Source organism: Streptomyces sp. NPDC093568, assembly GCF_044764945.1.
In the GTDB taxonomy this organism is placed as follows: domain Bacteria; phylum Actinomycetota; class Actinomycetes; order Streptomycetales; family Streptomycetaceae; genus Streptomyces.
This window is the reverse complement of record NZ_JBIWJD010000013.1, coordinates 54514-111877: the sequence shown is the minus strand read 5'-3', so window position 1 is coordinate 111877 and position 57364 is coordinate 54514. Positions and strand designations below refer to the sequence as shown.

General features: G+C 71.0%; 49 protein-coding genes (2 of these 49 running past the window's edge). 23 read left to right on the top strand and 26 right to left on the bottom strand.

Going from position 1 to position 57364, the window contains the following annotated elements:
- The 3 genes in view from ACIRD7_RS36820 to ACIRD7_RS36810 are tightly spaced (at most 8 nt apart) and all read right to left on the bottom strand, a layout consistent with a single transcriptional unit that may run on beyond the window.
- Positions 1–1924, bottom strand: partial view of an ABC transporter permease gene (locus ACIRD7_RS36820; RefSeq protein WP_403460242.1) — the 5' portion only. 77 nt of this gene lie to the left of the window's left edge; the window shows 1924 of its 2001 coding nt (coding positions 1–1924); its start codon is at positions 1922–1924; its stop codon lies beyond the left edge, outside the window.
- Positions 1924–3021, bottom strand: coding sequence for a glycine betaine/L-proline ABC transporter ATP-binding protein (locus ACIRD7_RS36815; protein ID WP_403460241.1), 1098 nt, complete (start codon positions 3019–3021; stop codon positions 1924–1926). The genes ACIRD7_RS36820 and ACIRD7_RS36815 overlap by 1 nt, the downstream gene beginning before the upstream one ends.
- Positions 3022–3029: 8 nt before the next feature.
- Complete coding sequence (locus ACIRD7_RS36810) at positions 3030–4499, bottom strand: aldehyde dehydrogenase family protein (protein ID WP_403460239.1); 1470 nt, start codon at positions 4497–4499, stop codon at positions 3030–3032.
- Positions 4500–4720: 221 nt separating this feature from the next.
- Between ACIRD7_RS36810 and purU the strand changes: the two genes are divergently transcribed.
- Positions 4721–5593 carry a formyltetrahydrofolate deformylase gene (gene purU, locus ACIRD7_RS36805; RefSeq protein ID WP_403460238.1) on the top strand — a complete coding sequence of 291 codons (873 nt, stop codon included), beginning with the start codon at positions 4721–4723 and terminating at the stop codon, positions 5591–5593.
- Between the two features lie 64 nt (positions 5594–5657).
- On the opposite strand, the gene ACIRD7_RS36800 is transcribed toward purU, so the two are convergent.
- The 3 genes from ACIRD7_RS36800 to betA are packed head-to-tail and all read right to left on the bottom strand — an operon-like array spanning position 5658 to position 9023.
- Positions 5658–6500 (bottom strand): alpha/beta fold hydrolase, encoded by an 843-nt coding sequence (locus ACIRD7_RS36800; RefSeq protein ID WP_403460237.1) that lies wholly within the window; start codon positions 6498–6500, stop codon positions 5658–5660.
- Between the two features lie 12 nt (positions 6501–6512).
- Positions 6513–7349 carry a 5,10-methylenetetrahydrofolate reductase gene (locus tag ACIRD7_RS36795; protein ID WP_403460235.1) on the bottom strand — a complete coding sequence of 279 codons (837 nt, stop codon included), beginning with the start codon at positions 7347–7349 and terminating at the stop codon, positions 6513–6515.
- Between the two features lie 3 nt (positions 7350–7352).
- On the bottom strand, positions 7353–9023 hold the full coding sequence (betA, locus tag ACIRD7_RS36790) for a choline dehydrogenase (RefSeq protein ID WP_403460234.1): 1671 nt from the start codon (positions 9021–9023) through the stop codon (positions 7353–7355).
- 150 nt (positions 9024–9173) lie between these two features.
- On the opposite strand from betA, the gene ACIRD7_RS36785 reads away from it, so the two are divergent.
- Positions 9174–9971, top strand: coding sequence for an IclR family transcriptional regulator (locus ACIRD7_RS36785; protein ID WP_403460233.1), 798 nt, complete (start codon positions 9174–9176; stop codon positions 9969–9971).
- A gap of 22 nt (positions 9972–9993) precedes the next feature.
- Here ACIRD7_RS36785 and ACIRD7_RS36780 read toward each other — a convergent pair whose 3' ends face one another.
- The 5 genes from ACIRD7_RS36780 to ACIRD7_RS36760 all read right to left on the bottom strand — a co-directional run bounded on the left by ACIRD7_RS36780 (position 9994) and on the right by ACIRD7_RS36760 (position 14672).
- Entirely contained in the window at positions 9994–11124 is a 1131-nt protein-coding gene (locus tag ACIRD7_RS36780) for an aromatic ring-hydroxylating dioxygenase subunit alpha (protein WP_403460232.1), read from the bottom strand.
- Between the two features lie 75 nt (positions 11125–11199).
- Positions 11200–12402 carry an NAD(P)/FAD-dependent oxidoreductase gene (locus ACIRD7_RS36775; protein ID WP_403460231.1) on the bottom strand — a complete coding sequence of 401 codons (1203 nt, stop codon included), beginning with the start codon at positions 12400–12402 and terminating at the stop codon, positions 11200–11202.
- Complete coding sequence (locus ACIRD7_RS36770) at positions 12399–12761, bottom strand: bifunctional 3-phenylpropionate/cinnamic acid dioxygenase ferredoxin subunit (protein WP_403460230.1); 363 nt, start codon at positions 12759–12761, stop codon at positions 12399–12401. Before ACIRD7_RS36770 ends, ACIRD7_RS36775 begins: the two co-directional genes overlap by 4 nt.
- A 196-nt stretch (positions 12762–12957) precedes the next feature.
- Positions 12958–13587, bottom strand: a complete 630-nt coding sequence (locus ACIRD7_RS36765) for an MBL fold metallo-hydrolase (protein ID WP_403460228.1) — start codon at positions 13585–13587, stop codon at positions 12958–12960.
- The gene (locus ACIRD7_RS36760; RefSeq protein WP_403460227.1) at positions 13587–14672 is read right to left on the bottom strand and encodes an S-(hydroxymethyl)mycothiol dehydrogenase; all 1086 of its coding nucleotides are present in this window, start codon (positions 14670–14672) and stop codon (positions 13587–13589) included. The genes ACIRD7_RS36765 and ACIRD7_RS36760 overlap by 1 nt, the downstream gene beginning before the upstream one ends.
- A 240-nt stretch (positions 14673–14912) precedes the next feature.
- Here ACIRD7_RS36760 and ACIRD7_RS36755 point away from each other — a divergent pair, with 240 nt between their 5' ends.
- Entirely contained in the window at positions 14913–16175 is a 1263-nt protein-coding gene (locus ACIRD7_RS36755) for an alginate lyase family protein (RefSeq protein WP_403460226.1), read from the top strand.
- Between the two features lie 18 nt (positions 16176–16193).
- Here ACIRD7_RS36755 and ACIRD7_RS36750 read toward each other — a convergent pair whose 3' ends face one another.
- The 3 genes from ACIRD7_RS36750 to ACIRD7_RS36740 all read right to left on the bottom strand — a co-directional run bounded on the left by ACIRD7_RS36750 (position 16194) and on the right by ACIRD7_RS36740 (position 21808).
- Positions 16194–17426 (bottom strand): glycoside hydrolase family 88 protein, encoded by a 1233-nt coding sequence (locus tag ACIRD7_RS36750; RefSeq protein ID WP_403460225.1) that lies wholly within the window; start codon positions 17424–17426, stop codon positions 16194–16196.
- A gap of 105 nt (positions 17427–17531) precedes the next feature.
- Positions 17532–19427 carry a glycoside hydrolase family 97 catalytic domain-containing protein gene (locus ACIRD7_RS36745; RefSeq protein WP_403460224.1) on the bottom strand — a complete coding sequence of 632 codons (1896 nt, stop codon included), beginning with the start codon at positions 19425–19427 and terminating at the stop codon, positions 17532–17534.
- A 35-nt stretch (positions 19428–19462) separates the two neighbouring features.
- On the bottom strand, positions 19463–21808 hold the full coding sequence (locus ACIRD7_RS36740) for a glycosyl hydrolase family 95 catalytic domain-containing protein (protein ID WP_403460223.1): 2346 nt from the start codon (positions 21806–21808) through the stop codon (positions 19463–19465).
- Between the two features lie 241 nt (positions 21809–22049).
- Here ACIRD7_RS36740 and ACIRD7_RS36735 point away from each other — a divergent pair, with 241 nt between their 5' ends.
- On the top strand, positions 22050–23123 hold the full coding sequence (locus ACIRD7_RS36735) for a LysR family transcriptional regulator (protein WP_403460221.1): 1074 nt from the start codon (positions 22050–22052) through the stop codon (positions 23121–23123).
- Here ACIRD7_RS36735 and ACIRD7_RS36730 read toward each other — a convergent pair.
- The 4 genes from ACIRD7_RS36730 to ACIRD7_RS36715 form a co-directional block, all read right to left on the bottom strand.
- Positions 23006–23290 carry a hypothetical protein gene (locus ACIRD7_RS36730; protein WP_403460220.1) on the bottom strand — a complete coding sequence of 95 codons (285 nt, stop codon included), beginning with the start codon at positions 23288–23290 and terminating at the stop codon, positions 23006–23008. The two genes, ACIRD7_RS36735 and ACIRD7_RS36730, sit on opposite strands and share 118 nt — an antisense overlap.
- A gap of 103 nt (positions 23291–23393) precedes the next feature.
- Entirely contained in the window at positions 23394–23570 is a 177-nt protein-coding gene (locus tag ACIRD7_RS36725; protein ID WP_403460219.1) for a hypothetical protein, read from the bottom strand.
- A gap of 65 nt (positions 23571–23635) precedes the next feature.
- A complete protein-coding gene (locus ACIRD7_RS36720; protein WP_403460218.1) occupies positions 23636–24730 on the bottom strand; it encodes a sugar ABC transporter substrate-binding protein in 1095 nt (364 codons plus the stop codon).
- 10 nt (positions 24731–24740) lie between these two features.
- The gene (locus ACIRD7_RS36715; RefSeq protein ID WP_403460217.1) at positions 24741–27257 is read right to left on the bottom strand and encodes a SpoIIE family protein phosphatase; all 2517 of its coding nucleotides are present in this window, start codon (positions 27255–27257) and stop codon (positions 24741–24743) included.
- A gap of 224 nt (positions 27258–27481) precedes the next feature.
- Between ACIRD7_RS36715 and ACIRD7_RS36710 the strand changes: the two genes are divergently transcribed.
- From ACIRD7_RS36710 to ACIRD7_RS36680, 7 genes are all read left to right on the top strand, one after another.
- Positions 27482–28597 carry a sugar ABC transporter substrate-binding protein gene (locus tag ACIRD7_RS36710; protein WP_403460216.1) on the top strand — a complete coding sequence of 372 codons (1116 nt, stop codon included), beginning with the start codon at positions 27482–27484 and terminating at the stop codon, positions 28595–28597.
- 45 nt (positions 28598–28642) lie between these two features.
- Entirely contained in the window at positions 28643–29416 is a 774-nt protein-coding gene (locus ACIRD7_RS36705) for an ATP-binding cassette domain-containing protein (protein ID WP_403460215.1), read from the top strand.
- 14 nt (positions 29417–29430) lie between these two features.
- Entirely contained in the window at positions 29431–30693 is a 1263-nt protein-coding gene (locus ACIRD7_RS36700; RefSeq protein WP_403460214.1) for a sugar ABC transporter permease, read from the top strand.
- A gap of 94 nt (positions 30694–30787) precedes the next feature.
- Positions 30788–31420, top strand: coding sequence for a DedA family protein (locus ACIRD7_RS36695; protein ID WP_403460213.1), 633 nt, complete (start codon positions 30788–30790; stop codon positions 31418–31420).
- A gap of 214 nt (positions 31421–31634) precedes the next feature.
- A complete protein-coding gene (locus ACIRD7_RS36690; RefSeq protein ID WP_403460211.1) occupies positions 31635–36602 on the top strand; it encodes a family 43 glycosylhydrolase in 4968 nt (1655 codons plus the stop codon).
- 52 nt (positions 36603–36654) lie between these two features.
- The gene (locus ACIRD7_RS36685) at positions 36655–37014 is read left to right on the top strand and encodes a DUF779 domain-containing protein (RefSeq protein ID WP_403460210.1); all 360 of its coding nucleotides are present in this window, start codon (positions 36655–36657) and stop codon (positions 37012–37014) included.
- Between the two features lie 76 nt (positions 37015–37090).
- Entirely contained in the window at positions 37091–38326 is a 1236-nt protein-coding gene (locus ACIRD7_RS36680; RefSeq protein ID WP_403460209.1) for a phosphodiester glycosidase family protein, read from the top strand.
- Between the two features lie 28 nt (positions 38327–38354).
- Here ACIRD7_RS36680 and ACIRD7_RS36675 read toward each other — a convergent pair whose 3' ends face one another.
- From ACIRD7_RS36675 to ACIRD7_RS36650, 6 genes are all read right to left on the bottom strand, one after another.
- Positions 38355–38549: a hypothetical protein gene (locus tag ACIRD7_RS36675; RefSeq protein WP_351194149.1), complete on the bottom strand. Its 195-nt coding sequence runs from the start codon at positions 38547–38549 to the stop codon at positions 38355–38357.
- A 125-nt stretch (positions 38550–38674) separates the two neighbouring features.
- Positions 38675–39538, bottom strand: coding sequence for a phosphatidylinositol-specific phospholipase C/glycerophosphodiester phosphodiesterase family protein (locus tag ACIRD7_RS36670; protein WP_403460208.1), 864 nt, complete (start codon positions 39536–39538; stop codon positions 38675–38677).
- Positions 39539–39732: 194 nt separating this feature from the next.
- Positions 39733–40818, bottom strand: coding sequence for an acyl-CoA dehydrogenase family protein (locus ACIRD7_RS36665; protein ID WP_403460207.1), 1086 nt, complete (start codon positions 40816–40818; stop codon positions 39733–39735).
- Positions 40815–41996, bottom strand: a complete 1182-nt coding sequence (locus ACIRD7_RS36660; protein ID WP_403460206.1) for an acyl-CoA dehydrogenase family protein — start codon at positions 41994–41996, stop codon at positions 40815–40817. Before ACIRD7_RS36660 ends, ACIRD7_RS36665 begins: the two co-directional genes overlap by 4 nt.
- A complete protein-coding gene (locus ACIRD7_RS36655; protein ID WP_403460205.1) occupies positions 41993–42970 on the bottom strand; it encodes an NADPH:quinone oxidoreductase family protein in 978 nt (325 codons plus the stop codon). The genes ACIRD7_RS36660 and ACIRD7_RS36655 overlap by 4 nt, the downstream gene beginning before the upstream one ends.
- Before the next feature lie 83 nt (positions 42971–43053).
- Complete coding sequence (locus ACIRD7_RS36650) at positions 43054–43641, bottom strand: helix-turn-helix domain-containing protein (RefSeq protein WP_403460203.1); 588 nt, start codon at positions 43639–43641, stop codon at positions 43054–43056.
- A 77-nt stretch (positions 43642–43718) separates the two neighbouring features.
- On the opposite strand from ACIRD7_RS36650, the gene ACIRD7_RS36645 reads away from it, so the two are divergent.
- The 6 genes from ACIRD7_RS36645 (at position 43719) to ACIRD7_RS36620 (ending at position 48935) form a co-directional block, all read left to right on the top strand.
- Positions 43719–44642 carry an NAD(P)/FAD-dependent oxidoreductase gene (locus tag ACIRD7_RS36645; protein ID WP_403460202.1) on the top strand — a complete coding sequence of 308 codons (924 nt, stop codon included), beginning with the start codon at positions 43719–43721 and terminating at the stop codon, positions 44640–44642.
- A 101-nt stretch (positions 44643–44743) separates the two neighbouring features.
- Complete coding sequence (locus ACIRD7_RS36640) at positions 44744–46291, top strand: ATP-dependent DNA ligase (RefSeq protein WP_403460201.1); 1548 nt, start codon at positions 44744–44746, stop codon at positions 46289–46291.
- Positions 46288–46761 carry an NUDIX domain-containing protein gene (locus tag ACIRD7_RS36635; protein WP_403460200.1) on the top strand — a complete coding sequence of 158 codons (474 nt, stop codon included), beginning with the start codon at positions 46288–46290 and terminating at the stop codon, positions 46759–46761. The genes ACIRD7_RS36640 and ACIRD7_RS36635 overlap by 4 nt, the downstream gene beginning before the upstream one ends.
- Positions 46762–46837: 76 nt before the next feature.
- Positions 46838–48232, top strand: coding sequence for an NADP-dependent succinic semialdehyde dehydrogenase (locus ACIRD7_RS36630; protein WP_403460198.1), 1395 nt, complete (start codon positions 46838–46840; stop codon positions 48230–48232).
- Positions 48233–48257: 25 nt separating this feature from the next.
- A complete protein-coding gene (locus tag ACIRD7_RS36625) occupies positions 48258–48491 on the top strand; it encodes a DUF6213 family protein (RefSeq protein WP_403460197.1) in 234 nt (77 codons plus the stop codon).
- Positions 48492–48551: 60 nt separating this feature from the next.
- Entirely contained in the window at positions 48552–48935 is a 384-nt protein-coding gene (locus ACIRD7_RS36620) for a VOC family protein (RefSeq protein WP_403460196.1), read from the top strand.
- A gap of 78 nt (positions 48936–49013) precedes the next feature.
- Here ACIRD7_RS36620 and ACIRD7_RS36615 read toward each other — a convergent pair whose 3' ends face one another.
- The gene (locus tag ACIRD7_RS36615; RefSeq protein ID WP_403460195.1) at positions 49014–50240 is read right to left on the bottom strand and encodes an acyl-CoA dehydrogenase family protein; all 1227 of its coding nucleotides are present in this window, start codon (positions 50238–50240) and stop codon (positions 49014–49016) included.
- Between the two features lie 170 nt (positions 50241–50410).
- Between ACIRD7_RS36615 and ACIRD7_RS36610 the strand changes: the two genes are divergently transcribed.
- Positions 50411–51055 (top strand): TetR family transcriptional regulator, encoded by a 645-nt coding sequence (locus ACIRD7_RS36610; protein ID WP_403460194.1) that lies wholly within the window; start codon positions 50411–50413, stop codon positions 51053–51055.
- Positions 51056–51120: 65 nt separating this feature from the next.
- On the opposite strand, the gene def is transcribed toward ACIRD7_RS36610, so the two are convergent.
- Positions 51121–51666, bottom strand: a complete 546-nt coding sequence (def, locus tag ACIRD7_RS36605; RefSeq protein WP_403460193.1) for a peptide deformylase — start codon at positions 51664–51666, stop codon at positions 51121–51123.
- 112 nt (positions 51667–51778) lie between these two features.
- Here def and ACIRD7_RS36600 point away from each other — a divergent pair, with 112 nt between their 5' ends.
- The 5 genes from ACIRD7_RS36600 to ACIRD7_RS36580 all read left to right on the top strand — a co-directional run.
- On the top strand, positions 51779–53017 hold the full coding sequence (locus ACIRD7_RS36600; protein ID WP_403460192.1) for a MurT ligase domain-containing protein: 1239 nt from the start codon (positions 51779–51781) through the stop codon (positions 53015–53017).
- A gap of 23 nt (positions 53018–53040) precedes the next feature.
- A complete protein-coding gene (locus ACIRD7_RS36595) occupies positions 53041–53769 on the top strand; it encodes a type 1 glutamine amidotransferase (RefSeq protein WP_403460191.1) in 729 nt (242 codons plus the stop codon).
- A gap of 168 nt (positions 53770–53937) precedes the next feature.
- Positions 53938–54963, top strand: a complete 1026-nt coding sequence (locus ACIRD7_RS36590) for a 6-phosphofructokinase (protein ID WP_403460190.1) — start codon at positions 53938–53940, stop codon at positions 54961–54963.
- Between the two features lie 100 nt (positions 54964–55063).
- The gene (locus ACIRD7_RS36585; protein ID WP_403460189.1) at positions 55064–56014 is read left to right on the top strand and encodes a cytochrome c oxidase assembly protein; all 951 of its coding nucleotides are present in this window, start codon (positions 55064–55066) and stop codon (positions 56012–56014) included.
- 67 nt (positions 56015–56081) lie between these two features.
- On the top strand, positions 56082–57364 hold the 5' portion of the coding sequence (locus ACIRD7_RS36580; RefSeq protein ID WP_403460187.1) for a DUF6777 domain-containing protein. The gene runs 136 nt beyond the window's last position; the window shows 1283 of its 1419 coding nt (coding positions 1–1283); its start codon is at positions 56082–56084; the stop codon falls past the right edge of the window.

Sequence of the window (57364 nt, the reverse complement as noted above, 5' to 3'; positions counted from 1 at the left end):
CGGCGAGCCCCTTTCCGTACAGCTGTCCCTGCGAGAAGCCGGCCACGACGTCGTAACCGAGGGCGCCCGCGCCCACCAGGCCGCCCACCACGACCATGGACAGCACGTAGATGAGGCCCTGGTTGGTCGCCAGGGTCAGGGCGCCGCGTGCCATCGGCAGCTGGACCTTGGTGATGATCTGCCAGGTGTTGCACCCGGCGGCGGTGGCGGCCTCCACGGTGGTGGCGGGCACGTTGCGCACCCCGTCCGCGATGATCTTCATGGCGACGGGTGCCGCGTAGACGACGGCGGCCACGATCGCGGTGAAGCGGGTCGCGCCGAACAGCGCCAGGAACGGTACGAGATAGACGAACGGCGGCATGACCTGTGCCGCGTCCAGGGTGGGACGCAGGATCCGGTCGACGAGCGCGCTGCGTCCCATCCACACGCCGAACCCGATGCCGAGCACCATCACGAGCACCGTGGCGACGACGGTCGACGCCAGCGTCGTCATGCTGTCCGACCACACCCCGGTGGCGACCAGCAGGCCCACGCAGACCGCCGTGGTGGCGCCGGCGCGCAGGCCGCCGAGGACGACGCCGAGCGCGATCAGGGCCGCACCGACGAGCCACCAGGGGGAGTCGGTGAGGACGGTCTGGAACGGGTTGAGCAGACCGTTGGTGAGTGCGTCCCGGAAGGCGTTGGTGAGCCCGGACAGGTTGTCCTGCGCCCAGGTGGTCACGGTGTCCGCGCCCCTGGAGACGGCACTGCCGATGTCTCCCTCGCCGGGGAACTCGGCCGCCCAGACGTAGGTGTGCGAGAGGTAGATCAGGACGAGCGTGGCCGCGCCTCCCGCGCCCAGCAGGGGGCGCCGCCAGGTGACGAACCGGTTCTTCGTGCGCCGGGCGGCCTCCTCGCGTCCGCTGGCCGCGGTGGTGACCCGGTCCAGCACGATGGCCATGACGACGATGGCCAGGCCCGCGTTGAAGGCGGTGCCGACATCGAGCGACTGGAGGGCCTGGACGACGGTCTTGCCGAGTCCGGGCGCGTCGATCAGGGCGGCGATGGTCACCATGGCGAGGGCGGCCATGATGGTCTGGTTGACGCCCATCACCACGGTCCGCTTGGACATCGGCAGCAGCACCTTCGTCAGGCTCTGCCGGCGGGTGGCGCCGAGCGAGTCGGCCGCCTCGACGGTGGTCGTGGGCACGGTGCGGATGGCGTGCGCGGTGATGCGGATCGCGGGCGGCGCCGCGTAGATGAGCGTCGCGATGGTGGCGGAGGCCGGGCCGATGAGGAAGAACAGGGTCAGCGGGGCCAGGTAGACGAAGGTGGGCATCGTCTGCATGAAGTCCAGGAAGGGCGTCACGATCCGGTTGACCCGGTCGGACAGCCCCGCCCACACGCCCAGCGGGATCGCGAACAGCAGCGCCACGAAGACCGCGGAGACGGTCAGCGCCAGGGTGTCCATGCTCTCCTGCCACAGGCCCTGCAGCCCCAGGAAGGTGAAGCCGGCCACCGCCAGCAGCGCGACCCGCCAGTTGCCCACGGCCCAGGAGACGTACCCGGCGATGCCGACGACGCCCAGCCAGCCGATCTGCGGGAGGGGCCGGCCGGCGGAGGGCTGGGAGATCAGCTCCTGCACGAAGGTCACCAGGGAGTCGATGACCAGGCGGATCTCGTTGAAGAAGTACAGGAAGAGCGGGTTGGAGTTGCGGTTCGCGCCGATCGAGTCGTTGACGTCGTTGAACCAGCGGTGCAGATCGGTGAGGTCGGCCGCCGCCAGCGCCAGGGTCTGCCTGCCGCGCAGCACGGCGAACAGCACCAGCCACAGGACGAGGATCGCGGCGACGACCATGGACCGGCTGACCTTGAACGCGCCTTTGGCGGGGGCGGGTTCCTCGATGCTCCCGGTCTGCTCGGGTTTCTCGACGGCGACGGTCATCACGCGCCGCCTTCCTGCCCGGCGACGACGGCGAGGATCTCCTCGTCGCCGACGATGCCGAGCAGCTTGCCGTCCTGGACGACCTTCACCGGCTTGTCGGCCGCCAGCACGGCCCGGGTGGCTTCCCGCACCACGACGTCCGGGCCCAGTTCGGGGCCGTCCAGGGCGTCGCCGTCCGCCGGCGGGCGCATGATCCAGCGCAGGGTCAGCACGTCGCCGCGCGGCACGTCCTTGACGAACTCGCGGACGTAGTCGTCCGCCGGGGCGCCGACCAGTTCGTCGCCGGTGCCGCACTGCACCATCTTGCCGTCGCGCATGATGAGGATGCGGTCGCCCAGCTTGAGGGCCTCGGAGAGGTCGTGGGTGATGAACACCATCGTCTTGCCGACCTCGTGGTGCAGCCGGATGACCTCGTTCTGCATGTCGCGCCGGATCAGCGGGTCGAGGGCCGAGAACGGCTCGTCGAAGAAGAGGACGTCGGGGTCGCCGGCCAACGCGCGGGCGAGGCCGACGCGTTGCTGCATACCGCCGGACAGCTGGTCGGGGTAGGAGTTCTCGTAGCCGGCGAGGCCGACGAGCTCCACGACCTCCTGGGCCCGCTTGACCCGCTCGGCCCGGCCCGTACCGCGGATCTCCAGCCCGAACGCCACGTTGTCGACGACGCGGCGGTGGGGCAGCAGACCGAAGTGCTGGAAGACCATGGAGAACTTGCGCCGGCGCAGGTCGCGCAGCCGCCCGGCGTCGGCCTGGCGGATGTCCTCGCCCTCGAAGACGATCTCGCCGGCGGTGGGTTCGATCAGCCGGGTGAGACATCGCACCAGGGTGGACTTGCCGGAACCCGACAGGCCCATGACGACGAAGACCTCGCCGGGCGAGACGTCGAAGTGGACGTCGCGTACGGCGGCGGTGCATCCGGTGCGGTCCATGAGCTCGCGGCGGGTCAGCCCGCACAACTCCTCGGATTCCGGCACCTGGTCGGCCTTCGGCCCGAACACCTTCCACAGCCTGCGCACGGAGATGACCGGGGTGGAGCCCGAGTCCTGGGGCGTGCCGCGCCGCTGCGGCACCTCGGTCTGAGTGGTCACGTTCGACCTCATTTCGGCGTTCAGCCGCGGAACCAGTGCTGCGGCCGGGGTTGGATGTTCTGCCAGATGTGCTTGGGCTCTCGGTACTCGTTCAGGCCGGTCGGGCCCAGCTCCCGGCCCACGCCCGAGTGCCCGAAGCCACCCCATTCCGCCTGCGGCACATAGGGGTGGTAGTCGTTGATCCACACCGTGCCGTGCCGCAGCCGCCGGGCGACCCGCTGGGCCTTGCCGCCGTCCTGGGTCCACACGGCTCCGGCGAGTCCGTACTCGGTGTCGTTGGCGATACGTACGGCGTCGTCCTCGTCGGTGAAGCGCTCCACGGTGAGGACGGGTCCGAAGGACTCCTCGTGCACCACGCGCATGTCCTGCCGGCACTCGTCGAGGACGGTGGGCAGGTAGTAGTGGCCGTTCGCGAGCGCGGGGTCGTCGGGGCGCGCGCCGCCGCAGCGCAGTACGGCGCCCTCGGCGAGGCCGGAGGCGACGTACGCCTCGACCTTCTCGCGGTGCTGCGCGGAGATCAGGGCCCCGGTCTCGGCGTCGGGGTCGAAGGGGCCGCCGAGGCGGATCTGCCGGGCCCGGCGGACGACCTCGTCCACGAAGCGGTCGTGCAGACAGTCCTCGACGATCAGCCGGGCGCCGGCCGAGCAGACCTGTCCCGAGTGCAGGAAGACGGCGGTGAGGGCGAAGTCGACTGCGGTCTCGAAGTCGGCGTCTGCGAAGACGACGTTGGGGTTCTTGCCGCCGAGTTCGAGGGCGACCTTCTTCACGGTCGACGCGGCGGTGGCCATGATGCGCCTGCCGGTGTCGAGTCCGCCGGTGAAGGAGACCATGTCGACGCGGGGGTCCTCGGACAGGGGCGCGCCGGCCTCCGGGCCCGCGCCCAGGACGAGGTTGGCGACGCCCGCCGGGAGCCCGGCCTCCTCCAGCGCCCTCATCAGCAGGACGGAGGTGGAGGGGGTGAGCTCGCTGGGCTTGAGGACGATCGTGTTGCCGGCCAGGAGCGCCGGGGCGACCTTCCAACTGGCCTGGAGCAGCGGGTAGTTCCAGGGGGTGATCAGTCCGCACACCCCGACCGGCTCGTAGACCACGCGGCTCACCGCGTCGTCACGCCCGGTGTCGATCACCCGCCCGGCGTCGGTGCCGCCGATTCCGCCGTAGTGCCGCAGGCAGGAGACGACGTCGGCGATGTCGTACTCGCTCTCCACCAGCCGCTTGCCGGTGTCCAGGGACTCGGCGCGGGCGAAGTCCTTGGCGTCGCGTTCGAGGATGTCGGCGGTGCGCAGCAGCAGCGCGCCGCGCTCCCGCTCGGGAGTGTTCGCCCAGTGCCCCGCGTCGAAGGCGCGGCGGGCGGCGTCGATCGCGGCCTCGGTGTCGGGGCGGGTCGCCTCGGAGACGGTCGCCGTGAGCGAGCCGTCGGCGGGGCACCGGATCTCCCGCTGCCCGCCGGCCACCGGGTCCCGCCATTCGCCATCCACGTACAGGTCTGCCACGCGCCGAGCCTTTCAACCGAAATTCGTTGCGCATCGTGCACCCGATTGCTTGTGGTGGAACACCCTGGCGAATGTCCAGACAGACGTCAAGGGGTTGGCCGATGACGATTTGGCCAGGCGATCCCTTACCCGCCCCACCCTTGACCGAACGCGGCCCCACGCCGACCATGTTGCGTATCGCTCACCATGTTGTGCCATACGCACCGACGGAGGTCGCGCACATGTCCCCTCGACCCCAACCTGGCCGTGAGTTCGTGCTCACCCTGTCCTGCCCCGACAGCGCCGGACTGGTTCACGCCGTGAGCGGCTTTCTCGTCAGGAACTCCGGAAACATCCTGGAGAGCCAGCAGTTCGACAACCGGCTGCAGGGGCGTTTTTTCATGAGGGTTCACTTCGACGTTTCCGATCCGAACGTCGAGCTGGAAATTCTTCGTTACCGGTTCGGCCCGGTCGCCCAGGCCTACGGCATCTCCTGGACCCTGACCGACGCCTCCACGCCGACCCGGACGCTGATCATGGTGTCCCGGTTCGGCCACTGCCTGAACGACCTGCTCTTCCGCCGCTCCACGGGCGCGCTCAACATCGAGATCCCGGCGATCGTCTCCAACCACCGGGAGTTCGAGGGCCTCGCCCGCACGTACGGCATCCCCTTCCACCACGTCCCGGTGACCCGGGAGACCAAGCCCGAGGCGGAGGCACGGCTGCTGGAGCTGGTGCGCGAGCTGGACATCGACCTGGTGGTGCTGGCCCGCTACATGCAGATCCTCTCCGACGACCTGTGCAAGGAGCTGGAGGGCCGGGCCATCAACATCCACCACTCCTTCCTCCCGAGCTTCAAGGGCGCCCGCCCCTACGACCAGGCCTACGCGCGCGGGGTGAAGCTGGTGGGCGCGACGGCGCACTATGTGACGCCGGACCTGGACGAGGGGCAGATCATCGAGCAGGACGTGGTCCGGGTCGATCACTCCCTGGATCCCGGTGAGCTGGTCACGGTCGGCCGGGACGTCGAGGCACAGGTGCTCGCGCACGCCGTGAAGTGGCACAGCGAGAGCCGCGTGATGGTGGACGGCAACCGCACGGTGGTCTTCCGCTGAACGGGGGAACCGAAGGGGCGGGACCGGGATCTCCGGTCCCGCCCTCGTCGTATACGACTCCCGGTCACCCCTCCCGCCGGAGAAAGGCGACGAGCGCGGCCGTCAACTCCGCGGGGGCGTCCTCCTGGACGAGGTGCCCGGCGCCGGCGATCGGTTCGAACCGGGCCCCCGGGACGAGCCCGGCGAGCTCGCGCCCCTTCGCCACCGGGATCCAGGTGTCGTCCTCGCCCCAGCAGACGAGCGTGGGGATGCCGATCGTGCCGTAGCGGCCCTGGATCTCGTCGGTGTACCGCTGGTCGCTCTGGGCGATCTGCCGGTAGAAGGCCGCCTGGCCGGTGCCGTCCAGCCAGGGCGCGACGAGCCGGTCGAGGACCGCGGGGCGCAGCCCGGCGCTGCTGGCGGAGACGACGTACTCACGCACCAGAGCGCCGTGCAGGGCGGGCGGCAACCGCTCGAACACCTCGGCGTGTTCCCCGACCAGCCGGAAGAACGGGGAGCCCCACGGGGCCAGCGCGACCGGGTCGACCAGGGCGAGGGCGCGGTAGCGGGCGTCGTGCAGCAGATGTGCGCGCAGGGCGACGGCACCGCCGAAGTCATGGGCGACCACGAGCGGTTTGGCAAGGCCCCAGTGGCCGAGCAGCTCGCCGAAGACCCGGCCCTGGGCGGCCAGGGACACGTCCTGGCCGGGGCCCTTCTCCGAGGTGCCGTAGCCGGGCATGTCCCAGACGTACACCTCGTGGTCGCGGGCGAGTGAGCGGGCGACGGCCCGCCAGACATAGGAGGAGAACGGGGTGCCGTGCAGGAGGACGACCGGTGACGCGCCGGGCGGGCCCAGCCGGTCCCAGCGGACGTCACCGGATGCGCTGGTGAAGGTGCGGGTCAGGTGCCAGTCGGTGTCGGCTGCCATGCCTCTCCTGGTTCAGTCGCCGAGGCGGTCCAGCAGGGCGCGGCGCCAACTCTCCGTCTCGGCGATCTGGTTGAAGGTGAACAGATGCAGACCGGCCACGCCCGCCGAGGGTGCCGTAAGGGCCTCCTCGGTACGGGTCAGCAGCCTGTCGGGCGAGTATCCCCCGGGTGTGGCGAACCGCAGGAACCACGCGGGGTGTCGGGTCAGGAAGCGCGTCGACTCCCCCACCCCGATCTTCGTGGCCATGGCCAGCAGCTTCGCCCGCTGCACCGGCCCGGCCACCCCCACGTACAGGGGCAGGGCGATGTCCCGGCGCCGTATCCGGCCGATCCACTGCCGCAGCACCCGCGGGTCGAAGCAGAGGTTGCTCACGATGTACGTGGCGTGCTCGCGCTTGTCCCACATGGCCTGGACGGTGACGTCGTCGTGGATGAGGGGGTGGCTCTCGGGGTAGCCGGTGACCCCGACGCGCGCGAAGGGGCCGCCCAGCTCGCTCAGCCTGCGCAGCACCGGCAGCGCCCCGTCGTAGACCCCGGCGGGCGGGTCGGCGTCGCCGGCCGGGACGAAGACGTCGTCCACGCCGGCCTCGCGGAGCCGGCCGGTGACGTCCTTCAGGTGCAGGTCGTCCCGCAGCAGCCGGGCCGGCACGTGCGGGACCACCCGGTAGCCGTGGCGGGCCAGCCGGACGGCGAGTTCCAGGGTCGGTTCCAGGCCCTTGACCGGCGACGCCGTCACGGTGACGACGACGTCGCGCGGCACATGGGCGAGAACCTTGTCCTCGGTCGCCTTCGCGGGGAGCACCTCGTAGCGGACGCTGTCCAGCAGCGTCCTGAGCTCTGCGGCGCCCAACGTCTACTCCGCCTGCTGCCGAGCGTCGCGGTGGCGGTAGTACACGGCCTTCGACGGCGCGAGCGGCTCCTTGCCGAGGATCAGGTCGGCGGCCTTCTCGGCGATCATCATCACCGGTGCGTAGATGTTGCCGTTGGTGACGTAGGGCATGACGGAGGCGTCCACGACCCGCAGGCCCTCCAGACCGTGCACCCGCATGCTGGCGGGGTCGACGACCGCCATCTCGTCGGTGCCCATCTTGCAGGTGCAGGAGGGGTGCAGGGCCGTCTCGCCCTCCTTCGCGACCCAGGCGAGGATCTCCTCGTCGGTCGCCACCTTCGCGCCCGGCGAGACCTCCCCGCCGTTGTAGGGCGCGAGGGCGGGCTGGTTGAGGATCTCGCGGGCCACCCGGATCGCCTCGACCCATTCGCGGCGGTCCTGTTCGGTGGACAGGTAGTTGAAGCGCAGCGCCGGGTGCTCGCGCGGGTCCCTGCTCTTGATCTTCACCGAGCCGGTGGCGTCGGAGTACATGGGCCCGATGTGGACCTGGTAGCCGTGTCCGCCGGCCGGCGAGGAGCCGTCGTAGCGGACCGCGACGGGCAGGAAGTGGAACATCAGGTTGGGGTAGTCGACGTCCTCGTTGCTGCGGGCGAAGCCGCCGGCCTCGAAGTGGTTGGTGGCGGCCGGGCCCTTGCGGAACAGCCACTGCAACCCGATGAACGGGGCACGCCACTTCGCCATGTACGGCTGCATGGAGACGGGCTGCTTGCAGGCGTACTGGACGTAGACCTCAAGGTGGTCCTGCATGTTCTCGCCGACACCCGGCAGGTCGTGGACGACGTCGATGCCGAGGGCGCTCAGTTCGGCGGCGTTGCCGACGCCGGAGAGCTGGAGCAGCTGCGGGGAGTTGATCGCGCCGCCGCACAGGATGACCTCCCGGGCCCGCACCTGCTGGGGCGCGCCCCGGCCGCGCCGGTACTCCACGCCGACGGCCCGTTTGCCCTCGAACAGGACGCGGGTGACCAGGGCACGGGTGCGGACGGTGAGGTTCGGGCGCTTCATCACGGGCTTGAGGTACGCCTTCGAGGCCGACAGCCGGCGTCCGCGATGGACGTTGCGGTCGAACCTGGCGAAGCCCTCCTGCCGGTAGCCGTTGACGTCGTCGGTGGGGGCGTAGCCCGCTTCCTCGGTGGCCTTGAGGAAGGCGCCGAAGAGGGGGTTGGTGGCCGGGCCGCGTTCGAGCACGAGGGGGCCGTCCTTGCCGCGGAACTCGTCGTCGGGGTCGGCGGCGAGGCAGTTCTCCATCCGCCGGAAGTACGGCAGGCAGTGGGCGTAGTCCCAGGTCTCCATGCCCGGGTCGGCCGCCCAGCGCTCGTAGTCCATGGGGTTGCCGCGCTGGAAGATCATGCCGTTGATGCTGCTGGAGCCGCCCAGCACCTTCCCTCGCGCGTGGTAGACGCGCCGGCCGCCCATGTGGGGCTCGGGCTCCGACTCGTACTTCCAGTCGTAGAACCGGCTCCCGATGGGGTAGGTGAGCGCCGCGGGCATGTGGATGAAGACATCCCAGGGGTAGTCCGACCGGCCCGCCTCCAGGACCAGGACCCGGTTCGCGGGATCCGCCGAGAGCCGGTTCGCCAGTGCACTGCCGGCCGAACCGCCACCGACGATGACGAAGTCGTACTGCAGGGGAGCCATGGTGCCTCGTCTCGCTCGCGCCGTCGATACGCCAGGCATGCTAGACCGGTACCGCAATGCGCACCAGGTTGCGAGCGACGCAACTTCGTGGGGCTTTGCTACGGCCCGGTTACTTGCAAGGGTGTTGTTTACTGCGCGTATAGTTGCACTGTGAGCAACTACAGTCATGACTCAGAAACGCACGGTTCACAGGCGGGCGGCGTCCAGTCGGTGGACCGTGCCATCAGTGTCCTGGAGATCCTCGCGCAGCGCGGTGAGGCGGGTGTCAGCGAGGTTGCGGCCGAGATCGACGTCCACAAGTCCACCGCGTTCCGCCTGCTGGGCGCGCTGGAGTCGCGCGGACTGGTGGAGCAGGCCGGCGAGCGCGGCAAGTACCGGCTCGGCTTCGGCATCGTGCGGCTGGCGGGCGCGGTCACGGGCCGTATCGACATCACCCAGCAGGGCCGGCCGATCTGCGAGCGCCTCGCCGAGGAGCTCGGCGAGACCGTCAACATCGCCGTGATGCAGGAGCAGTACGCGATCAACCTGTACCAGGTGCGCGGCCCCGGAGCCATCACCGCGCACAACTGGGTCGGTCAGCTGACTCCGCTGCACGCCACGTCGAGCGGCAAGATCCTGCTGGCGTACATGCCCACCAAGGACCGTGCGGAGCTGCTGGCCGAGGCCGGCATGAAGAAGGTCACGCCGCGCACCATCACCGCGAAGACGAAGCTGGAGAAGAACCTCGCCGAGGCGCGGGAGCGGAACTACTCCATGACCCTGGAGGAACTGGAGATCGGCCTGCACGCGATGGCCGCGCCGGTTCGCAACCGGGACGGCGACGTCATCGCCGCACTCAGCGCCTCGGGCCCGGCCTACCGGCTCACCGAGCAGCGCATGCACGAGCTGTCCCCGGTGCTGCTCAAGGGCGCGGAGGAGATCAGCCACAGGATGGGCTACCTGGGCTGAGCCGCCCGGCCCGCCCGCCCGACTAGGCCAGGGGAGCGCCCAGGCGCTCGCTCACCCAGTCGTGGAAGGCGCCGATGTGGTGCTCGCTGGGCACCAGTACGCCGCCCTTGGCGTACATGCGGGAGCTCATACCGGGCTGGGTCCGTTCGCATGCCTCGAAGTCCTGGCGGTTGACCCGGTCGAAGAGCTCCACGGACCGGCTGACGTCCTTGCCGCTGTCGACGACGTGCGGAAGGTAGAGCCAGTCGCACTCCACGATCGTGCGGTCCACGGACACCGGGAACATCCGGTGGAAGATCACGTGGTCGGGGACGAGGTTGATGAACACCTGCGGCCTGACGGTGATCGCGTAGTAACGGCGGTCCTGCTCCTCGCCGACCCCGGGGATGCGGTCCAGGCCCTCGGAGCCGTCGACGGTGAAGCCCTGGACGTCCTCGCCGAACTCCGCACCATGGCCCACGTAGTACTGGGCCGCGTAGCCGTCCGCGAACTCGGGGAGCACCTCGGTGAGTTCGGGGTGGATGGTGGCGCAGTGGTAGCACTCCATGAAGTTCTCGATGATGAGCTTCCAGTTCGCCTTCACGTCGTAGACGATCCGTTTGCCGACGGAGAGGCTGTCGATGTCGTAGCGCTCGATCGACTCGACGTCGCCGAGGCGGGCGACGACCTCGCCGATGACGTCCTCCTCGAAGGACGGCGGGTTCTCCGCGAGGCAGACCCAGACGTAGCCGAGCCATTCGCGTACCGCCACGCTCACCAGGCCGTACTCGGTGCGGCCGACGTCGGGCATCTTGGTGAGGTTGGGGGCGGCGACGAGCTTGCCGCTGAGGTCGTAGGTCCAGGCGTGGTACGGGCACTGGAAGGCCCGCTTGACCTCGCCGGTCTCCTCCGTGCAGAGCTTGGCTCCGCGGTGCCGGCACACATTGAAGTAGGCCCGCACGGAGTTGTCGCGCGCCCGGGTGACGAGGATGCTCTCGCGGCCGACGTCGACGGTGCGGAAGGCGCCGGGCCTGGCCAGTTCGGAAGCGCGCGCGACGCAGAACCACATGGTCTCGAAGATGCGCTCCTGTTCCTGGGCGAAGATCCCGGGATCGGTGTAGGAGGAGCCGGGCAGGGTGGCGATCAGGCTGTCCGGCAGGCTGGTCGAGGTCACGGTGGACTCCTCGGGGAACGTCGTGGAGGGGCCATTCACGCGCCGGGAGGAACGACTCCGGACGGCGTTGTGTGTTCAGGACGTGGCGGCGGCGAGCTGCTTGCGCCAGCGCATGAACGAACGGGGCTGGTTCATGCCGAGCACGGCGACCGGGGTCCCGCCGCGCCGGTAGACGGCCAGGACGTTGCGCTCGTCCGGGGTGCCGTCCTCGATGCTCACGCTGTCGGCGCCGGCCGAATGCCCGGCGAACTGGATCTTCACGCCGTACTGGTCGGACCAGAAGTACGGCGGCCGGGGCACCCCCGGTTCCCGGGCGCCGCCCGCGAGCAGCGCGGCGACCGCGGCGTCGGGACGCTCGCGCGCACCGGTCCAGTGCTCGACGCGGCGATGCAGGCCGGCGCGCGGGTCGTACCAGTTGGCGCAGTCGCCGACCGCGATCACGCCGGCCAGGCTGGTGCGGCCGTCGGCGCCGCACTTGACGCCGTTGTCGAGTGCGATGCCGGAGTCCTCCAGCCACTCGACGCACGGGCGGGCGCCCACACCGACCACGACGATGTCGGCCGGCACGGTGCGACCGTCCTCGAGCTGGACCGCGTCGACCCTCCCCCGGACTCCGTCCGGGGGGACCCCCATCTCGCTTCGCTCGTCACCGCTCAGACCCTTGACGCCCACGCCGCACAACAGCCGTACCCCGTGGTCCGCGTGGAGGGCGGAGACGAGCGCGCCCATGGTCTGGCCGAGCGGTCCGGCGAGCGGTGTGGGCGCCGCCTCCACGACCGTCACCTCCAGCCCGAGGGCGTACGCGGTGGAGGCGACCTCGGCGCCGATGAACCCGCCGCCGATCACCACCAGCCGTCCGCCGCGGGCCAGTTCGTCCCGCAGGGCGCGGGCGTCGTCCAGGGTGCGCAGGGTGTGCACCCCGGCCAGGCCCTCGGAGCCGGCGAGGGTGCGGGCCGCGGCGCCGGTCGCGATGACGACGCCGTCGGCGCGCACCTCGCGTCCGTCGGCGAGCCGGACGGCACGCTCGGTGCGGTCGAGGCCGACCGCGCGGGTGCCGAGCAGCCACTCGGCCCCCAGGTCCTCGTCGTCCGTCTCCAGCGCCAGCTCGGTCTCGCCGAGGGTGCCGGCCAGGAACTCCTTGGACAACGGGGGCCGGTCGTAGGGGCGGTGGAGCTCGTCCCCGATGACGACCAGCCGCCCGTCGTAGCCCTGCTTACGGAGCGAGCGCGCCGCCGACAGGCCGGCCAGTGAGGCGCCGACCACGGCGACGCTTCTCACGCGGGACCTCCGGCGAGCCGCGCGGCGATGCAGGGCGGCAGGTTGGGCGCGTCCGTGGAGAGCCGGACGTAGATCATGCCGTCCTCGACGAGGATCTCGTGCGTCCGGACCGGCAGCTTCGCCGGCGGGGCGTCGACCGCTCCGGTCCTCAGGTCGAACTTCGAGGCATGCAGCGGGCATTCCACCTCGCAGCCCTCCAGCCAGCCGTCGGCGAGCGACGCGTCCTGGTGGGTGCAGGTGTCGTCGATGGCGAAGAGCTCGCCATCCTCGGTGTGGAACACCGAGACCGGCGGATCGATGTCGAGCCGGTGGGCCTCGCCTCGCGGGAGATCCGCGAGACGGCACGCGGGAATCATCATGACACCTCGGTGCGTATAGCGAAACGGATTGCGGTAAGCGCAACGTCAGTCTGCGGGCCGCCCAGAAGCGTTGTCAAGGCGTCAAAAGGCCTCGTTCGGACGGGCCCGCCGTCCGGTTTCCGGACAGCCCGAAGCGCCCGAACCACCTGCGGAAACAGGCGGAACGGGCGCCACGGCGAGCCCCCTCGCGAGAGCCTCAGAAGCCGCGGTCGATCCACTCCTGGAGATGGGGCGCCTCGGCGGCGACCGTGGTCGTGTCCCCATGGCCGGTGTGCACGACGGTCGCCCCCGGCAGCGTCAGCAGCCGGTCGCGGATCGACTCGACGATGGTCGGGAAATGGCTGTACGACCGTCCCGTCGCCCCCGGTCCGCCGGAGAACAGCGTGTCGCCGCTGAACAGCGCCGCCAGGGCCGGTGCGTACAGGCAGACCGCGCCGGGGGCATGGCCGGGCGTGTGCAGCACGGTGAGCTCGACGCCGGCCACCGCCAGAAGCTGCCCGTCGGCCAGTTCGGCGTCGGGCGCCCGCTCGGGGTGGGTCTGCTTCCACAGCGGCAGGTCGTCCGGATGGAGCAGGACCGGGGCGCCGGTGCGGTCGGCGAGGGCGGGTGCGGCGTCGATGTGGTCGTTGTGCGCGTGGGTGCACACGATCGCCGTCAGGCGCCGGTCGCCCACCGCCTCGAGAATGGCGTCGGCGTCGTGTGCGGCGTCGATGACGATCGCCTCGTGGTCGTCGCCGACGATCCACACGTTGTTGTCGACGTCCCAGGTGCCCCCGTCGAGGCTGAACTGCCCCGAGGTCACGAGGCGTTCGATGCGGGCGGCCATCACAGCATCACCACCGAGCGCAGGACGTCGCCGTGGTGCATCCGCTCGAAGGCCTTCTCCACGTCGTCCAGCGCGATGGTCTCGGTGACGAAGGCGTCCAGGTCCAGCCGTCCCTGCAGATGCAGGTCGATCAGCATCGGGAAGTCCCGGCTCGGCAGGCAGTCGCCGTACCAGGAGGACTTCAGCGCGCCGCCCCGGCCGAAGACGTCGAGGAGCGGCAGTTCGAGCTTCATCTCCGGGGTCGGAACGCCGACCAGGACGACCGTGCCGGCGAGGTCACGAGCGTAGAAGGCCTGCTTGTACGTCTCCGGGCGGCCGACCGCCTCGATGACGACGTCCGCACCGAACCCGCCCGTCAGCTCACGGATCGCCTCGACGGCGTCGGCATCCCTGGAGTTGACCGTGTGCGTCGCGCCCAGCTTCCTCGCGGTGTCCAGCTTGCGGTCGTCGATGTCGACGGCGATGATCTTCGCCGCGCCCGCCAGGTTCGACCCGGCGATGGCCGCCGCCCCGACCCCGCCACAGCCGATGACCGCGACGGAATCCCCGCGGCCCACATTGCCGGTGTTGATCGCCGCCCCGATGCCCGCCATCACCCCGCAGCCCAGCAGTCCGGCCACCGCCGGAGAAACCGACGGGTCGACCTTCGTACACTGCCCGGCCGCGACCAGCGTCTTCTCCGCGAACGCGCCGATGCCCAGCGCAGGCGACAGCTCGGTGCCGTCCAGCAAGGTCATCTTCTGCTTCGCGTTGTGCGTGTTGAAGCAGTACCACGGGCGCCCGCGCAGACAGGCCCGGCACTGCCCGCACACCGCACGCCAGTTGAGGATCACGAAGTCACCCGGCTCGACATCCGTGACCCCCTCCCCTACGGACTCCACGACGCCCGCGGCCTCGTGGCCCAGCAGGAAGGGAAAGTCGTCGTTGATGCCGCCCTCGCGATAGTGCAGGTCGGTGTGGCAGACCCCGCAGGCCTCGATCTTCACCAGCGCCTCACCCGGACCCGGGTCCGGCACGGTGATCGTCTCCAGGCTGACGGGGGCGCCCTTGCCCCGCGCGACGACAGCACGGACCTGGTGCGTCATGGCCACTCCTCGACTGCTCGAGACCGGAATCTGATGTTGCTCATTACGGCACGCATTTCATGAGCCGCAACACAGCATCAGGGAGGGCGGACCGGCGGTCAAGCGGTTCGACGCGAGCGCGATGGCGACCACCTCGCGCACACCCCTTTCGCCTCGAGGATGTGCGTGTCATGCTCACGCGAACGCACATCTGAACATCGTTCATATACATGACCAAGATCACCACATGGAAGGGCGGACATGATGGCAAGTTCCCGACTCGGCGTCCTGTTGGTGGCCCTGGCCGCGTTCGCGACCGGAGCCACCGGTGCGGAGGCACACCACGCTCCCCGTGTCCCGCACACCACCGTCCTCGACGGCGCCCGTCTCCAGCAGACGAAGCTCCGCCTCGACCGCGGCGACCCCCGACTGCGGCGGGCGGCCGCGGCGTTGAAGGCGCGCGCGGACAACTGGCTGAACCAGGGCCCGTGGACGGTCGTCGACAAGCCGCGCCCCGCCCCCGGCGGCGACGTCCACGACTACCTCAGCCAGGCGCCGTACTGGTGGCCCACCAAGGCCCCGACTCCGGACAACCCGTGGGGCTGCCCGTACGTCCAGCGGGACGGCGAGCGCAACCCCGAGGTCGACTCCGGCACCGACCGGCAGGACGTCGAGAAGACCTTCGACTCCGCTTACGACCTCTCCCTCGCCTGGTACTACACCGGCGAGCGGCGGTACGCCGAGAAGGCCGGGCAGGTACTGCGCTCCTGGTTCCTGGATCCGGCCACGAGGATGAACCCGAACCTGAACCACGCGCAATTCATCCCGTGCAAGTACGACGGCCGGGCCATCGGCATCATCGACTTCTCCCAGTCGTACACCGGCGTGCTGGACGCGATCGCCCTCCTGGAGACCGGGGCCCCCGGCTGGACGGTGAAGGACCGCACCGCCATGGCGAAGTGGAACACCGACTTCCTCGGCTGGCTCAGGAACAGCGACTTCGGCAAGCAGGAGGCCGCCGCCACCAACAACCACGGCACCTTCTACGACATGCAGCTCGCCGGCCTGGCCCACGCGACCGGCGACAGGGAACTCGCCCGCCGCACGGTCCTTCAGGCCCGCGCCAAGCGCATCGCACCGCAGATCGCGGCCGACGGCAGCCAGCCCCAGGAGCTGGCCCGGACCAGGAGCTGGCACTACTCGACGTTCGACCTGGTGGCCTACACCCGGCTCGCGGACATCGGCCGGCACGTCGGCGTGGACCTGTGGGCGTACCGCGGCCCGGACGGGCAGAGCCTGTTCAAGGCGGTGGACTATCTCCTGCCGGCCGCGACGGGAGCCGCCGCCTGGCCGCATCCGGAACTGGAGTTCCGCCGGTACGCGGCGACCGACGTCGTCCACGCGGCCGCCGACGCCGGGGACAGGAAGGCGCAGCGGGCGGTACCGCTGCTGGAGGAGCCGCCGGGCGGCGACCTGTGGGCACTGCGCCCGGCGGCGGAACAGCTGGACTCGATAGCGGGCTGAGCGACGGCGTCCGGGCGGTCAGACGGTGGACAGGTCGATCGCCCGGTCGACGTCCTGCGGCTGGAGCACCCGCAGGATGCCCTCCAGCAGGTAGTAGTCGGCGTACGGAAGGGAGATCTCGACCCCGTCCTCGCTCGGCCGGTTGCGGGTGCAGCGGGCCACGACGGCGTCGGCACGGGCCGAGTTCCTCGTCAGACAGGTCTCCGCGAGCGCGGTGAGCAGCCGCAGGGCGACGTCCCGGTAGGCCTGTCCGCCGGTGGCCACCGACAGGTCGAGCAGCCCGCACGCCATGACCGCACCGGCGGACGCGTCCTTGATGTCGTACGGCTGCTGCGGCGCGAGGTAGTCCCAGACGGGCACGTGGTCCGGGGTCAGCGCGCCGATCGCGAAGTCGGCGAGTCTGCGGGCGGTGGTCAGGAACTCCCGGTTCCCGGTGCGCCGGTACATGGTGGTGAACCCGTACAGCCCCCACGCCTGACCGCGCGACCAGCAGGACGTCGGGCTGTACCCCTGCACGGTGTTGGGGCCGATCGGGGCGCCGCTCGCCGGGTCGAAGTCGTACACGTGCGGGGTCGAGCCGTCGGGGCGGAGGAAGACCCGCTGGGCGGTTCTCGCGTGCTCCACGGCGATGTCCAGGTACTTCGCGTCGCCGGTTCGGTCGCTCGCGAACGCCAGCAGGTCGAGGTTCATCATCGTGTCGATGATGACCCGGCCGGCGTTGCGCTCGTCGCCCAGCGCGCCCCACGCCCTGATGAAGCGTCCGCGCGGGTTGTACCGCTGGATCAGGGAGTCGGCCGCCCGGAGGGCGCCCGTGCGCCAGGCGTCGTCGCCGGTCAGCCGCCAGGCGGTGACCCAGGACGGGTAGAAGAGGAAGCCGAGGTCGTGCGTGCCGGTGTCGTACTGGCGGGGGGCGAGCTTCTGCGCCGACGCCAGGGCCCAGGTGCGGAAGGCGTCGTCCTTGCTGTAGAGCCAGGCCATCCAGAGCGTGCCGGGCCAGAACCCGCCGACCCAGTCGCCGTTCTGCGAGTAGGTCCACTTCTCGAACTTGGTGCCGACGGGGAAGGCGGTCACGTTCGGGGCGACCGCGTGGAGCTTGTCGACGGCGTAGTCGGCAGCCGCGCGGAGCTTGCGCAGGGTCGGTGCCGGTACCCGGCCGGCGGGCCCGTCCGCGGCCACGGCCGGTGCCGCGGACGCTCCTAGCGCCGCGGCACCGGCCGCCGTAGCCAGCACAGTACGCCGGGAAACACTCATGCCGGTCCCTCCAACTGGTCAGCGTCAGAACGAAGTTGACCGAGCCTTGCACGAGAGGCTCCAGGCTGTACACCCACGTGAGCGATGTTCATCAGTGTGAACGAGCTAGGGGCGGTGGCAGGTGGTGATTCCAGGACGCCAAAGGCAGGCGATACCGGCGAAGCCGCCGCCCGCGACGACGTCCACTCTCAGCGTGTCGCCGCCCCTCAGCACCTGCCGGTCGCGGACCAGTCCGCCGGTGCCGTCCTCGACCGTCTCCACCAGCCACCGTCCCGGCCCGACGGCCAGCGGCACCTCGGCCGTGCGGGCGGCACCGGCGTACACCCCGCCCAGGAACCAGCGGTCCCCGCCGCGCCGGGCGAGCACGGCCTCGCGACCGGGCCGGCCGGCGAGCAGCCTGGTGTCGTCCCAGGCCGCCGGGACCTGGTCGAAGTAGGCGCGGGCGAGCGGCCGTTCGTCGTACGACGCGGGGGTGCCGGCGAACATCTGCAGGCCCGACTCGGCGACGACGCTGAGCCCGACCTCGGCGGCGTCGGAGTTGGGTCGCAGACCGACGCGCTGGAAGGCGCCGGGGGTGAAGTCCATGGAGCCGATGACGTTGCGGGTGAAGGGCAGGGTGGTCAGGTGGGCGGCGGTGTTGGTGCGCTTCTCCTCTCCGGCGACGCCCTCCAGGGTCATGACCTGCGGCCAGGTGCGCTGGATGCCCTTGGGGATCGTCGAGCCGTGGAAGTCGACCATGAGGTGGTGCGCGGCGGTCTCCGCGAGGATGGCGTCGTACCACTGGAGCATGGGCTGCGCCTCGGAGTTCATGAAGTCGATCTTGACGCCCTTGACGCCCCAGCGCTCCAGGGTGGGCAGCCACCGGGCGCGTTCCTCGGCGGTGTCGAGGTCGCGCTGGTGGATCCAGACGATGATGCCGACGCCCTTGGCCCGTGCGTGGTCGACGAGTTCGGGCATCCAGCTGTCGGTCTGCCAGTCCGGGTCGGTGGTGTCCCACTCGTCGGCCTTGAAGTACCAGCCCGCGTCGACGGCCTCGTACGGCCATCCCCGCTCGGCGGCGTAGTCGACGTAGGCCTTCTGCGCCGACAGGCTCCGGCCCGCCTCCCTGCCTCCCGCGAGCCAGGTCCACAGCACGGTTCCGGGCTTGATCCAGGAGGTGTCGCGGACCTTGGAGGCGGGCGCGAGGTCGTCGGTGAAGGTGGACCGGGTGACGGTGGCCAGGTCGCCGGTGACCATCGCGCGCCAGGGGGTGGCCAGGGGGCCGTCGGTGCGGACGCGGTCGTCGGCGAGCCTGACGCGGTAGGTGCCGGCGCCCTGGTCGTGGGCGAGCCGCGCGCCGGAGTAGTCGCCGGTGAGGTCGGACTCGGCGAGCAGGGTGTAGCCGCCGTCGGTCTCGAACAGCGCCTGGTCCGAGTACTCGCCGGTCGGAGCCGTCGCGGCGGTGTACTCGACGAACTGGCCCTCGTTGTCGACCCGGTAGGCGCCGAGCCACGCGCTCGCGTCCGGCGGCAGGTTGAACGCCGAGGTCTCGCCGAGGACGTCGCCGTAGCCGGCGGGCAGGACGTACCGGTAGGCGACGCCGTCGGCGGCGGCGCGGACGACGAGGTCGAGCCGGGCCCCCGCGGGCGTGGCGAACGACAGGCGCGTCTCGTTCATACGCAACCGGCGGTCCAGTCGCTTGCCGGACCTCGCCCGGTAGCGCTCGTCGACCAGCCGGTCCTCGCGGTGCAGGAAGCGCAGGTCCCTGGAGAGGTCGGCCCGTTCGGTGACGATGCCGACGGGCGACGGCTCGATGACCGTACGGCCGCCTCTGGTCACGGAGATACTGGCGGTGCCGGTGGTCTCGTCCAGCTGTATGCGCGCTGTCGGTTCCCGCGTGGCCGGGCCGGCCACCTTCCAGACGTGCTCACGTTGGTCGGCCGAAGCGGGCGCGTTCGTGAGAAGTGCGGCCACCAGCCCGGCGCAGAGCGCGGCGACCGCGGTTCTGAGGGGAATTGCCATGAAACCCTCCCTGTGGTGCGTAGGCCGGACGACGGTTACGGCAGCCCCCAGGCCGGACCCGGTTCGCTGACGGCGACGGGCGCGATGACGAGGTCGGGGCGGGACCCGGAGTGGACGAGGACCTCGCGGTCCTTGGGCAGATCGATGGCGAGGACGCCGTCGCCGAGGTCGCGGGTGCGGGCCGGGGTGCCGTCGTCGAGGAGGACCGTGAGCGTGCCGGTCAGGCCGTGCCGCAGGTGCAGCGGCTCACCGGCCAGGCTCCTGATCCGGATGAACCTGGTGGCTCCGTCCCGGCGGACGGCGCTGACGAGGAAGGCGCCCTGGGCGCGGAAGTCGTGCAGGGTGACGTCGGCCCAGTCGCCGGGGACCGCCGGGAAGACGCGGATCACGCCGCCCCAGCTCTGGCAGAACATGTCGTGCAGGGACTGCGAGGCGGACAGCGGCGTCTCGATGACCGGACCGGCCTCGGTGTAGTGGGTGTTGGCCTGGCAGGGGTAGCGGGTGGTCGGGTCGAAGAACTTCCGCAGGTAGCCGATCGCGGTGTCCCCGTCGCCGGTCATCGCGTACATCGAGGCGGCCCCGGTGTAGCTGTATCCGCGATGGGCGCCGGTGAGCGCGTGCCAGTGCTCGATCGACCTGGTGATGAGCTCGCGGTTCTCGGGCTGGTCCCAGTTGACGAGGTACAGCGGGTACACCATCAGCAGGTGGGAGTAGTGCCGGTGGGACTGGGCGTACGGGGTGGCGGCGCCGATCATGTAGCCGTTGTCGTCGACCGGGTAGGGCGTGAGCCTGGCCAGCACCTCCTGCCAGCGCGGGATCAACTCGTCGTCGATGCCGAGGAGTTCGGCGGACTCGATGAGCGTCCGGCAGCCCCAGCGGATCAGGGCGAGGTCGTAGTTGGTGTCCTGCGGGGGCACGACGGGGTATTCGGGCGAGAGGGTGCTGGGCAGGTGCAGCTTGCCGTCGCTGCCCGGGGTGAGGAAGTGCAGGTAGTAGTTGATCGCCCGGCGGAGCACTGGGAAGACCGTGTCGCGCAGCAGGGACCTGTCCATCGAGTGGCGGTAGGACAGCCAGACGTTGTGCAGCGCCCAGGTGAGGTCGCCGGTCTCCGCGCCCGAACCCGGCTGTCCCACAGCGCGGTTGGCGAACATGTCGGAGCTGCGCCCGACTCCGGAGCTGTCGGCACGGTAGGCGTCGGGCACGTTGGCGACGAGCTGCTCCTGGTTCTGGCGCAGGGTGGTGGCGAGCGCGTCGAGTTCCAGGTGGTTGGAGCCGTGGATGAGCCAGTACTCCAGCTGGACGTTGAGGTTCCACCAGACCGCGGGCCACGGCGTGGGTTCCAGCCAGGGCCCCGAGGTGGCCATGACGGGGCCGCCGGCGCGGCTGGCGGAGGCGACCTTGTAGAGCTGGATCCAGTGGAAGCTCTGCAGCCGCTGGTCGGGGAACGAGAGGAAGCTCTTCCGGTAGAAGGCGTGCCACCAGCGGGTGTGCCGTCGCCTCAGGCTGCCGTACGAGGCCGCGCGCCGCAGGTTGCGCAGCGAGTCGGCCTCGGCTGCGGTGTCGGAGGGGAAGCTGTGGCCGACGCTGAGCAGCAGTTCGCCGTCGGTGCGGCGGTAGGCGGTGGCGGTCCGGCCGCCTCCGGTGAGCGGTTGGAGGACCTGCTCGGTTCCGTCGGGGGCGGTCCGCGTGGTCCAGGGCGGGTTGGCGGTGTAGCCGCTGGGCGGGGCCTCGCTGATCTTGCGGGGGCTGACGGCCTCCTCCGGGTGGAAGGTCCAGGCGACGCGCTCGCCGCCGTCGGCCGTCGCGCGCAGGGCCAGGACCTCGTCGTGGATGAGGGCCGAGAGGGTGAGGGTGCCGGCGGTGGTGGTGACGGTGCCGGTGAGTTCGGCGTTCCACAGGCTCAGCCGCCAGTTCACGGCGGTGATGTTGCCGACGGGGTCGAGGGTGAGGTGTCCGACGGGCAGACGGCAGGTGCCCCAGCCGCTGCCGAACCGAGGCCGATGGTCTTGAACCCGGCCGTGCTGGACAGTGAAGCGGATCCGGTTGGCGCCGGGCTCCTGGTAGACCATGCTGCCGAGCAGCCCGTCCCCGAGGAACGGGCCCTCGTACCAGCGGGTGGGCAGCCTGCTCCACAGCAGATCCTGCCCGCGCAGGAAGCTCGACCAGGCGCCGTCGGTGCTCATGGTGTCGCGCAGCCGCCAGGGACGCCGGCCGCTCGCCGCGTCGCCGGTGGGCACCTCCGCGGGTGAGGCCGCCTCGGCCTGGGCCGCCCCGGGCAGGGCCACCGCCGCCGCGCCACCGAAGGCCGTGCCGAGCACAACTCTTCGCGCCACCTCCGATCGTCGCTCCGGGCGGTCCGGGTGGTCCGGCTGTGAGGTCATCCGTGTCCTCCAGATCTGATGGATCCGCGATACATCGGGTGTATCGCGGAACCTAGCAGTCTGGGTACACCTGTCAATCACCTCAACAGCAACAGATCCAGGCGGAGTTCGGACACGGCATCCGCCTCTACCTGCTCTGTCACGTCAACGAACCGTGTCCATTCTCTTGACTCCTCCGATGTATTCGAGAAGGCGGAGAGGACGTCGGCAGTCCGGCGTCCCTCCGCGTAGGGTCACCGGCGTGGACCTCAACGCCGTACGCACCCTGGTCGCCGTCGCGGAGAGCGGCCAGTTCCAGAAGGCCGCCGTCGACCTCTCGCTGACCCAGCAGGCCGTCTCCAAGCGCATCGCCGCGCTGGAGCGGGAGTTGGGGGTACGGCTGCTGACGCGCACGCCGCGCGGCGCGGAACTCACCGTCGACGGGCAGGCGTTCCTCGCCCACGCCCGCACCCTGCTCCAGGCGGAGGAACGGGCGAGGGCCTCGGTGCGCCCCGGCAGCCGCGCCCTGCGGGTGGACGTGGTCGGCCGGCGGATGTCGCTCGCCGGTGTGCTGCGCGACTTCCACCGCGCCCACCCCGGGATCGACCTCGACGTCGTGACCCTCCCCGGCGCGCAGGAGGCCGTCGCCGCCGTCTTGGACGGCACCATCGACGCCACGTTCCGCGCGGTGACCATGCCCGGTCAGCTGATCCCGGACGGCATCGAGATCACCCCGGTCCACGACGAGCCGATCCAGTTGTTCACCGGCCCCGCGCACGCCTTCGCCGGCGCCGGCGCGGTGAGCCCCGCCCAACTGGCCGGGCACCGGATCTGGATGCCGGGCAACGTCCCCGGCACGGAATGGACCGCGTACTACGACGCGCTGGCCGCCGACTTCGGACTGACCGTCGAGTCGACCGGCCCCAACTTCGGCGTCGAGGCCCTCATCGACACCATCGCGGCCTCCACGACGCTGGCGACCTTCCTCGGCACCCAGACGCCGCTGGTCTGGCCGGCCGGCTACGACATGCGGCTCATCCCGCTGCGCGACCCGGCTCCGGTCTACCCGCACTCACTTCTCTGGCGCGCCGACAACCCGCACCCGGCGCTCACCACCCTCCGCGCACATCTCGCCTCCGTGCGGTACGACCGTCCGGCCGGGGAGACCTGGACGCCGGCGTGGGCCCGGCGCCCCGCCGGCGTCGACAACGCTCGTGATCAATACACCCAGCCGCCGAGCGCTCCGAGGAGGGCGACGCCGCCGAACAGTCCGGCCAGGCCCAGGGCCGTGCCGAGGGCTGCCGTCCACATGCGGCCGATGCCCTGGCGGGCGTAGTGCATGCCCGTCGCTCCGAAGGTGACGGCGAGGCCCGCGGCGATCCAGGCGATCGGGAAGAGGACGAACGCCCCGAGGGTGGAGATGAGGCCGAGGACCAGAGCGACGGGGCCCAACGCGGTGGCGGGCGAGTCCGTGTGAGCCGCCGTCGCTGTGTGATCACGCATGATGCGCTTCCCCCTTTTTGAACCTGTTCAAGTTGAACCTGTTCAAGTATGACTCGCCAGCGCCCGAAGATCCAGCCCGCGAAGGACCTTGGGCAAGGAGTCGTCACGACCTCCTGATGTCGTCCGTCCGCTCGCCCTCCGCCTGGGACGGCTCCGTCCTGGGGACGTCCGGGTGCTGCTGCACGGCCGAGCGGCCGGCCGGCTCGTCGCGCTCACCCTCGGCCTGAGAGGGGGTGTGAGAGTACAGCCAGCGGTCGTAGTCCGATGCTTCGGTCTTCATGGCTGACCTCCGTCGTTCGTTCCTCTCCCATGCTGCGCCCGGCGCGGCGTGCGGACCAGCCCGCCTCAGCCGGTGAGGCCGATCCGGTCGCAGGCGGCGCGCAGTTTCGGGGTGCAGATCTGAGCCACGGTGTACACGCCGTCGCGGACGACGGTCCCCTTGATGTCGGCGGCAGTCACCGGGCGCGGCGTGAGCAGGACGGACGGGATGTCATTGGTGGTACGGCTGTCGATCGTCGTCGTGGCGACGTCTCCGGCCTTCTCGCCCCGGCCGAGGGCGACGGCCATCGCGGCGGCCGCGGCGGCCTCCGTGCCGAACGGTTTGTACACCGTCATGTACTGCTCGCCCTTGACGATGCGCTGCACGGCGTCGAGGTCGGCGTCCTGCCCGGTGATGGGCGGGAAGTCCCGGACCCCGGCGCTCTTGAGGGCGGCGACGACGCCGGAGGCGATGGAGTCGTTGGCCGCCACGACCCCGCCGATCCCGTCCGGCCCCAGCGCGGCGATGGCGGCGGCCATGTTGGCGTGGGCGCTCTCCGGGCTCCAGCCCCGGGTGTCGTACGACTTGCCGATCCGCACCTTGCCGGCGAGCACCGACAGCGCGCCGGAGCGGAACCAGGCCGCGTTGGGGCTGCTCGGGTCGCCGTTCATCATCACCACGGCCCCGCGCTCGCCCTCCTCCTTCATGGCCTTGAGCAGCGCCTGGCCCTGGAGTCTGCCGACCTCCGCGCCGTCGAAGCTGACGTAGCCGGAGATCGGGCCCTCGGCGAGCCGGTCGTAGGCCACGACGGGGACGCCCGCCGTGCGTGCCTGCTGGATCGAGGAGCGCATGGCTTTCGCGTCGGCGCTGTCGAGGATCAGGACCTCGACCCCTTTGGTGATCATGGATTCCATCTGCTGCCGCTGCCGCGCGACGTCGTTCTCGGCGTTGGCGTACATGACGGAGCAGCCGGAGCACAGGTCCTTCAGGTGCTGTTCGATCAGGGGCTTGTCCCAGCGCTCCCAGCGGGGGGTCGCCTTGTTCGGGAGCAGCAGGCCGACGGTGAAGCCGTCCGTGCCGCCCGTGCCCGCCCCGTCCCCGTCCTCGCCGCAGCTGGCCAGGGACACGGTCATCAGCGCGGCGACGAGCGCCGCGACGGCGTGCCACGTACGGGTCTTCACCGCAGACCTCCTAGCTCCGTCCGGGACTCTCGTCCGCGGGACCGGGCCCGTCCCGCGGCACCGTGATCTCGCTCCACACCTGCTTGCCGCCGGCCACCGGCACCGTGCCGACGGCGTCGGACACCGCCTCGACCAGCAGCAGGCCCCGGCCACCGGTCGACTCCCAGTCCACGATCACCGGCTTGGCGGGCGCGCGCGGCGAGGAGTCGCTCACGCTGACCCGGACCCGGTTCCCGCGCAGCACCAGGTCGAGGCGGACCGACCCCTGGGTGTGCACCAGCGCGTTGGTGACCAGCTCGGACACGACGAGCAGTACGGCGTCGGCGGCTTCCTGGACGTGCCAGCGGCGCAGGGTGCGCGCGGTGAAGCGGCGGGCGTGCATGACGGCGTCGGGCAGCCGCCACACCACCCAGCCGGCCCGGATCGGCTTGGTCTTCATGCCGTCGTAGCGCAGCAGCAGCAGCGCCACGTCGTCCTCGCGGCGGCCGCCGTCGCCGAGGAGCGCGTCGGCCATCCGCGCCGGGTCGGCCGGGTCGGCGGCGGCGAGCGCGGTGCGGGTGCGTTCCATGCCGACGTCCAGGGGCAGGTCGGCGGCCTCGACCAGGCCGTCGGTGATCAGGGCGAGCACCGCACCGGGGGTGAGCGCGGCGGCGGTCAGCGGGAACTCCGCCTCCGCGAGGATGCCCAGCGGGGGCCCGCCCTCGACCTGGACCTCCTCGGTGGTGCCGTCGGGCTGGCGCAGCAGTGGGGAGAGGTGGCCCGCCCGGACGAACAGGGTGGTGCCCTCCTCCAGGTCCAGTTCGACGTAGCAGCAGGTGGCGAACAGGTCGGTCTCCATGCCGACGAGGAGGCGGTTGGCGTGCGCCACGACCACGTCGGGCGGGTGGCCCTCCACCGCGTAGGCCCTGACCGCGGTGCGCATCTGGCCCATGATCGTCGCGGCGGCGGCGCTGTGCCCCTGCACGTCGCCGATGACCAGCGCGACCCGGTCCTCGGACAGGGCGATGACGTCGTACCAGTCGCCGCCCACCTGAAGGCCGTGCCGGGCGGGCAGATAGCGGGCGACGGCCGTGCCGCCGGGCAGTTCGGGCAGGCGCCGGGGCAGCAGGCTGCGCTGGAGCAGGGTGGCGAGCTCCTGCTCGGCGTCGTGGGCGTGCGCCCGTTTGAGGGCCTGCCCGACCAGGGCCGCGGTGGCGGTGAGCAGGGACCGCTCCTCGGGGATGAACTCGTGCGGCTGGTCCCAGCCGACCAGGCACACCCCCGCGACGCTGCCCTTGGCGGGGAGCGGCAGCACCGCGAGGCCGCCGCGGCCGACGCCGGCGAGTCCCGGTTCCAGGGCCGTGCCGGCGGGCCACAGATCCATACGGCCGTCCCGCAGGGCCATCTGGAGGGTGGGCAGGGCGCTGATGGGCGCGTCGGGCCACTCCGTGCGCCACTGCGCGCGCCACAGCTCGGGCCAGGCGTCCTTCTCCGGCGGGTCGAGCAGGGTGACCACGAGCCGTTCGTCGCGGACGTCGGCGAGCGCCACCCGGTCGGCGCCGAGGGGCTCGCGCAGCGCGGTGGCCGCGACGCGGGCGACGTCTCCGACCGTCGCGGCGTCGTCGAGCGCGGCGGTCAGCCACTGGATCCTGGACACGTCGTCGACGCCGCGGCTCCTGACCTGCGTCGCCGTCACCACGCCCAGCACCCGCTCCGGTTCGTCGTCCGAGCCCGCCGGCATCCGGCAGGTGAGGCTGAGCCAGCGCACCTCGCCGGTGGGGCGGCGTACGCGGAACTCCAGCTCCCGTCGGCCGAGCGTGTGCAGGGACGGTTCCGTGACCGACATCAGCGCGGGCAGGTCCTCCGGGAGGGCGTGCGCGAGCAGGGTGTCGACCTTGCCGTCGAAGTCGTCGGGTGTGATGCCGACGAGTTCGAGGAGCGCCTCGTCCGCCTCGATGAGTCCGGTGTCGGGCACCAGGACGAACGATCCGACGCGCAGCCGGCGCAGCGCCAGGTTGAGCGGGGACACCGCCGCGGTCCCGTCCGCTCCGGCGCGCAGGACGCGGGCGACGGCGTCGGCGTACCGCTCCAGGAACCGCTGCTGCCCGGCGTCGAAGCCGTCCGCGGCGGCGCCCACGACGACGAGGCAGCCCAGCCGCTCGCCCTCCGCGCCGAGCGGCAGCGCGCCGAGCGAGGCGGTCCGCGCGCGCGGCGGGGTGGGGGCGCCCTCGGGATAGGAGGCGAGGGCCGCGGCGTCGAGCCACAGGGGGCGGTCGGTGCGGAAGGCGTGGGCCGCGGCCGAGCCGCCGGACAGCGCCAGGCGCTTGGGCAGCCGGTATTCGGGGGCGCCGCCGCCGGCCGTCTCCAGCAGTTCGAGGTCGCCGTCGCCGGGCAGGTACAGCGCGGTCAGCGCCGCTCCGGCGAAGGTCAGGGCGCGATCACTCGTGGCGGCCTCCGGCCCCGTAGGGGGTGTACCGATGTCCGCGGTGCCGGCCTCGAATGCCCCCGGCGCCGAAACTCCGGTTCGGGCACGGCCGTCGTGAGGCATGTCCGCAACCTTCCTCCCGTCCCTGCCGGAGGTGCCGAAGGAGATCGGGGCACCCTCGCTCCCATCGCTTGCGGGCGCCCGAACACCAGAATCGCATATATGGATGACCCGGACATATCTGCTTTGCACCCACCGTGTGCGGGCACCCTTACTGCGTTCGCAGATCACCATGGCCGGTGTCACACTGACCAAGTGGTCGACATGTGAGAAGGCCAGGTGTCGCCATGCTCACCAGTGAGATCTCTCGTTCGAAGGCGTCGCTACGGAACGTGGCCCTCACCATGATCGCGATCTCCACCGCCCTCGGGCTCGCGGCCTGCGGGACGGACGGCGGCGGCGCCGCCACCGCGGAGGAGAGCGGGCCGCAGATCGGCGTACTGCTGCCGGACGCGACGACGGCCCGCTGGGAGACCCAGGACCGGCGGCTGCTGGAGACGAAGATCAAGGACCTGTGCGCGGCGTGCACGATCGAGCACGCCAACGCCAAGGGCGATGTCGCGACCCAGCAGCAGCAGATGAACTCGCTGATCGCGCAGGGCGTCGACGCCATCCTGCTCGTCGCGGTGGACGCCAGGTCGCTGGCCGGCACGGTCAGCAAGGCGGACGAGGCCGGCATCCCGGTCATCGCCTACGACCGCCTCGCCGAGGGCCCGATCGCGGGCCATGTCTCCTTCGACGGCCAGGAGGTCGGCAGACTGCAGGGCCGCGCGCTGCTGAAGGCCATGGGCGACGAGGTGCCCGGCGCCCAGATCGTCATGATGAACGGCGATCCGAGCGATCCCAACGCGGTGCTGTTCCAGGAGGGCGCGCTGTCCGTGCTGACGGGCAAGGTGAAGATCGGCAAGTCGTACGAGACCCTCCAGTGGCGGCCCGAGAGCGCCAACATGAACATGTCCGGTGCCATCTCCGCGCTCGGCGTCGACAACATCCACGGGGTCTACGCCGCCAACGACGGCCTGGCCGCCGGCAGCATCTCCGCGCTCCGGGCGAACAAGGTCAGCCCGCTGCCCCCGGTCACCGGGCAGGACGCCGAACTCGCCGCCGTGCGGCGCATCGTCGCCGGCTCCCAGTACATGACCGTCTACAAGCCCTTCGAGCCCGAGGCCGCCGCGGGCGCCGCCATGGTCGTGGCCGCCGCCCGCGGCGAGAACCTCACCCGGGTGGCCAAGGACGAGGTGGAGACGAGCAGTGGAAAGACGATTCCCGCGGTCATGCTCACCCCGATCTCCGTGACCGCCGACAACATCGAGGACACGTTGGTGAAGGACGGTGTGTACACGGTCCGGCAGATCTGCACCCCCGAGATCGCCGCCGCCTGTGACACGGCCGGGCTGACCTGACCTTCGGCCGGCCCGGTCCGGGCCACGGGAAGGAGATGGTGTTCCGTGTCTGCCGCCCCCCTGCTGGCACTGCACGGCGTGTGCAAGCGCTACGGCGCCGTCGAGGTCCTCGTGGACATCGAGCTGGAGGTCCACGCCGGCCAGGTCGTCGCGCTCATGGGTGACAACGGGGCCGGCAAGTCCACGCTGGTCAAGGTGATCTCCGGCGTCACCCCCGCCGACCGGGGCGTCATCGAGTGGGAGGGCCGCCCCGTGCACATCCGGCGCCCCAACGACGCCCGTGACCTCGGCATCGCGACCGTCTTCCAGGACCTGGCGCTGTGCGGGAACCTCGACATCGTCGGCAACCTGTTCCTGGGCCGCGAGATCCGCAGGTACGGCTTCCTCGACGAGATGGAGATGGAGCGCCGCACCCTCGCGCTGCTGGAGCGCCTGACCAGGGGTGTCCCGGAGCTGCGCGCCCCGGTGGTGTCGCTGTCCACCGGTCAGCGGCAGACCGTCGCCATCGCCCGTTCGCTCCTCGGCGAGCCGCGGCTCTTGCTGCTGGACGAGCCGACCGCCGCGCTGGGCCTGCAGCAGACCAACGAGGTGCTCGACCTGGTGGACGAGCTGCGGGACCGGGGCCTGGGTGTCCTGCTGATCAGCCACAGCATGGGGGACGTCAAGGCGCTCGCCGACCGGGCGGCCGTACTGCGGCTCGGTCGCAACAACGGCTTCTTCGACGTGAACACCGCCTCCCAGGAACAGCTCATCTCCTCCATCACCGGCGCGACGGAGAACGCGCCCCGGCGGCAGACCCATCAGGAGGCGGCGTGGTGAAAGGGACGCGCGACATGGCGGACAGCCCCCGGGCCGAACCCGCGGCGCCCGCCGCCGAGGACCGCGGGTCGCCCCGCGGATCGGCCGTGGCCCGCACCCTGGAGAGCTGGGTCGCCTTCGCACGGCGCAGGCTGATGGCCGGCGAGGTGGGTTCGCTCCCCGTCGTCCTCGTCCTCGCCGTCGTCTGGATCACCTTCCAGTCCCTCAACGACAACTTCCTCTCGCCGCGCAACCTGTCCAATCTCAGCGTGGACATCGTGGGTACGGGGCTGATCGCGGTCGGCATCGTCTTCGTCCTGCTGCTCGGTGAGCTCGATCTGTCGGTCGGCTCGATCAGCGGGCTCGCGGCGGCCGTGTTCGCGGTGCTGAACGTGAACCAGGGGGTGCCCGAGTGGCTGGCACTGATCATCGCGGTGTTCGCGGGCACGGCGGCGGGAACCGTGCAGGGCTATTCGTTCGCCCGGACCCGGGTGCCGGCGTTCGTCGTCACCCTCGCGGGGCTGCTCACCTGGAACGGCCTGATGCTGTACATCCTGGGCACCAGCGGCACCATCAACCTCGACGAGAACGGCCTGATCGCCAAGCTGACCAGCTACTACTTCACCGACGACGCCGTCGCCTACGGACTGGCCGCCCTCGCCGCCGGGATGGTCTTCCTCGTCTCCTACCTCGACCGGCGGCGCCGGATGGCCTCGGGCATGCCGCACCGCTCGCTCCAGCTCATCGCACTGCGCGCGGGCGGACTCGCGGTGATCGCGTTCGCCGCCGCGTATCTGCTCAACCGGTTCCAGGGCCTGCCGCTCGCGCTGCTGATCTTCCTCGTCGTGGTGGCCGGCCTCGACATCGTGCTGCGCCGCACGCACTACGGCCGCCAGGTGTACGCCCTCGGCGGCGGCGTCGAGGCGGCCCGGCGCGCCAGCCTGCACGTGACACGGGTGCAGACGGCGGTGCTCGCGGTCTCGGGCACGATGGCCGCGATCGGCGGACTGTTCCTGGCCTCGCGCATCACCTCGGTGAGCCAGACCTCGGGCTCGGGCGTGCTGCTCCTCAACGCCATCGCGGCGGCCGTGATCGGCGGGACCAGCCTGTTCGGCGGGCGCGGTTCGACCTGGACCGCGGTGCTCGGGATGCTCGTCATCCAGTCGATCGCCTCGGGCATGGCGATCACGGACACGCCGGCCGCGGTCCAGTTCATGATCACGGGCGGGGTGCTGTTCGCCGCCGTGGTCATCGACGCGGTGTCCCGACGCTCGCAGGAAGTGCACGGCCGGGCCTGACGGCGGGCTCCTACCGGTGGGACAGGCGCCCGCGACGCATCCACGGGATGCTGGGGGAAGGGCGGGCGCCGAGGGCGCCGGGAGGTGAGGGCCGGTGATCGCCGTCAACCCGATGGACAGCGACTCGGTGCTGGCCGCGTTCGGGGCCATCGGCGTCCTCGTGGTGATCTTCGCGGAGTCCGGCCTGCTCGTGGTCGGCTTCTTCCTGCCCGGCGACACCCTGCTGTTCCCGGCCGGTGTGCTCTGCGCGGCGAGCGCCGACCAGGCGGCCCGGCTGGTCCTGTGGCAGGTGCTGCTGTGCGCGGCCGTCGGCGCGCTGGTGGGCGCCCAGGTCGGCTTCCTGATCGGACGGCACGGCGGCCGGGCCCTGCTCGCCCGCACCTCGAGACCCCGCGTGCGTGACACGGCGGCCCGCGCGGAGAAGCTCCTGGCCCGCTACGGCTACGGCAAGGCCCTCGTGATCGGCCGTTTCGTCCCGATGGTACGCACCGTCCTGCACCCGGCGGCCGGGGCCCTCGGCGTCCCCACGCGCACCTTCACGATCTGGCAGATCGTCGGCGGCCTGCTCTGGACACAGGGTCTCGTCCTGGCCGGATTCGCGCTCGGCGAGTCCGTGCCCGACATCGACGACTATCTGCTGCCGCTGGTCGGGCTCGTGGTGCTGGTCTCGCTGCTGCCGCTGCTCCCCCTGCTGACCGAGGCACGCCGGGCGAAGCGGGACCGCTGACCGGGCGCCGCCCCGGTCAACTCCCGTACCGGCGACGGGTTCTCCCGCATCGGAGGGGCCCGGAAAAGTTCTCGTTCGGCCAGTCGGACATCGTTCGAAAACTCTTGACGCTGTGCCACGCCCCGATTGACACTCTCGCAACACGACGTCACACAGCCGAAACGGCAGGGTGCCCACGGCCGCGGCCCCGCCATGCCTCAGCAGGGAACTCGACATGCCGTACATCGCACGTGCCCGTGTCCGCGCGAGACGCCTGGCGGCCCGACTCGCCGGGCTGACCGCCGCGTCGCTGTTACTCGGACTCACCGCCCCCGCCCTTCCGGCACAGGCCGCGACGACCGAGATCACCGACGGTCTCGCCCTCTGGTACAAGCTCGACGCCTCCTCCGGCAGCACCGCCGCCGACGCCTCGGGCCACGGTCTGGACGCCACGGTGAACGGCACCGCCGACTGGTCGGGCACCGGTCAGGGCCTCGCCTTCAACGGCTCCGACACCTACCTCAAGGTGCCGGACGACGTGATGAAGGGCATGGACTCGATCTCCGTCTCGCTGGACGTGATGGTCGACTCCGCCCAGACCACGCCGTACTTCATCTACGGCTTCGGCAACTCCAGCGGCACCAGCGGCGACGGTTACCTCTTCACCACCGGCAACTCCCTGCGGACGTCCATCGCCTCGGGCAACTGGTCGACCGAGCAGACCACCAAGCCCGCCGACTCCCACAACCTGACCCGCTCGGTCTGGAAGCACCTCACCTACACCCAGACCGGCGGCACGGGTGTCCTGTACGAGGACGGCGTGGAGGTCGGCCGCAACACCTCGGTCGGCGTCACCCCCGGCTCGATCGGCTCCGGCACCACCACCGCCAACCACATCGGCAGGTCGGTCTACTCCGGCGACAAGCTCTTCAAGGGCCGCATCCGTGACTTCCGCGTCTACGACCGCGCCCTCGCCGCCTCCGAGGTCGGGCAGCTCGCCCTGCCCGTCGCCACCCAGGGCGTCGCCGACGACAAGGCCGCGCTGAGCCTCGGTGACACCGGTGCGGTCGTGGCAGACCTGGATCTGCCGAGGACCGGCACGGCCGGCGGCTCCACGATCAGCTGGGCCAGCGACAACCCCGCGGCCGTCTCCGACTCCGGCAAGGTGACCCGCCCCGCCGCCGGTCAGCCCGACGCCCACGCCACGCTCACGGCGACCCTGAGGAAGGGCAACGTGACCGACACCAGGACCTTCGACGTCACCGTGCTCCCCGACCTCGACGACGCGACCGCCACCGAGGAGGCCGCGGCGGCTCTCACGGTGCACAACCTCGACGACGTCCGCGGCAACCTCACCCTCCCGGCGACCGGCGCCTACGGCACCCACGTCACCTGGACCTCCGCGACCCCGGACGTCATCGCGTCCGACGGCGTGGTGCACCGCCCCGCCCACGGCACCGGCGCCACCACCGTCGAACTGACCGCCACCGTCACCAAGGGCGAGGCGAGCACGACCCGCGCCTTCACCGCCAAGGTGCCCGAACTGCCGGAGCAAGAGGCCCTCAAGGGCTATATGTTCAGCTACTTCACCGGCGAGGGCACGGCCGACGGTGAACAGCTCTACGCCGCGCTAAGCAAGGGCAACGACCCGTTGAAGTGGCGGGAGTTGAACGACGGCAAGCCCGTCCTGACCTCCACGCTGGGCGAGAAGGGTCTGCGCGACCCGTTCATCATCCGCTCCCCCGAGGGCGACAAGTTCTACCAGATCGCCACCGACCTCAGGATCTACGGCAACGGCGACTGGGACGCCGCACAGCGCACCGGGAGCAAGTCGATCATGGTCTGGGAGTCCACCGACCTGGTCCACTGGACGAACCAGCGCCTGGTCAAGGTCTCCCCCGACAGCGCGGGCAACACCTGGGCGCCGGAGGCGTTCTACGACGCGCGGCGCGGTGAGTACGTCGTCTTCTGGGCGTCGAAGCTGTACGACAACGAGGCGCACTCGGGCGACACGTACAACCGGATGATGTACGCGACCACCCGCGACTTCCACACCTTCAGCGAGCCCAAGGTCTGGATCGACCGCGGCTACTCGGTCATCGACTCCACGGTGATCCGGCACGACGGGACGTACTTCCGCCTCTCCAAGGACGAGCGCAACAACAGCTCCTCCACCCCCAACAGCAAGTTCGTCTTCGAGGAGAAGAGCGACTCTCTCCTGAACCTCTCCTGGGAGGCCGTCGCCGAGGGCATCGGCAAGGGCGCGATGAGCGCCGCCGAGGGGCCACTGGTGTTCAAGTCGAACACCGGGGACAAGTGGTACGCGTTCCTCGACGAGTTCGGCGGGCGTGGCTACATCCCCTTCGAGACGACCGACCTCGCCTCCGGCACCTGGACCCCCTCCACCGGCTACGACCTCCCCGCCAGGCCCCGCCACGGCACGGTGCTCCCGGTCACCCAGGCCGAGTACGACCGTCTGCTGCGCGCCTACCAGCCGGACCAGCTGGTGGAGGGCGTCGAGGACGTCTCCGTGCGGACCGGTGTCGGACAGGCCCCCGTCCTGCCCGCCACGGTGATCGCCACGTACGCCGACGGGGTCAAGCGTCCGGTCGCGGTGACCTGGGAGGACGTCCCGGAGTCGAAGTACGCGCAGCCCGGCACCTTCAACGTGACCGGCAGCCTGCCCGACGGCGCCGCGCTCCCGGTCCGCGCCGAGGTCACCGTGTCGCGGGACGGCCCGGACGTCCCCGCCGGCCTGCTCCTGCACTACGCCTTCGACGAGACGGGCGGCGGCATCGCCCGCGACTCCAGCGGCCACGGCCGGCACGGCACCTACGTCCGTACGCCCGACTTCGGCACCGGGGTCGAGGGCGCCTCGTTCAGGATGTCCGGCGAATCGGACTCGCCCTATGTGAAGATCCCGAACGGCGTGCTGAAGGACGCCGACAGCGTGACCGTGTCCACGTACGCCAAGTGGAAGGGCGGCGCAGCCTTCCAGTGGCTGTTCGGGCTCGGGCCCGACAGCGACAAGTACCTCTTCGCCACGCCCTCCAACGGCAGCTCCAGCCTCTACTCGGCCATCACGAAGGCCAGTTGGTCGGCGGAGTCGAAGCTGACCGCCGGTTCACAGCTCACCCCCGGTGAGTGGCGGCACGTCACGGTCACCCTCGACGGCTCGACCGGCGCGATGGTCCTCTACGTCGACGGTGTGGCCGCGGCCCGGACGACGACCACGATCAAGCCGTCCGAGCTGTACGACGCGGGCAAGGATCACAGCGGCTACATCGGCAGGTCCCTGTACGCGGCCGACCCGTACTTCGGCGGCGAGGTCGACGACTTCCGCGTCTACGACCGGGCCCTCTCGGCCGCCGAGGTCATGGAGCTCAGCGGCAACACCGCGGGCATCGCGAAGGCGGCGCATCCGGCGCTGAAGGTCGACGCGCTCATCGACAACGCGCACAGCCGGATCACGCTCCCGATGAAGGAGGGCACCGATCTCACCGCCCTCGCCCCGGAGTTCACCCTCGCCCACGGCGCGGCGATCAGCCCCGCCTCCGGCACCGTGCGGGACTTCAGCGAGCCGGTGACGTACGAGGTGACCGGCTCCGACGGCAAGAAGCGCACCTGGACGGTCTCGGCGCCGGTCATGCGCAGCCCTGTCCTGCCGGGGCTCAACGCCGACCCGAACATCGTCCGCTTCGGCGACACCTACTACCTGTACCCGACGACCGACGGCTTCGACGGCTGGAGCGGCACGCGGTTCAAGGCGTACTCCTCCACCGACCTGGTCCACTGGAAGGACCACGGCGTCATCCTCGACCTCGGTCCCGACGTGTCGTGGGCGGACAGCAGGGCCTGGGCGCCGACGATGGCCGAGAAGGACGGGAAGTACTACTTCTACTTCTGCGCCGAGGCCAACATCGGCGTCGCGGTGTCCGACTCGCCGACGGGCCCGTTCAAGGACGCGATCGGCCGGCCGCTGCTCAAGGCAGGGCAGTACAGCGGCCAGATGATCGACCCGGCGGTGTTCACGGACGACGACGGCCGGTCGTATCTGTACTGGGGCAACGGGCGCGCCTACGTGGCGCCCCTGAACGCCGACATGACGTCCGTCGACACCTCGAAGGTCACGGACATCACCCCGAGCGGCTACAACGAGGGCTCCTTCGTCGTCAAGCGCGGCGGCACCTACTACTTCATGTGGTCGGAGAACGACACCCGCGACGAGAACTACCGCGTCGCCTACGCCACCGGCCCGTCGCCCACCGGCCCCTGGACCAAGCACGGCGTGATCCTGGAGAAGGACCTCTCGCTCGGCATCAAGGGCCCCGGCCACCACTCGGTGGTGCACGTCCCGAAGACCGGCGAGTGGTACATCGCCTACCACCGGTTCGCGATCCCCGGTGGCGACGGCACCCACCGCGAGACGACCCTCGACAAGCTGCGGTTCGGCGCCGACGGTCTGATCGAGAAGGTCGTGCCGACGCTGACCGGCATCGACCCGGTCGTCAACCGCGCTCCGGCGATCGTGTCGGCGAGCGGCCCGGCGTCCCCCGTCCCGGCCGGTCACCGCACCACCGTCAGCGCCGCGTTCCGGGACGCCGACATCGGTGACACCCACACCTGCCGGGTCGACTGGAAGGACGGCACCGAGCCGACGGCGGGCACGGTCGAGGGCACCACCTGCCGGGCCGGGCACAGCTATGGCGGGGCGGGCATCCACCGCCCGGTCCTCACCGTCACCGACTCCGACGGGGGCTCGGACAGCACCACCCTGCCCGAGCTGATCGTCTACGACCGCGCCGCCGGGCCGGCGCTGGGAACGGGCGTGATCACCTCACCTGCCGGGGCCTTCCCCGCCAGGCCCGGCCTGACCGGGAAGGCGGCCTTCTCCTTCGCCGCCACCTACCCGAAGGGAGCCGCAGTCCCGAGCGGAAAGGCCGACTTCGACTTCGCGCGGGCCGGGCTGAGGTTCCGCTCCACCGGCTCCGACTGGCTCGTGGTGAGCGGGTCCCGGGCGGTCCTCGAGGGCACCGGCACGGTGAACGGCACCGCCGGGTACGGCTTCCGTGTCACCGCCACCGACGGCCCGGACACCTTCCGGATCAGGATCTGGAAGAAGTCCACCGGTGACGTCGTCTACGACAACGTCACCGGGGCGCGGGCCACCGGCTTCGTCACCGTCGGCGGGGGCCGCCGCTAGCGGGCGGCCCGTGCAACCCCCTCGCAACGTTGCCCGTGCTGCCCTTGCCGTCATGTATGAGGAGACCCCGCGCGTCGAGCTCACCCCCGCGGCCGCCGACCTGCTGCGCCGTCTGCGCGCGGCGCACGGTCCGCTGATGTTCCATCAGTCCGGCGGCTGCTGCGACGGCAGCGCCCCGATGTGCTACCCGGAGGGCGAGTTCCGTACCGGCGACTCGGACGTGCTGCTCGCCGAGCTTCAGGTCGAGGGCGTGGCGGAGCCGGTGACGTTCTGGATGTCGCGCAACCAGTACGAGGTGTGGAGCCACACCCGGCTGATAGTCGACGTGGTCGAGGGGCGGGGCAGCGGTTTCTCGCTGGAGGCACCCGAGGGGGTGCGTTTCCTCATCCGTTCGCGCGTCGTCGGCGCCTAGAAACCCGGACGGCCATCGCCGTCTGGTGCACTTCCCCTGAGTCCTGGGACATTTGACGAGACCTCAGGGGGCGTTCGTGACGCTTCGTCAGAAACGTTTCGTATCAGCGAGAGCGGCTCTCACGCTGCTCACGGCACTCGGCGCGCTGGCCGGTACCGCCCTGACGGGGGCGGCACCGGCCGGCGCCGCGCAGGGCACTCCGGTCGCGCCGGGTGTCACCTACGACGAGTTCGACATCCCGGCGGCGAGGGGCACGGCGCACGCCCACGTCCTCACCGTCGATCTGCGCGATCCGCGCGTACACCTCGATCTGCTCTACCCGGGAGCGGCCGCGGCGCGGGCCACCGTCTCCCGGCAGGCGACCGCACAGGGCGCGGTGGCCGGTGTGAACGGCGACTTCTTCAACATCAGCGAGGCCCAGCATCCCGGTGTCGAGGCGACCGGGGCGAGCGTGGGACCGGTGATCGCGGACGGCCGGGCGCTGAAGGCGGCGGTCCCCGACGGCCAGCGCTTCGGGCCGGCGCTGCCGCCGGGCAGGAGCACCAAGGACGTGTTCGGTGTGGGCATCGACCGCCGGGCCCGCCTTGACGGCCTGAGCCTGGACGGCTCGATCCGCACGCCCGAGGGCAGTCTGCCGCTGGGCGGACTCAACCAGTACGCACTGCCGGTGGGCTCCATCGGGGCGTTCACGTCCCAGTGGGGCAGCGTGTCCCGGGTGCGCCCGACGTGCGGCACGGACACGGACCGGGCGGCTCCGTGCAGCACCGACACCTTCGAGGTGACGGTCCGGGGCGGCAAGGTCGTGTCGACCGCCGACACCCCCGGCAGCGGCCCGATCGCCCCGGACACCACCGTCCTGGTGGGCCGCGAGGCAGGCGCCCAGCAGCTGCGGAAGTTCTTCGAGGGCGAGGCGGTGTCGGTCCGGCACCGGCTGGTGGCGTCGTCGTCACGGATCCCGTACCGCTTCGCGCTCGGCGGCTACCCGGTGCTCGACGACGGCCTGCCGCTGCCGGGACTGGACGACCGGACCTCGGCCGTGCGCACCGCCGTCGGCATCGCGGCCGGCGGCCGGCGCCTGCTGTTGCTCGCGCTGGACGGCGCCCCCGCGTACCGGACGGGTCTGACCATCGCGGAAGTGGCCTCGGTCATGCGTGACCTGGGTTCGGCCGACGCCTTCAGCCTGGACGGCGGCGGCTCGTCGACGCTGGTCGCCAAGGCGCCGGGAGCGACGGCGGTATCCGTACGGAACCACCCGACCGAGGGGCGCGAACGCCCCGTCCCCAACGGGATCGGCGTCTTCTCGACCGGCTGAGCGTCACGCGCGCCGCCCCGGCTGACGGTCACGGTCTCAGGCTGCTCACGATGTCCGCCGTGGCCGTCAGCCCACTGCTGATGGTGGGCGCCATGCTGGTGCTGGCCAGATAGAAGCCGAGCAGCAGGCACACCAGCGCATGGGTGATCTTCAGCCCGCCGTTGCGCACGAAGATCACCGCCAGCACGAACAGCAGCAGCACCACCGAGATGGAAATGGCCATCGTCACCCTCCTCCGCCACGCCGCCTTGCCCGGTTCACGGCGTTCGGCCGCAAGTGTGGCGTAGCGGAGGGTTCGTCCGGGCGGCTGACCTGTCCTCCGAACGTGTGGTGTCCCGCGTGCTCTCGCTAGTCCGTTCGGCGGGCGTCGAGGAAGGCCTCCAGACCGGCGAGGTCATCGGTGTTGAGGAAGTCCACGTCGGCGGCGAGCAGCTCGCCCCACAGGGCGTCCCGGGCGGGTCCGGCGACGTCGGGCGTGGCCCAGAACCTCACCCGCTGCCCACGGGAGTGCGCCGCGTCGACGATGCCGCGCAGCTTGCGCCGCTCGGCGTCCGGGAAGGCGCCGACGCCCAGCCAGGTGAAGTTGCGGGTCCAGTTGTCGCTGATCAGCGGGACGAAGGAGGCGGGCGCGGAGGTGCCGAGGTCGCTGAGGCGGCCGTCGTAGAAGGCGCGACGGACGGTCTGCGCCTCCATCGGCGTGCGCGCGGCACGGTCGCCGGAGATCACGGCGGTGACCGGACCCGGGAGGACCCGGCCGTGGGCGTACGTCGTGAACAGGCGCTTGTAGCGGGCGAGGTGCTTGTCGAGTTCGAGGTACGTCGAGGAGCCCTCGGTCTTGATGTCGATGAGCAGCTGGATCGGCCGGCGGTAACCCCGGTAGACCGAGCCGTGGTTGGCCTTGACTCGCGCGGCCAGCGGGTCGAGGTAGAGGGACTCCAGGGTGCGGGCGGGGTCGAGGTCCTCGGGGTCGTGGGCGACCAGGAGCTGGTCGCCGACCAGGTAGATGTCGGCTTCGAGGCTGCCGAAGCGGTGGTCGAGGGCGTCGAGGAGGGGGCGCGGGTGCTCGTAGTCGTTGTGGGCGTGCGCCCGCCACAACGGACGCGGGCGGCGCTTCCGTTCGCCCGCCAGCGCGCCGGTGGCGGGCAGGGCGACCGCGCCCGTGAGGGCGGCGCCGAGGGTGGTGAGGGCTCTGCGACGGGTGGTGAGGGCCATGCTCTGCCTCCCTGGCAGGGACGGATCGGGGTGTGGGGACCGCTGTGAGTATGCGATCGGGTACGCCCCAAACAGCAGAGCTGAGCGGTGAGTTGGCCGGACCGCCGCCCCCTGTTCACTTCGCCGGTGCAGCGCACACGAAAAAGCCCGCCCCAGGTGGGGCGGGCTTTTCGCCGGGTTGGCTCAGGTGTACGTCAGGGGGCGCGGAGGTCGACGAGTTCGGCCAGTGCCTCACGGTGGGCGCCCGCGGTGCCGTAGGCGATCGAGTCGGCCTTGGCGCGCTTCAGATACAGATGGACCGGGTGCTCCCAGGTCATCCCGATACCGGCGTGCAGTTGCAGCGCCTCCTCGGCGGCGTGCACGGCGACGGGCGCCGCGTAGGCCTGGGCGACCGCGACCGCCACGTCGACGTCCTCGCCCGTGGCGAGCGCGTCGGCGGCGGCGCGGGCCGCCGCCCGCAGGTTGACGACCTCCAGCCACAGCTGGGCGAGCCGGTGCTTGAGCGCCTGGAAGCCGCCGACCGGACGGTTGAACTGCTTGCGGTCCTTCAGGTAGCGGACCGTCTCGGTCAACGACCAGTCGGCGAGCCCGAGTTGCTCGGAGGCGAGCAGCCCGGCACCGGCGCGCAGAGCGCGTCGTACGGCGGGTTCGGCGTCCCCGAGGAGCCGGCCCGGCGCCCCGTCCAGGGTGACCGTGGCCAGCGGCCGGGTCAGGTCGAGAGACGGCTGCGGGGTGACGGTGACGGCGTCGGCGTCCACCGCGTACAGACCGCCGTCGTCCGCGGGAACGAGCAGCACATCGGCGACGGCCGCGTCCGCGATGCCGGTCAGCTCGCCGTGCAGGGTGCCGCCCTCATGCCGTACGACCTTGTAGGCGCCGCCGGGTAGGACGTTCAGCGCGACGGCGAGGGCGCCGATCTTCCGCCCGGACGCCAGCTCGGCGAGCAGACCCCCGTCGCTCTCGCAGCCGAGCAGCGCCTCGGTGGCCACGACGGCACTGGTCAGATAGGGCACGGGAGCGACCGCGCGCCCCAACTCCTCCAGCACGACGGCGACTTCGCGGTGCGTGGCACCCTGGCCGCCCCGGTCCTCCGGGACCAGGAGCCCGGCCAGGCCCATGCCGTCGGCCAGCGCCTTCCAGGCCTGAAGGGCGTACGGCGTGTCCGACTCGGCGCGCGCGATGACACCGGCCGCGTCGCAGTGATCGGCGAGCAGGTCCCGTACGGCGGCCCGCAGCGCCTCTTCCTCCTCCGAGTACAACAGGTCGCGCTGTGTTGTCATCGGGCCAGGTCCTTCCATGCGACGTCCTTGTCGGTGCGCGGCTCGGACGGCAGGCCCAGGACGCGCTCGGCGACGATGTTCAGCAGGACCTCGCTGGTCCCGCCCTCGATGCTGTTCCCCTTGGAGCGGAGGTAGCGGTAGCCGGCGTCGCGGCCGACGAAGTCCACCAGCTCCGGACGCCGCATGGTCCAGTCGTCGTACAACAGGCCCTCCTCGCCCCGGAGTTCGACCTCAAGGCCGCTGATCTCCTGATTGAGGCGGGCGAAGGCGAGCTTCATGCCGGCGCCCTCGGGGCCGGGCTGGCCTGCGACGAGCTGCTGGCGCAGCCGCTCGGCGGTGAGGCGGGAGACCTCGCTGTCCACCCACAGCTTCAGCAGCCGCTGGTGCAGGTCGTGGGTGCGCAGTTCGGGGCGCTCGCGCCAGGTCTTCGCGACCGGGCCGATCATGCCGCCCTCGCGGGGCAGCCGCATGCCGCCGATGGCGACGCGCTCGTTGTTCAGCGTGGTCTGCGCGACCTTCCAGCCGTCGCCGATCTCGCCGAGGCGCCGGGCGTCCGGGATGCGGACGTCGGTCAGGAACACCTCGTTGAACTCGGCCTCGCCGGTGATCTGGCGCAGCGGCCGGACCTCGACGCCGGGGTCGGTCATGTCGCACAGGAAGTAGGTGATGCCGGCGTGCTTGGGCACGTCCGGGTCGGTGCGGGCGATGAGGATGGCCCAGCGGGCGATGTGGGCGCTGGAGGTCCACACCTTCTGCCCGTTGACGACCCAGTCGTCCCCTTCCCGCACGGCGCGGGTGCCGAGCGCCGCGAGGTCGGATCCGGCGCCGGGCTCGCTGAAGAGCTGGCACCAGACCTCCTCGCCGGTCCACAGGGGCCGCAGAAAGCGCTGCTTCTGCTCCTCGGTGCCGTACTTGAGGATCGTCGGCGCGGCCATGCCGAGGCCGATGCCGATGCGCCGCGGCTCGTTGTCGGGGGCGCCGGCGGCCTCCAGCTCGGCGTCCACGACGGCCTGGAGCGAGCGGGGCGCGCCGAGTCCGCCGAGGCCCTCGGGGTAGTGCACCCACGCCAGCCCCGCGTCGAAGCGGGCGCGCAGGAAGTCCAGGCGGTCGGTCGTGGCCGGCGGATGCGCGGCCAGCAATTCGGCCGTGCGTCGGCGCAGTTCGGCGGCGTCGGTCATGCCGCTCCTCCTTCGGTGAGACCCGGGATCACCGCGACGCGCCCCGTGGTGACGCCGTCGGCGACCCGCTGCACGGCGGCCGCCGCCCCGCCCATGGGCACGCGCTCGCTCACCAGCGGCTTGATGGCGCCCCGGGCGGCCAGCTCGGTGAGCTGCTCGTGGCAGTGCTGGATCAGCTTCGGGTTCTTGGTGTTGTACAGGCCCCAGTGCAGGCCGAGGATCGAGTAGTTCTTCACCAGGGCGTGGTTCAGCGCGGGGCTGGGGATCTGGCCGCTCGCGAAGCCGACGACCACGATCCGGCCCTCGAAGGCGACGACCTTGGCGGACTGGGCGTAGGCCTCGCCGCCCACGGGGTCGTAGATCACGTCGGCGCCCCGGCCGCCGGTGGCCTCCTTGACGGCGCCGATGACGTCCTCGGAGCGGCGGTCGACGACGACGTCGCAGCCCAGGTCCCGCGCCACGGCCGCCTTGTCGGCGCCGCCCACGAAACCGATGACCCGCGCCCCGGCCGCCTTGCCGAGCTGCACGGCCGCGCTGCCGACCCCTCCTGCGGCAGCGTGGACGAGCAGCGTCTCGCCGGCCTCCAGGCCGGCCCGGCGGTGCAGGCCGAACCAGCCGGTCTGGTAGCCGATGTGCAGGGCGGCGGCCTCGGCGTCGTCCAGCGCCTCGGGCGCGGGCAGGACGGCGGCGGCGTCCGCGACGGCGTACTCGGCGAAACCGCCGAAGGGCAGCGCCGGGTTGGCGATGACGCGGCGCCCGTCCTCGGTCTCGCCGCAGATCTCCACGCCGGGCGTGAACGGCAGCGGCGGCCGGACCTGGTACTGCCCCCGGCACAGCAGCGCGTCCGGGAAGTTGATGTTCGCGGCGCGCACCTTCAGCAGGACCTGGCCGTCGCCGGGCGCGGGCGCCTCGACGTCCGCGAGGCGCATCACCTCGCTCGGCTCGCCGTTCTCGTGCACTTGCCATGCCTGCATGCGGGGCCTCCACGGGACTGCTTCGTCTGACCGGGGTCGGTTCGCATACTAAGCGGTCGCTTGCCGTGAGGGAACAGCTGACGTCAGTCGTCTTCGGCACTCCGCTTCGGCCGCGCTCGCACATGCATCCGCTCCCCCTGCGGTCCGAACAGGCTGAGGAACTCCACCGGCCCCTCCCCCGTCGACCCGAACCAGTGCGGCACCCGCGTGTCGAACTCGGCGGCCTCCCCGGCACCGAGCACCACGTCGTGCTCCCCCAGCACGAGCCGCAGCCGGCCCGAGAGGACGTACAGCCACTCGTAGCCCTCGTGCGTACGCGGTTCCGGCTGGAGCGAGCGCTGCGGTTCGAGCACCTTGAAGGCCTGGAGGCCGCCGGGCTGGCGGGTGAGCGGCCAGTGCTTGCGGCCGTGGCGCTCGATCGGCTCGGCGGCGCGCACCCTCGGATCACCGACGGCAGGGTTGCCGACCAGCTCGTCCAGCGGCACCTGGTGGGCCCGCGCGATCGGCAGCAGCAGTTCGAGGCTGGGCTTGCGCAGGCCGGACTCCAGCCGGGAGAGGGTGCTCACCGAGATGCCGGTCACCTCGGACAGCGAGGTGAGCGTCACCTCCCGCTCCTTGCGCATCTGCCGCAGCCTCGGGCCCACACCCGCCAGGACGTCGTCGGTACTCATACTGCCATTGCAGTTTCGGCAAACTTGTTTGTCAATGCCGTACCGCGCGCGGCACGGTCGTGGTGGAGGTGGTCACCTTGACCGGAACGTATGAAGTGATCGTCGTCGGCGGCGGCGCGGCGGGGCTGTCCGCCGCCCTGGTCCTGGGCCGCGCCCGGCGCCGCACACTGGTCGTCGACGCGGGCGAACCGCGCAACGCGCCCGCCGCCCACATGCAGGGCTATCTGTCCCGGGACGGCATGCCGCCCGCCGAGTTCCTGGCCGTCGGGCGGGAGGAGATCGCGCGCTACGGCGTCGAACTGGTCCGGGACCGCGCGGTCGACGTCACCCGGGACGGCGACTTCACGGTGGCGCTGGCGAGCGGCCGCAGCGTCCGGGCGCGGCGGCTGATCGTCGCCACCGGCCTCAGGGACGAGCTGCCCGACGTCCCCGGCGTCGCCGAGCGCTTCGGCAACGACGTGCTGCACTGCCCGTACTGCCACGGCTGGGAGGTCCGCGACCAGGCCTTCGGCGTGCTGGCGACCACCGCGCTGAGCGTGCACCAGGCGCTCATGGTGTCGCAGTGGTCGAAGGACGTGACCTTCTTCCTGCACGAGGTCGCCGAGGCGGACCTCTCGGACGAGGACCGGCGCAGGCTGGCGGCGGCCGGGGTGAAGGTGGTCCCGGGTGCGGTCGCCGGGCTGGTGGTCGAGGACGACAGGCTCACGGGCGTGCGGCTGGCGGACGGGACGGTGTATGCGCGTGAGGCACTGTTCGTCGCGCCCCGTGCGGTACCGCAGAACGGTCTGCTGGAGCAGCTCGGCGCCGAGTTCCAGGAAACCCCCTTCGGCGCGTACCCGGTGGTCGACCCCACCGGGCTCACCTCGGTACCCGGCGTCTGGGCCGTCGGCAACGTGATGGGCTTCTCCGAGCAGGTCATCAACTCGGCGGCAGGCGGCTACCGGGCAGGCGCCACGATCAACGGGGAGCTGCTCATGGCAGACCTCGACGCAACCCCCTAGGGGCGCGGGGAACTGCGCGACGAGCCCCAACGGCGCCGCAGACGAAAAGCAACCCTTTCGTCGACGTGTAATCCGGCGGAGCCCGTCGCACCATGGGCTGCATGCTGCTGACCCGGCTCGCCCACGTGTCCCAGGAGGTCGCCGCGACCTCGGCCCGCTCCCGCAAGATCGCCCTGCTGGCGGAACTGTTCCGGGACGCCGAGCCGGACGACGTACCGATCGTCATCCCGTACCTGGCGGGCCGCCTCCCGCAGGGACGGCTCGGCATCGGCTGGAAGGTGCTGAGCCGCCCGGTCCCACCGGCCGCCGAACCGGCCCTCACCGTCCGCGAGGTGGACGCCCGGCTCACCGAACTGGGCAAGGTCTCCGGCGCCGGATCACAGGCCGAACGCGCCCGGCTGGTGGAAGAGTTGATGGGCGCGGCGACCGATGACGAGCAGCGTTTCCTCTTCGGGCTGATCACCGGCGAGGTACGGCAGGGCGCCCTGGACGCCGTGGCCGTGGAGGGCCTGGCCCAGGCGACGCAGGCACCGCCGGCCGACGTACGGCGGGCGGTGATGCTCGCCGGGTCCCTCCAGAACGTCGCCCAGGCGCTCCTCGCGGAAGGACCCGAGTCGCTGGCCCGCTTCCGGCTCACCGTCGGCCGCCCGGTCCTGCCGATGCTGGCGCACACCGCGTCCTCGGTGTCCGAGGCGGTCGGGAAGCTGGGCGCCTGCGCGGTCGAGGAGAAGCTCGACGGCATCCGCGTCCAGGTCCACCGCGAGGGCGACACGGTACGGCTCTACACCCGCACCCTCGACGACATCACCGACCGGCTGCCCGAACTGACCGCTGCCGCACTGGAGTTGAGAGGGGAGCGCTTCATCCTGGACGGCGAGGTGATCGCCTTCGACGACACGGGCCGCCCCCGTTCCTTCCAGGAGACCGCGGGCCGCGTCGGCTCCCGCGCGGACGTGACGACGGCCGCCAGGGAGGTCCCCGTCTCCCCGGTCTTCTTCGACGCCCTGTCCGTCGACGGCCACGACCTGCTCGACCTGCCCTTCACCGAACGGCACGCGGAACTGGCCCGGCTGGTCCCCGAGCCGATGCGGGTGCGCCGCGCCCTGGTGTCCGGGCCCGAGGACCTCCCCCGCGCCGAGGACTTCCTCGCCCAGACCCTGGAACGCGGCCACGAGGGCGTCGTCGTCAAGGCCCTCGACGCCCCCTACAGCGCGGGCCGGCGCGGCGCCTCCTGGCTGAAGGTCAAGCCCGTCCACACTCTCGACCTGGTGGTCCTGGCCGCCGAATGGGGCCACGGCCGCCGGACCGGCAAGCTCTCCAACCTGCACCTCGGGGCGCGTACGGCGGACGGCGGTTTCGCGATGCTCGGCAAGACGTTCAAGGGCATGACCGACGCGATGCTGACCTGGCAGACCGAGCGGCTCCAGCAGCTCGCCGTGGACAGCGGCGACAGCGGCGACTGGGTGGTGACCGTGCGCCCCGAGCTGGTCGTGGAGATCGCCTACGACGGTCTGCAGCGCTCCACCCGCTACCCGGCCGGCGTAACCCTCCGCTTCGCCCGGGTGGTCCGCTACCGCGAGGACAAGCGACCCGAGGAGGCCGACACCGTCGAGACCCTGCTCGCCGCCCATCCGGAGGTCAGGCCGTGACCCCGGCCCGCGAGCGGCGCAGCGCGGGCCTGCTGCTCTTCCGCCGCACCGATGACGGCCTGGAGGTGCTGCTCGGCCATATGGGCGGCCCGTTCTTCGCCAAGCGCGACGCGGGGGCGTGGACGGTCCCCAAGGGCGAGTACGAGCCGGACGAGCCCGCGTGGGACGCGGCCCGCCGCGAGTTCCAGGAGGAGCTGGGCCTGCCGCCGCCCGACGGGGAGGCCGTACCGCTCGGCGAGGTCCGGCAGAGCGGCGGCAAGATCGTCACGGTGTGGGCCGTCGAGGCCGACCTCGACCCGGCGACGGTGGTCCCCGGCACCTTCGTCATGGAGTGGCCGCCGCGCTCGGGCCGGACCCAGGAGTTCCCCGAGCTGGACCGGGTGCGATGGCTGGATCTCCACCGGGCGCGCGAGGTCGTGGTCAAGGCCCAGGCGGCGTTTCTCGACCGGCTGGCGGAGCACTCGGCCTGAGCAGGTGTACACGCGTTGCGGGAGCCACCGCCGCGCGGGAAGGTCGAAGCAACAGTCCGCTCCCAGGAGGTCGGTCATGCCCATCGCGACGGTGAACCCGGCGAACGGCGAGACGCTCAAGACGTACGAGGCCATGGGCGACGAGGAGATCGAGCGCAGGCTTCAACTCGCCGAGGCGACGTTCCGCACCTACCGGACGACGAGCTTCGTCGACCGCTCGCGCCTGCTGCTGCAGGCGGCGAATCTCCTGGACGGGGACGCCGAGGACATCGCCCGGGTGATGACCACCGAGATGGGCAAGCCGATCAAGCAGGCCCGCGCGGAGGCCGCCAAGTGCGCCAAGGCGATGCGCTGGTACGCCGAGCGCGCCGAGGGGCTGCTGGCCGACGAGGAGCCGGCCGACTCCGACGTGAAGGACTCGGGCGCCTCGCGCGTGCGGGTGCGCTATCGCCCGCTGGGGCCGGTCCTCGCGGTGATGCCGTGGAACTTCCCGCTCTGGCAGGTGATCCGCTTCGCCGCCCCGGCCCTGATGGCGGGCAACGTGGGCCTGCTCAAGCACGCCTCGAACGTCCCCCAGACCGCCCTCTACCTGGAGGACCTGTTCCATCGCGCGGGCTACCCCGAGGGCTGCTTCCAGACCCTGCTGATCGGCTCCGGGCAGGTCGACGAGATCCTGCGCGACGAGCGCGTCAAGGCGGCGACGCTGACCGGCAGCGAGCCCGCGGGCCGCGCGGTCGCCGCCACCTCCGGCGAGATGATCAAGAAGACGGTGCTGGAGCTGGGCGGCAGCGACCCGTACGTCGTCATGCCGTCGGCCGACATCGACCGCGCCGCGCGGATCGCGGTGACCGCCCGGGTGCAGAACAACGGGCAGTCCTGCATCGCCGCCAAGCGGTTCATCGTGCACACGGACGTCTACGACGCCTTCGCCGAGCGGTTCGTCGAAGGCATGAAGGCGCTGGTGGTGGGCGACCCGATGCAGGAGGAGACGGAGGTCGGCCCGCTGTCGAGCGAGCAGGGCCGGGCGGACCTGGAGGAACTCGTCGACGACGCCAGGCGCAGCGGGGCGGCGGTGCTGTGCGGCGGCCACCGGCTGCGGCGCCCGGAGCTGCCCGGCTGGTACTACCCGCCCACGGTCCTCGCCGAGATCACCCGCGAGATGCGGATCCACCGGGAGGAGGCGTTCGGCCCGGTCGCCACGTTGTACCGGGCGGCCGACCTCGACGAGGCGGTGCTGATCGCCAATGACTCCCTGTTCGGTCTGAGTTCAAATGTGTGGACCCGTGACGATGCCGAGGTGGACCGTTTCGTGCGGGATCTGGAGGCTGGCAGCGTGTACGTCAACGGGATGACGGCGTCCCATCCGGCGTTCCCGTTCGGCGGAGTGAAGCGGTCCGGATTCGGCCGTGAGCTGTCGGGGCACGGAATCCGCGAGTTCTGCAACATCACTACGGTTTGGCAGGGTGCGTGAGCGCCGCGCGGTTACGATCCCGGGTGTGAACCGCGAAGTTACTCTGCCGCTGATCGTCGATGACCGCGGGACCTTGCAGGTGGCTGCGTCCGATGTGAGCAAGCTGCTGCGCACGGTGGGTGGTCGGTGGCTGCACCTTGTCGAGGCCGGGGAGGACGGGCTCGACGAGGACACCGTGGCCGCGCTGACGATCGAGCTCGCGAAACTCGCCGACCGGATCGACGTGGCGTGCATCGCGCACAGCAGCGGGACGCCGTAGGGGCGGGTGACCAGCGCAACCCGGTGGCGTCCGGGGAGGAAATCCGGAAGGCTCGCGCGCATGGTCTCGGTATTGCAGAACGTGGCGATCGACTGTGCGGATGCCTATGAGCTGGCCCTGTTCTGGAGCGGGGTGACCGGCCGGCCGCTGCACCCGGAGGACAAGCCGGGTGATCCGGAGATCCAGGTGCTGCTGGCCGAGGGCCCGGTACTGCACTTCAACCAGGTGCCCGAGGCCAAGACGGTCAAGAACCGGATCCATCTGTGCCTGCGCCCGGAGACCTCGCGCGAGCAGGAGGTGGAACGGCTGCTGGGCCTCGGCGCCACCCTTGTCGCCGATCGCCGCAATCCCGACGGCTCCGGCTGGGCGGTCCTCGCCGATCCCGAAGGCAACGAATTCTGCGTGCTGCGCAGCGAGTCCGACCGAGCGGCCATGACTTCCTGACGGCGCGGCGCATCACCCACCGCCGCGATGCGGCCCCGCGCTTCCGCGGACCGCATCGCGCGGGCATCCCTGCGGCGCCTACCGAATCGGCATCCCCGACAAGGTCCGGGCGATCACCAGCCGCTGGATCTCGCTCGTCCCCTCGAAGATCGTGTAGATCGCGCTGTCCCGGTGCATGCGCTCCACCGGGTACTCCCGCGTGTAGCCGTTGCCGCCCAGGATCTGTATGGCCTGCGCCGTCACCTTCTTCGCCGTCTCACTCGCGAACAGCTTCGACATCGACCCCTCGGCCGCCGTGAACGGCTTGCCGTTGACGGCCATCCAGGACGCCCGCCACACCAGCAGCCGCGCCGCGTCGATCTGCGTCGCCATCTCGGCCAGCTGGAAGGCCACACCCTGGTTGTCGATGATCGGCCGTCCGAACTGCTCACGGGTCATCGCGTAGTCGAGGGCGACCTCGTAGGCGGCACGGGCCGTGCCGACGGCCATCGCGCCGACCGCCGGCCGGGAGGCCTCGAACGTGGCCATCGCGGCGTTCTTCACGCGCTCGCCGCCCGCCTTGGCCCGCTCACGGGCCCGCGCCAGCCGCTCGTCCAGCTTCTGCTTGCCGCCCAGCAGGCAGGAGCCCGGCACCCGCACGTTGTCCAGGATGACCTCGGCGGTGTGCGAGGCACGGATGCCGTGCTTCTTGAACTTCTGGCCCTGCGCCAGACCCGGCGTGTTCGGCGGGATGATGAAGGACGCGTGCCCCTTGGAGCCCAGCTCCGCGTCGACGACCGCGACGACCACGTGGACGTTGGCGATGCCGCCGTTGGTCGCCCAGGTCTTCGTGCCGTTGATCACCCACTCGTCCTTGGCCTCGTCGTACACGGCACGCGTACGCATCGAGGCGACGTCGGACCCGGCGTCGGGCTCGGAGGAGCAGAAGGCGGCCAGCTTGACATCGTTGGCGTCGCCGTACATCTGGGGCACCCAGGTACCGATCTGCTCCTCGGTGCCGTTGGCGAGGACGCCGACGGCGGCGAGGCCGGTGCCGACGATCGACAGGGCGATGCCGGCGTCACCCCAGAAGAGCTCCTCCATGGCCATCGGGATGCCGAGCCCGGTCTGGTCGAAGTACTGCTGGGCGTAGAAGTCGAGCGAGTAGATACCGACCTTCGCGGCCTCCTGGATGACCGGCCAGGGAGTTTCCTCACGCTCGTCCCATTCGGCGGCCGCGGGGCGGATCACATCGGCGGCGAAGCCGTGGAGCCAGTCGCGTACCTCCTTCTGTTCGTCGTTGAGCTCCATGGTGAACTCGGCCATGTCCCCTCCAGCGGCGGTACGTGCGTGTTACTAGCGGTAACCCTAGTTTGTTACTGGCTAGTAGGTAAAGTCAACTCCCGATGACCCATCGAGAGCCCATTCGATGGATGCAGCATGTTGAGTGTTAGTTTGCGCAGGCGTCATCGATTGAGCACGGGTGGGGAGAGCGAATGGACACCACGCAGCGGACCGATCAGCAACGATCCGCCGACCGCCGTCGGCGCGAGCTGCTGGAGGCCGCCGACCGGGTGGTCCTGCGCGACGGACCACAGGCCTCGATGAACGCCATCGCCGCGGAGGCGGGTATCACCAAGCCGATTCTGTACCGGCACTTCGGCGACAAAGGCGGACTTTACGCGGCGTTGGCCAAGCGGCACACGGATGCGCTGCTGGACTCGTTGCGGGCCGCGCTGGACGCCCCCGCGGACCGGCGTGAGCGGGTCGAGTCCACGCTGGACACGTACCTCGCGGCGATCGAGGCCCGGCCTCAGGTGTACCGGTTCCTGATGCATCCGACCGAGGGCGCCCAGACGGCGGACCAGGGGTTCGACGTCGGCAAGCACTCGATGCCGTTGCTCCGCACCATGGGCGAGGAGCTGGCCAAGGTGATCGAGGAGCGGCTGGATCTCGGCCCCGGGAGCCAGCAGCTGGCCCGGGTCTGGGGGCACGGGATCGTCGGGATGATGCATGCCGCCGGGGACTGGTGGCTGGGCGAACGGCCCTGTACGCGGGCGGAGTTGGTGCGGAGCCTGGCCGACCTTCTGTGGGGGCGGCTCGCCGCGGCGGGGGACAAGGTGGGCGGTCCCGGGTTCTGATCAGTAGCAGTGCGTCCACCCGCCGGTGGGGGCCGGTCGCGCAGTTCCCCGCGCCCCTGGGTGGGTCACCCGAACCGGTGCCAAGGGGCTCGGGTCGCCTGGCGCATCAAGCGTCTGTGGCGCCAGCCCGTTACGCGGTCCGCGTACACCCTGCCGTCCAAGTGGTCGCACTCATGCTGGAGGCACCGTGCGAAGAAACCCGTGCCGTGGATCGTGACCGGCTCCCCCGTCACCGTGAATCCCTCGACCACGGCGTGGTCGTACCGCTCCGTCCCCGCCTCCAGACCCGGCAGGGACAGACACCCCTCCGGGCCCCGGAGCACCACGCCGTCCGCCGTCACGAGCCGCGGGTTCACCACATGGCCGAGGTGTCGTACGTCCTCGTCGTCGGGGCAGTCGTAGACGAAGACCCGCAGCGGCTCCCCCACCTGGTTCGCGGCCAGCCCCACCCCCTGCGCGGCGTACATCGTGGCGAACAAGTCGTCCACGAGCCTCGCCAGTTCGGGACCGAAGTCGGTGACCTCCTCGCAGGGCGTGTGCAGCACGGGGCTTCCGAGCAGGGTGAGAGGCCGAACACGCCCGTGTGTGCCCGGAATGGAGCCGTTTCGCATGGCCGCAAGGGTACGGCGATTCGGGAGTGCGAATGGATCTCGATAGGCTGACCACCACCACGTTGCCGTAGGGCTTCAGGCGCGGCGCGTACGCAAGGAGGATCGAGAACTGATGGCAGGCAACTCGGACCCGCTCACGCCGCGGGCCAAGATCGCCGTGACCGCGGGCAAGGCGGTCGCGGCGGCATCGCGCGCCGCAGGGCGCGGCAGCGGTTCGGTGATCGGCGGCCGGGTGGCGCTCAAACTCGACCCCGACCTCCTCGCCCGGCTCGCCCAGAACCTGGACGTGGTCCTGGTCTCGGCGACGAACGGCAAGACCACGACGACCCGGCTCATCGCGGAGGCCCTGCGCGCCGCGGGAGCGGTCGTCTCCAACGCGCTGGGCGCCAACATGCCCGCGGGCATCACCTCGGCGCTCGCCGGCGGCTCGGAGGCGCGCTACGGCGTCATCGAGGTCGACGAGAAGTACCTCGCCGGCGTCGCCCGGGACACGGACCCGAAGTGCATCGCGCTGCTCAACCTCTCCCGCGACCAGCTGGACCGCGCCGCCGAGACCCGGATGCTCGCGGAGAACTGGCGCGAGGGGCTGACGGGTTCGAAGGCCGTGATCGTGGCCAACGCGGACGACCCGCTGGTCGTGTGGGCCGCCTCGTCGTCCCCCAACGTCATCTGGGTCGCCGCCGGGCAGATGTGGAAGGACGACGCCTGGTCCTGTCCGTCCTGCGGCGGTGTGATGCAGCGGCCGGGGGACGACTGGTTCTGCGGCGAGTGCGGTTTCCGGCGTCCCACGCCGAGCTGGGCGCTCTCGGGCGACCACGTCCTCGACCCGCACGGCTCGGCCTGGCCCATCCATCTGCAGCTGCCCGGCCGCGCGAACAAGGCCAACGCCACGTCCTCGGCCGCCGTCGCCGCCGTGTTCGGGGTGCCCCCGCAGGTCGCCCTGGAGCGCATGTACCAGGTGCAGGCCGTCGCCGGCCGGTACGACGTCGTGCAGTTCCAGGGACGGGATCTGCGGCTGCTGCTCGCCAAGAACCCGGCCGGCTGGCTGGAGACGTTCTCCCTGATCGACCAGCCGCCGACCCCGGTCATCCTCTCCGTGAACGCCCGCGGCGCCGACGGCACCGACACCTCCTGGCTGTGGGACGTCGACTACACCCGGCTCACCGGGCACCCGATCTGTGTCATCGGCGACCGCAAGCTCGACCTCGCGGTGCGCCTGGAGGTCGCGAACCAGCAGTTCCAGGTCTGCGAGAACCTCGACCAGGCCGTGCAGCTGTGCCCGCCGGGCCGGATCGAGGTCATCGCCAACTACACGGCGTTCCAGGACCTGCGCCGCCGCGTCGGCAACTGATCACAAGATTTCAGGGGACTTAAGTGAGCGACAACCAACTGCGGGTCGTCTGGATCTACCCGGACCTGCTCAGCACCTACGGCGACCAGGGCAACGTCCTCGTCGTGGAGCGCCGCGCCCGGCAGCGCGGTCTGGACGTGGCCCGGCTCGACGTGCGCAGCGACCAGCCGATCCCGACCTCCGGCGACATCTACCTGATCGGCGGCGGCGAGGACCGCCCGCAGCGGCTGGCGGCCGAGCGGCTGCGCCGGGACGGCGGCCTGCACCGGGCCGTGGAGAACGGCGCCATCGTGTTCTCGGTGTGCGCCGGGTACCAGATCCTCGGCCACGAGTTCATCAACGACCTCGGGCAGCGCGAGCCGGGCCTCGGTCTGATCGACGTGGTGTCCGTGCGCGGCGAGGGCGAGCGGTGCGTCGGTGACGTGCTCGGCGACATCGACCCGCGCCTGGGCCTGCCCCCGCTGACCGGCTTCGAGAACCACCAGGGCGTCACCCACCTCGGCCCGACCGCCCGCCCCTTCGCCCAGGTCCGCCTCGGCAACGGCAACGGCACGGGTGACGGCACGGAGGGCGCGTACAACGAGACCGTCTTCGGTACGTACATGCACGGACCGGTGCTGGCCCGGAACCCGCTGATCGCGGACCTGCTGCTGAAGCTGGCGCTCGACGTGAACGCGCTGCCGCCGACCGACGACCGGTGGTACGAGGCGCTGCGCAACGAGCGCATCGCGGCCGCGCAGCAGCCCGCGTGAAAAGGGTCGTTCGGCAGCCCGTCTGACGGTACGTCCGCACAGGTGAGCGGGGCCGTCCAGCAGGCGGACGCGCGGTTCGGCCCCGCCCCCCGATGCCGCTAGGGTGGCGGGGATTCGAGCCGGACAGCGTGGTCCGGTCCCGGCCCACGTCGATAAGGTTTTCGGGCTATGCGCATTGGTGTCCTCACGTCCGGCGGCGACTGCCCCGGCCTGAACGCCGTCATCCGGTCCGTCGTGCACCGCGCCGTCGTCGACCACGGCGACGAGGTCATCGGCTTCCGGGACGGCTGGAAGGGCCTCCTGGAGTGCGACTACCTCAAGCTCGACCTCGACGCGGTGGGCGGCATCCTCGCCCGCGGCGGCACGATCCTCGGTTCCTCCCGGGTCCAGCCCTCCCATCTGCGGGACGGCGTGGAACGGGCCAAGGGCCATGTCGAGGAACTCGGCCTCGACGCGATCATCCCCATCGGCGGTGAGGGCACGCTCAAGGCGGCCCGGCTGATGTCGGACAGCGGCCTGCCCGTGGTGGGTGTGCCCAAGACCATCGACAACGACATCGCCGTCACCGACGTCACCTTCGGCTTCGACACGGCCGTGACCGTGGCCACCGAGGCCCTGGACCGGCTCAAGACCACCGCCGAGTCCCACCAGCGGGTCCTGGTGGTCGAGGTCATGGGCCGGCACACCGGCTGGATCGCCCTGCACTCCGGGATGGCGGCCGGCGCGCACGCCGTCGTCGTACCGGAACGGCCCTTCGACATCGAGGAGTTGACCCGGGTCGTCGGAGAGCGGTTCGAGGCGGGCAAGCGCTTCGCGATCGTCGTGGCGGCGGAGGGCGCCAAGCCCCGGCCCGGCACGATGCGGTTCGACGAGGGCGGCAAGGACATCTACGGGCACGAGCGGTTCGCCGGGATCGCCCGTCAGCTGTCCATCGAGCTGGAGGAGCGGCTCGGGAAGGAAGCGCGGCCGGTGATCCTCGGGCATGTGCAGCGGGGCGGGACGCCGACGGCGTACGACCGGGTGCTCGCCACCCGGTTCGGATGGCATGCGGTGGAGGCCGTGCACCGCGGGGAGTTCGGTCACATGACGGCTCTGCGGGGGACGGACATCGTGATGGTGCCGTTGGCCGAGGCCGTGGAGACGCTGAAGACGGTTCCCGAGGACCGTTACGAAGAGGCCGAGTGTGTCCTTTAGGACTTCGCCGTAGCCGCCCCCGGTCGATGACTCGGCCGGGGGCGGTTCTAGTCTGTGGGGGACAGACAGCGCACAACCCCCACGAAACAGGAGCCGCCGGATGGATCACAGCGGGCACGGCATGATGATGGATCTGCCGCCGTTCACGCTGGAGCGGGGGCTTGCGTGGTCCACGGACCCGTTCTTCCTGGTCGCCTGTCTGGTGGGGCTCGCGCTGTACGCGTGGGGGGTCGTGCGGCTGCGGCGGCGTGGTGACACGTGGCCGGTGGGGCGGACGGTCTCGTACGTCGTCGGGGTCCTCACCATCGTGCTCGTCATGTGCACCGGGCTGAACGACTACGGAATGGTCATGTTCAGCGTGCACATGGTGCAGCACATGGTGATCAGCATGCTCTCGCCGATCCTGATCCTGCTCGGTGCGCCCGTCACGCTGGCGCTGCGCGCGATGCCGCCCGCCGGGCGGGGGCGCAAGGGTCCGCGCGAATGGCTGCTGGCTCTGCTGCACAGCCGGTACATGCGGATCATCACGCATCCGGCGTTCACCATTCCGCTGTTCATCGCCAGCCTCTACGCCCTGTACTTCACGCCGCTCTTCGACTTCCTGATGGGCTCCAAGACGGGGCACATCGCGATGATGGTGCACTTCCTCGCGGTGGGCGTGGTGTTCTTCTGGCCGATCATCGGCGTGGATCCCGGTCCGCAGCGGCCGGGCTATCTGATGCGGATGCTGGAGCTGTTCGCCGGTATGCCGTTCCACGCGTTCTTCGGTATCGCCTTGATGATGGCGTCCTCGCCGATGGTGGAGACGTTCAAGAACCCGCCCCCGTCGCTCGGCATCGACGCGCTCTCCGACCAGAACGCCGCCGGGGGTATCGCCTGGGCGTTCAGTGAGATTCCGTCCGTGCTGGTGCTGATCGCGCTGCTGTTCCAGTGGTACGGCTCGGAGCAGCGGCAGGCCAAGCGCAAGGACCGGGCCGCCGATCGCGACGGTGACAAGGAACTCGAGGCGTACAACGCCTATTTGGCCTCATTGAACGCACGCGGGAACTGAGGAAACCGAAAGGCTGCGCCTTTCAGTAGCATGAAGCGCGTCGGGGGAACCGCCGGGGGGAGCGGTAATGGCGTTCCATGTTTTCGTACACAGGTCCGGGAAATCGGTGATTCGGAGGATCGCCGTCCTGTTGGCCCTCGTTCTGGCACTCGGCGCGTGCGACCGCGACGCGCCTTTGTTCGTGGTGAAGGCAGTCGCCGCGGGAGTTCCGTCGCTCGCGCCCTTCTTCGACGAGAACCAGGGGCTCGGGCGGGACGCGCAGGTCACGGCACAGACGGCGCACGGCGGGCTGCAACAGGGCGATACGCCGGGTCTGTACGGGGGCTCCAAACAGCCGACGATCTGCGATGTCGGACGGCTCAAGGAGTTTCTCACCGATCCCGCCAATGACCGCAAGGCACAGGCGTGGGCCGCCGCGCTCTCCATGACCACGGACGAGATTCCCGCTTATCTCGATCGCCTCACACCTGTTCTCCTGCGTCACGACACTCTCGTACTGAATCACGACTACAAGAAGGAAAAGGCCGTCCCCTTCAACGCCTTGCTGCAGGCGGGAATCGCGATTCTCGTCGATGAGGGCGGGCTTCCCGCCGTGAAGTGCTCGTGCGGAAATCCGCTGCGGCCCTTCGACGGTGACACGACTCGGATAAAGGTCGAGTTCGACGACCGCAACGAGGAGTGGAAGGGATACGAGAAGGCGTCGGTGGTGGCCGTACGGCCCGCCCCGCGCAAAGTGGAGCGGCTCGCCCTCGTCGACGTCGACGAACCCGACCGGGGCATCAACCGTCCCGTCGGCACCACGGGCGAGCGGGACACCACGTTCGACACCCGCGAGCGGCGTGCGGTGCCCGACCTCGCCGGGGCGACGTTCGGGCAGGCGAGCCGGCGACTGGCCGACAAGGGGCTGGCGGTCGCCTTCGACGGCGGAGGGCTGCCGCCGGACGACGCCCGGGTCACGGCCTCGGATCCGCCGGCCGGGACCGAGCTGCGGTTCGGGGAGTACGTGATGCTGAGCGTGGCCGGGGGGACTTCGGAGGGCTCGTCCGACGGGACGACGACCACTCCCCCGGGTCCGGGGCCGTCGTCGCCGACGACGCAGGGTCCGTCGTCCTCGACGCCGTCGACCTCCGGTCCCGGCAGCTCCGGACCGGGCAGCTCCGGACCAGGAAGTTCGGGACCCGGCAGCTCCGGGCCCGGTAGCTCTGATCCCTCCACCCCCGGCCCCACGAGCGGACCCCCGTCCTCCACTCCCGCGTCCCCCGTGGCGCCCTCCTCGGACCCGCCGCCGTCCACCAAGACCCCTACGAGCAGCTCACCGCCCCCACCCGTGACCAGCGCGCCACCGGAGAC

Bases quoted from the DNA above. Each gene is read 5' to 3' on its own strand.
- ACIRD7_RS36815 (WP_403460241.1), bottom strand. From the start codon at position 3,021: ATGAGGTCGAACGTGACCACTCAGACCGAGGTGCCGCAGCGGCGCGGC.
- purU (WP_403460238.1), top strand. From the start codon at position 4,721: ATGTCCCCTCGACCCCAACCTGGCCGTGAGTTCGTGCTCACCCTGTCC.
- ACIRD7_RS36800 (WP_403460237.1), bottom strand. From the start codon at position 6,500: ATGGCAGCCGACACCGACTGGCACCTGACCCGCACCTTCACCAGCGCA.
- betA (WP_403460234.1), bottom strand. From the start codon at position 9,023: ATGGCTCCCCTGCAGTACGACTTCGTCATCGTCGGTGGCGGTTCGGCC.
- ACIRD7_RS36770 (WP_403460230.1), bottom strand. From the start codon at position 12,761: ATGATGATTCCCGCGTGCCGTCTCGCGGATCTCCCGCGAGGCGAGGCC.
- ACIRD7_RS36765 (WP_403460228.1), bottom strand. From the start codon at position 13,587: ATGGCCGCCCGCATCGAACGCCTCGTGACCTCGGGGCAGTTCAGCCTC.
- ACIRD7_RS36760 (WP_403460227.1), bottom strand. From the start codon at position 14,672: ATGACGCACCAGGTCCGTGCTGTCGTCGCGCGGGGCAAGGGCGCCCCC.
- ACIRD7_RS36755 (WP_403460226.1), top strand. From the start codon at position 14,913: ATGATGGCAAGTTCCCGACTCGGCGTCCTGTTGGTGGCCCTGGCCGCG.
- ACIRD7_RS36750 (WP_403460225.1), bottom strand. From the start codon at position 17,426: ATGAGTGTTTCCCGGCGTACTGTGCTGGCTACGGCGGCCGGTGCCGCG.
- ACIRD7_RS36745 (WP_403460224.1), bottom strand. From the start codon at position 19,427: ATGGCAATTCCCCTCAGAACCGCGGTCGCCGCGCTCTGCGCCGGGCTG.
- ACIRD7_RS36740 (WP_403460223.1), bottom strand. From the start codon at position 21,808: ATGACCTCACAGCCGGACCACCCGGACCGCCCGGAGCGACGATCGGAG.
- ACIRD7_RS36730 (WP_403460220.1), bottom strand. From the start codon at position 23,290: ATGCGTGATCACACAGCGACGGCGGCTCACACGGACTCGCCCGCCACC.
- ACIRD7_RS36725 (WP_403460219.1), bottom strand. From the start codon at position 23,570: ATGAAGACCGAAGCATCGGACTACGACCGCTGGCTGTACTCTCACACC.
- ACIRD7_RS36715 (WP_403460217.1), bottom strand. From the start codon at position 27,257: ATGCCTCACGACGGCCGTGCCCGAACCGGAGTTTCGGCGCCGGGGGCA.
- ACIRD7_RS36710 (WP_403460216.1), top strand. From the start codon at position 27,482: ATGCTCACCAGTGAGATCTCTCGTTCGAAGGCGTCGCTACGGAACGTG.
- ACIRD7_RS36700 (WP_403460214.1), top strand. From the start codon at position 29,431: ATGGCGGACAGCCCCCGGGCCGAACCCGCGGCGCCCGCCGCCGAGGAC.
- ACIRD7_RS36690 (WP_403460211.1), top strand. From the start codon at position 31,635: ATGCCGTACATCGCACGTGCCCGTGTCCGCGCGAGACGCCTGGCGGCC.
- ACIRD7_RS36685 (WP_403460210.1), top strand. From the start codon at position 36,655: ATGTATGAGGAGACCCCGCGCGTCGAGCTCACCCCCGCGGCCGCCGAC.
- ACIRD7_RS36675 (WP_351194149.1), bottom strand. From the start codon at position 38,549: ATGGCCATTTCCATCTCGGTGGTGCTGCTGCTGTTCGTGCTGGCGGTG.
- ACIRD7_RS36670 (WP_403460208.1), bottom strand. From the start codon at position 39,538: ATGGCCCTCACCACCCGTCGCAGAGCCCTCACCACCCTCGGCGCCGCC.
- ACIRD7_RS36665 (WP_403460207.1), bottom strand. From the start codon at position 40,818: ATGACAACACAGCGCGACCTGTTGTACTCGGAGGAGGAAGAGGCGCTG.
- ACIRD7_RS36660 (WP_403460206.1), bottom strand. From the start codon at position 41,996: ATGACCGACGCCGCCGAACTGCGCCGACGCACGGCCGAATTGCTGGCC.
- ACIRD7_RS36655 (WP_403460205.1), bottom strand. From the start codon at position 42,970: ATGCAGGCATGGCAAGTGCACGAGAACGGCGAGCCGAGCGAGGTGATG.
- ACIRD7_RS36650 (WP_403460203.1), bottom strand. From the start codon at position 43,641: ATGAGTACCGACGACGTCCTGGCGGGTGTGGGCCCGAGGCTGCGGCAG.
- ACIRD7_RS36640 (WP_403460201.1), top strand. From the start codon at position 44,744: ATGCTGCTGACCCGGCTCGCCCACGTGTCCCAGGAGGTCGCCGCGACC.
- ACIRD7_RS36630 (WP_403460198.1), top strand. From the start codon at position 46,838: ATGCCCATCGCGACGGTGAACCCGGCGAACGGCGAGACGCTCAAGACG.
- ACIRD7_RS36620 (WP_403460196.1), top strand. From the start codon at position 48,552: ATGGTCTCGGTATTGCAGAACGTGGCGATCGACTGTGCGGATGCCTAT.
- ACIRD7_RS36615 (WP_403460195.1), bottom strand. From the start codon at position 50,240: ATGGCCGAGTTCACCATGGAGCTCAACGACGAACAGAAGGAGGTACGC.
- ACIRD7_RS36610 (WP_403460194.1), top strand. From the start codon at position 50,411: ATGGACACCACGCAGCGGACCGATCAGCAACGATCCGCCGACCGCCGT.
- def (WP_403460193.1), bottom strand. From the start codon at position 51,666: ATGCGAAACGGCTCCATTCCGGGCACACACGGGCGTGTTCGGCCTCTC.
- ACIRD7_RS36600 (WP_403460192.1), top strand. From the start codon at position 51,779: ATGGCAGGCAACTCGGACCCGCTCACGCCGCGGGCCAAGATCGCCGTG.
- ACIRD7_RS36590 (WP_403460190.1), top strand. From the start codon at position 53,938: ATGCGCATTGGTGTCCTCACGTCCGGCGGCGACTGCCCCGGCCTGAAC.
- ACIRD7_RS36585 (WP_403460189.1), top strand. From the start codon at position 55,064: ATGGATCACAGCGGGCACGGCATGATGATGGATCTGCCGCCGTTCACG.